The 56233-nt window shown below is 49.2% G+C and carries 63 protein-coding genes and 4 tRNA genes (1 of these 67 cut by a window edge); 46 read left to right on the forward strand and 21 right to left on the reverse strand.

What is annotated here, in order from left to right; translation table 11 throughout:
* The 5 genes from T502_RS08635 to T502_RS06595 all read right to left on the reverse strand — a co-directional run.
* Nucleotides 1–1066, reverse strand: a 1066-nt coding sequence (locus T502_RS08635) for a restriction endonuclease subunit S (RefSeq protein ID WP_052359226.1), incomplete at its 3' end; no start/stop codon positions are given.
* Nucleotides 1059–2558, reverse strand: a complete 1500-nt coding sequence (locus tag T502_RS06580) for a type I restriction-modification system subunit M (protein ID WP_211248152.1) — start codon at nucleotides 2556–2558, stop codon at nucleotides 1059–1061. The genes T502_RS06580 and T502_RS08635, both read right to left, overlap by 8 nt.
* A complete protein-coding gene (locus T502_RS08785) occupies nucleotides 2551–4968 on the reverse strand; it encodes an N-6 DNA methylase (RefSeq protein ID WP_084173118.1) in 2418 nt (805 codons plus the stop codon). Before T502_RS08785 ends, T502_RS06580 begins: the two co-directional genes overlap by 8 nt.
* A gap of 24 nt (nucleotides 4969–4992) precedes the next feature.
* Nucleotides 4993–7917 (reverse strand): type I restriction endonuclease subunit R, encoded by a 2925-nt coding sequence (locus T502_RS06590; RefSeq protein WP_042706405.1) that lies wholly within the window; start codon nucleotides 7915–7917, stop codon nucleotides 4993–4995.
* An 84-nt stretch (nucleotides 7918–8001) separates the two neighbouring features.
* Nucleotides 8002–9063: an APC family permease gene (locus T502_RS06595; protein WP_042706406.1), complete on the reverse strand. Its 1062-nt coding sequence runs from the start codon at nucleotides 9061–9063 to the stop codon at nucleotides 8002–8004.
* Nucleotides 9064–9167: 104 nt separating this feature from the next.
* Here T502_RS06595 and T502_RS06600 point away from each other — a divergent pair, with 104 nt between their 5' ends.
* From T502_RS06600 to T502_RS09050, 18 genes are all read left to right on the forward strand, one after another.
* The gene (locus T502_RS06600; RefSeq protein ID WP_157197489.1) at nucleotides 9168–9962 is read left to right on the forward strand and encodes an HFX_2341 family transcriptional regulator domain-containing protein; all 795 of its coding nucleotides are present in this window, start codon (nucleotides 9168–9170) and stop codon (nucleotides 9960–9962) included.
* A 711-nt stretch (nucleotides 9963–10673) separates the two neighbouring features.
* Nucleotides 10674–11123: a 30S ribosomal protein S19e gene (locus T502_RS06605; protein ID WP_042706408.1), complete on the forward strand. Its 450-nt coding sequence runs from the start codon at nucleotides 10674–10676 to the stop codon at nucleotides 11121–11123.
* Nucleotides 11124–11135: 12 nt separating this feature from the next.
* Nucleotides 11136–11474, forward strand: a complete 339-nt coding sequence (locus tag T502_RS06610; RefSeq protein WP_042706409.1) for a DNA-binding protein — start codon at nucleotides 11136–11138, stop codon at nucleotides 11472–11474.
* On the forward strand, nucleotides 11474–12058 hold the full coding sequence (locus tag T502_RS06615) for a DUF7411 family protein (RefSeq protein ID WP_042706411.1): 585 nt from the start codon (nucleotides 11474–11476) through the stop codon (nucleotides 12056–12058). The genes T502_RS06610 and T502_RS06615 overlap by 1 nt, the downstream gene beginning before the upstream one ends.
* Nucleotides 12059–12074: 16 nt before the next feature.
* Nucleotides 12075–12227: a 50S ribosomal protein L39e gene (locus T502_RS06620; protein ID WP_042706412.1), complete on the forward strand. Its 153-nt coding sequence runs from the start codon at nucleotides 12075–12077 to the stop codon at nucleotides 12225–12227.
* Between the two features lie 5 nt (nucleotides 12228–12232).
* A complete protein-coding gene (locus tag T502_RS06625; RefSeq protein WP_042706413.1) occupies nucleotides 12233–12496 on the forward strand; it encodes a 50S ribosomal protein L31e in 264 nt (87 codons plus the stop codon).
* 5 nt (nucleotides 12497–12501) lie between these two features.
* The gene (locus T502_RS06630) at nucleotides 12502–13161 is read left to right on the forward strand and encodes a translation initiation factor IF-6 (protein ID WP_042706414.1); all 660 of its coding nucleotides are present in this window, start codon (nucleotides 12502–12504) and stop codon (nucleotides 13159–13161) included.
* A gap of 11 nt (nucleotides 13162–13172) precedes the next feature.
* Nucleotides 13173–13364 (forward strand): 50S ribosomal protein L18Ae, encoded by a 192-nt coding sequence (gene rpl18a, locus T502_RS06635; protein WP_042706415.1) that lies wholly within the window; start codon nucleotides 13173–13175, stop codon nucleotides 13362–13364.
* Nucleotides 13357–13803, forward strand: a complete 447-nt coding sequence (pfdA, locus tag T502_RS06640; RefSeq protein ID WP_245597784.1) for a prefoldin subunit alpha — start codon at nucleotides 13357–13359, stop codon at nucleotides 13801–13803. The genes rpl18a and pfdA overlap by 8 nt, the downstream gene beginning before the upstream one ends.
* Before the next feature lie 36 nt (nucleotides 13804–13839).
* Nucleotides 13840–15111: a signal recognition particle-docking protein FtsY gene (gene ftsY, locus T502_RS06645; RefSeq protein WP_042706417.1), complete on the forward strand. Its 1272-nt coding sequence runs from the start codon at nucleotides 13840–13842 to the stop codon at nucleotides 15109–15111.
* Complete coding sequence (locus T502_RS06650; RefSeq protein WP_042706418.1) at nucleotides 15111–16436, forward strand: signal recognition particle protein Srp54; 1326 nt, start codon at nucleotides 15111–15113, stop codon at nucleotides 16434–16436. The genes ftsY and T502_RS06650 overlap by 1 nt, the downstream gene beginning before the upstream one ends.
* Nucleotides 16437–16472: 36 nt before the next feature.
* The gene (trmY, locus tag T502_RS06655) at nucleotides 16473–17069 is read left to right on the forward strand and encodes a tRNA (pseudouridine(54)-N(1))-methyltransferase TrmY (protein ID WP_042706419.1); all 597 of its coding nucleotides are present in this window, start codon (nucleotides 16473–16475) and stop codon (nucleotides 17067–17069) included.
* Nucleotides 17066–18316 carry a tRNA pseudouridine(54/55) synthase Pus10 gene (locus tag T502_RS06660; RefSeq protein WP_042706420.1) on the forward strand — a complete coding sequence of 417 codons (1251 nt, stop codon included), beginning with the start codon at nucleotides 17066–17068 and terminating at the stop codon, nucleotides 18314–18316. The genes trmY and T502_RS06660 overlap by 4 nt, the downstream gene beginning before the upstream one ends.
* Before the next feature lie 14 nt (nucleotides 18317–18330).
* Complete coding sequence (locus T502_RS06665; RefSeq protein ID WP_042706421.1) at nucleotides 18331–18624, forward strand: 50S ribosomal protein L21e; 294 nt, start codon at nucleotides 18331–18333, stop codon at nucleotides 18622–18624.
* Between the two features lie 64 nt (nucleotides 18625–18688).
* Complete coding sequence (locus T502_RS06670; RefSeq protein ID WP_042706422.1) at nucleotides 18689–19039, forward strand: RNA polymerase Rpb4 family protein; 351 nt, start codon at nucleotides 18689–18691, stop codon at nucleotides 19037–19039.
* A 24-nt stretch (nucleotides 19040–19063) separates the two neighbouring features.
* Complete coding sequence (locus T502_RS06675) at nucleotides 19064–19624, forward strand: DUF655 domain-containing protein (RefSeq protein WP_042706423.1); 561 nt, start codon at nucleotides 19064–19066, stop codon at nucleotides 19622–19624.
* A 39-nt stretch (nucleotides 19625–19663) separates the two neighbouring features.
* Nucleotides 19664–20437 (forward strand): 16S rRNA (adenine(1518)-N(6)/adenine(1519)-N(6))-dimethyltransferase RsmA, encoded by a 774-nt coding sequence (gene rsmA / locus T502_RS06680; protein WP_042706424.1) that lies wholly within the window; start codon nucleotides 19664–19666, stop codon nucleotides 20435–20437.
* A 357-nt stretch (nucleotides 20438–20794) separates the two neighbouring features.
* On the forward strand, nucleotides 20795–21721 hold the full coding sequence (locus T502_RS09050) for a hypothetical protein (protein WP_211248153.1): 927 nt from the start codon (nucleotides 20795–20797) through the stop codon (nucleotides 21719–21721).
* Between the two features lie 82 nt (nucleotides 21722–21803).
* On the opposite strand, the gene T502_RS06690 is transcribed toward T502_RS09050, so the two are convergent.
* Nucleotides 21804–22169, reverse strand: coding sequence for a ribbon-helix-helix protein, CopG family (locus T502_RS06690; RefSeq protein WP_042706426.1), 366 nt, complete (start codon nucleotides 22167–22169; stop codon nucleotides 21804–21806).
* Nucleotides 22170–22338: 169 nt separating this feature from the next.
* On the opposite strand from T502_RS06690, the gene T502_RS06695 reads away from it, so the two are divergent.
* Complete coding sequence (locus T502_RS06695) at nucleotides 22339–22905, forward strand: DUF4352 domain-containing protein (RefSeq protein WP_042706427.1); 567 nt, start codon at nucleotides 22339–22341, stop codon at nucleotides 22903–22905.
* Nucleotides 22906–23043: 138 nt separating this feature from the next.
* Here T502_RS06695 and T502_RS06700 read toward each other — a convergent pair whose 3' ends face one another.
* Together T502_RS06700 and T502_RS09145 are read right to left on the reverse strand one after the other, a co-directional pair.
* Nucleotides 23044–24627, reverse strand: coding sequence for an MFS transporter (locus T502_RS06700; protein WP_042706428.1), 1584 nt, complete (start codon nucleotides 24625–24627; stop codon nucleotides 23044–23046).
* Nucleotides 24628–24727: 100 nt separating this feature from the next.
* On the reverse strand, nucleotides 24728–26791 hold the full coding sequence (locus T502_RS09145; RefSeq protein ID WP_042706429.1) for an ATP-binding protein: 2064 nt from the start codon (nucleotides 26789–26791) through the stop codon (nucleotides 24728–24730).
* A gap of 123 nt (nucleotides 26792–26914) precedes the next feature.
* Between T502_RS09145 and T502_RS06710 the strand changes: the two genes are divergently transcribed.
* The 4 genes from T502_RS06710 to larE all read left to right on the forward strand — a co-directional run bounded on the left by T502_RS06710 (nucleotide 26915) and on the right by larE (nucleotide 29635).
* A complete protein-coding gene (locus T502_RS06710; RefSeq protein ID WP_042706430.1) occupies nucleotides 26915–27490 on the forward strand; it encodes a HemK2/MTQ2 family protein methyltransferase in 576 nt (191 codons plus the stop codon).
* Nucleotides 27491–27529: 39 nt separating this feature from the next.
* On the forward strand, nucleotides 27530–27724 hold the full coding sequence (locus T502_RS06715) for a MoaD/ThiS family protein (protein WP_042706431.1): 195 nt from the start codon (nucleotides 27530–27532) through the stop codon (nucleotides 27722–27724).
* A 12-nt stretch (nucleotides 27725–27736) separates the two neighbouring features.
* Nucleotides 27737–28666, forward strand: a complete 930-nt coding sequence (locus T502_RS06720) for a TIGR00269 family protein (RefSeq protein WP_042706432.1) — start codon at nucleotides 27737–27739, stop codon at nucleotides 28664–28666.
* A 141-nt stretch (nucleotides 28667–28807) separates the two neighbouring features.
* On the forward strand, nucleotides 28808–29635 hold the full coding sequence (gene larE / locus T502_RS06725; RefSeq protein WP_042706433.1) for an ATP-dependent sacrificial sulfur transferase LarE: 828 nt from the start codon (nucleotides 28808–28810) through the stop codon (nucleotides 29633–29635).
* 75 nt (nucleotides 29636–29710) lie between these two features.
* On the opposite strand, the gene T502_RS06730 is transcribed toward larE, so the two are convergent.
* Nucleotides 29711–30439: a HesA/MoeB/ThiF family protein gene (locus T502_RS06730; protein WP_042706434.1), complete on the reverse strand. Its 729-nt coding sequence runs from the start codon at nucleotides 30437–30439 to the stop codon at nucleotides 29711–29713.
* A gap of 65 nt (nucleotides 30440–30504) precedes the next feature.
* Here T502_RS06730 and T502_RS06735 point away from each other — a divergent pair, with 65 nt between their 5' ends.
* Nucleotides 30505–31248, forward strand: coding sequence for a DNA alkylation repair protein (locus T502_RS06735; protein ID WP_052359245.1), 744 nt, complete (start codon nucleotides 30505–30507; stop codon nucleotides 31246–31248).
* Nucleotides 31249–31295: 47 nt separating this feature from the next.
* On the opposite strand, the gene T502_RS06740 is transcribed toward T502_RS06735, so the two are convergent.
* The 3 genes from T502_RS06740 to T502_RS06750 all read right to left on the reverse strand — a co-directional run bounded on the left by T502_RS06740 (nucleotide 31296) and on the right by T502_RS06750 (nucleotide 31751).
* Nucleotides 31296–31367: transfer RNA gene (locus T502_RS06740), tRNA-Gly, on the reverse strand.
* 45 nt (nucleotides 31368–31412) lie between these two features.
* Nucleotides 31413–31484: transfer RNA gene (locus T502_RS06745), tRNA-Gly, on the reverse strand.
* 183 nt (nucleotides 31485–31667) lie between these two features.
* Nucleotides 31668–31751: transfer RNA gene (locus T502_RS06750), tRNA-Leu, on the reverse strand.
* A gap of 319 nt (nucleotides 31752–32070) precedes the next feature.
* On the opposite strand from T502_RS06750, the gene T502_RS06755 reads away from it, so the two are divergent.
* From T502_RS06755 to T502_RS06820, 14 genes are all read left to right on the forward strand, one after another.
* The gene (locus T502_RS06755; protein WP_042706435.1) at nucleotides 32071–32559 is read left to right on the forward strand and encodes a hypothetical protein; all 489 of its coding nucleotides are present in this window, start codon (nucleotides 32071–32073) and stop codon (nucleotides 32557–32559) included.
* Nucleotides 32556–32864: a DUF2109 domain-containing protein gene (locus T502_RS06760; protein WP_052359227.1), complete on the forward strand. Its 309-nt coding sequence runs from the start codon at nucleotides 32556–32558 to the stop codon at nucleotides 32862–32864. The genes T502_RS06755 and T502_RS06760 overlap by 4 nt, the downstream gene beginning before the upstream one ends.
* Nucleotides 32861–33091 carry a DUF2108 domain-containing protein gene (locus T502_RS06765; RefSeq protein ID WP_042706436.1) on the forward strand — a complete coding sequence of 77 codons (231 nt, stop codon included), beginning with the start codon at nucleotides 32861–32863 and terminating at the stop codon, nucleotides 33089–33091. Before T502_RS06760 ends, T502_RS06765 begins: the two co-directional genes overlap by 4 nt.
* Nucleotides 33088–33339: a DUF2107 family protein gene (locus T502_RS06770; protein ID WP_042706437.1), complete on the forward strand. Its 252-nt coding sequence runs from the start codon at nucleotides 33088–33090 to the stop codon at nucleotides 33337–33339. Before T502_RS06765 ends, T502_RS06770 begins: the two co-directional genes overlap by 4 nt.
* Complete coding sequence (locus T502_RS06775) at nucleotides 33330–33794, forward strand: DUF2106 family protein (RefSeq protein ID WP_042706438.1); 465 nt, start codon at nucleotides 33330–33332, stop codon at nucleotides 33792–33794. The genes T502_RS06770 and T502_RS06775 overlap by 10 nt, the downstream gene beginning before the upstream one ends.
* The gene (locus T502_RS06780) at nucleotides 33791–34537 is read left to right on the forward strand and encodes an EhaG family protein (protein ID WP_157197490.1); all 747 of its coding nucleotides are present in this window, start codon (nucleotides 33791–33793) and stop codon (nucleotides 34535–34537) included. Before T502_RS06775 ends, T502_RS06780 begins: the two co-directional genes overlap by 4 nt.
* Nucleotides 34530–35252, forward strand: a complete 723-nt coding sequence (locus T502_RS06785) for a hypothetical protein (RefSeq protein WP_342665774.1) — start codon at nucleotides 34530–34532, stop codon at nucleotides 35250–35252. Before T502_RS06780 ends, T502_RS06785 begins: the two co-directional genes overlap by 8 nt.
* Before the next feature lie 88 nt (nucleotides 35253–35340).
* A complete protein-coding gene (locus T502_RS06790; RefSeq protein ID WP_042706439.1) occupies nucleotides 35341–35571 on the forward strand; it encodes a hypothetical protein in 231 nt (76 codons plus the stop codon).
* Between the two features lie 25 nt (nucleotides 35572–35596).
* A complete protein-coding gene (locus tag T502_RS06795; protein ID WP_042706541.1) occupies nucleotides 35597–36448 on the forward strand; it encodes a respiratory chain complex I subunit 1 family protein in 852 nt (283 codons plus the stop codon).
* Entirely contained in the window at nucleotides 36448–36783 is a 336-nt protein-coding gene (locus tag T502_RS06800) for a hypothetical protein (RefSeq protein WP_042706440.1), read from the forward strand. The genes T502_RS06795 and T502_RS06800 overlap by 1 nt, the downstream gene beginning before the upstream one ends.
* Complete coding sequence (locus T502_RS06805) at nucleotides 36783–37259, forward strand: hypothetical protein (RefSeq protein ID WP_042706441.1); 477 nt, start codon at nucleotides 36783–36785, stop codon at nucleotides 37257–37259. Before T502_RS06800 ends, T502_RS06805 begins: the two co-directional genes overlap by 1 nt.
* Nucleotides 37256–37756 (forward strand): NADH-quinone oxidoreductase subunit B family protein, encoded by a 501-nt coding sequence (locus tag T502_RS06810; RefSeq protein ID WP_042706442.1) that lies wholly within the window; start codon nucleotides 37256–37258, stop codon nucleotides 37754–37756. The genes T502_RS06805 and T502_RS06810 overlap by 4 nt, the downstream gene beginning before the upstream one ends.
* Nucleotides 37753–38847 carry a hydrogenase large subunit gene (locus tag T502_RS06815; RefSeq protein WP_042706443.1) on the forward strand — a complete coding sequence of 365 codons (1095 nt, stop codon included), beginning with the start codon at nucleotides 37753–37755 and terminating at the stop codon, nucleotides 38845–38847. The genes T502_RS06810 and T502_RS06815 overlap by 4 nt, the downstream gene beginning before the upstream one ends.
* Before the next feature lie 64 nt (nucleotides 38848–38911).
* The gene (locus tag T502_RS06820) at nucleotides 38912–39508 is read left to right on the forward strand and encodes a 4Fe-4S binding protein (protein WP_042706444.1); all 597 of its coding nucleotides are present in this window, start codon (nucleotides 38912–38914) and stop codon (nucleotides 39506–39508) included.
* A gap of 141 nt (nucleotides 39509–39649) precedes the next feature.
* Here T502_RS06820 and T502_RS06825 read toward each other — a convergent pair whose 3' ends face one another.
* Nucleotides 39650–39970: a hypothetical protein gene (locus T502_RS06825; RefSeq protein ID WP_052359228.1), complete on the reverse strand. Its 321-nt coding sequence runs from the start codon at nucleotides 39968–39970 to the stop codon at nucleotides 39650–39652.
* 96 nt (nucleotides 39971–40066) lie between these two features.
* Between T502_RS06825 and T502_RS06830 the strand changes: the two genes are divergently transcribed.
* Complete coding sequence (locus T502_RS06830) at nucleotides 40067–40819, forward strand: coenzyme F420-0:L-glutamate ligase (protein WP_042706445.1); 753 nt, start codon at nucleotides 40067–40069, stop codon at nucleotides 40817–40819.
* Nucleotides 40820–41080: 261 nt separating this feature from the next.
* Here T502_RS06830 and T502_RS06835 read toward each other — a convergent pair whose 3' ends face one another.
* Nucleotides 41081–41242: a preprotein translocase subunit Sec61beta gene (locus T502_RS06835; protein WP_042706446.1), complete on the reverse strand. Its 162-nt coding sequence runs from the start codon at nucleotides 41240–41242 to the stop codon at nucleotides 41081–41083.
* Nucleotides 41243–41328: 86 nt separating this feature from the next.
* On the opposite strand from T502_RS06835, the gene T502_RS06840 reads away from it, so the two are divergent.
* The 6 genes from T502_RS06840 to T502_RS06865 all read left to right on the forward strand — a co-directional run bounded on the left by T502_RS06840 (nucleotide 41329) and on the right by T502_RS06865 (nucleotide 48085).
* Complete coding sequence (locus T502_RS06840) at nucleotides 41329–42372, forward strand: amidohydrolase family protein (protein ID WP_042706447.1); 1044 nt, start codon at nucleotides 41329–41331, stop codon at nucleotides 42370–42372.
* 58 nt (nucleotides 42373–42430) lie between these two features.
* Entirely contained in the window at nucleotides 42431–42862 is a 432-nt protein-coding gene (locus T502_RS06845) for a universal stress protein (RefSeq protein ID WP_042706448.1), read from the forward strand.
* 23 nt (nucleotides 42863–42885) lie between these two features.
* A complete protein-coding gene (locus T502_RS06850) occupies nucleotides 42886–43704 on the forward strand; it encodes a CBS domain-containing protein (protein ID WP_042706449.1) in 819 nt (272 codons plus the stop codon).
* Between the two features lie 417 nt (nucleotides 43705–44121).
* The gene (gene psmB / locus T502_RS06855) at nucleotides 44122–44742 is read left to right on the forward strand and encodes an archaeal proteasome endopeptidase complex subunit beta (protein ID WP_042706450.1); all 621 of its coding nucleotides are present in this window, start codon (nucleotides 44122–44124) and stop codon (nucleotides 44740–44742) included.
* A gap of 31 nt (nucleotides 44743–44773) precedes the next feature.
* Entirely contained in the window at nucleotides 44774–46660 is a 1887-nt protein-coding gene (locus T502_RS06860) for a beta-CASP ribonuclease aCPSF1 (protein WP_042706451.1), read from the forward strand.
* Nucleotides 46661–46861: 201 nt separating this feature from the next.
* The gene (locus tag T502_RS06865) at nucleotides 46862–48085 is read left to right on the forward strand and encodes an MFS transporter (RefSeq protein WP_052359229.1); all 1224 of its coding nucleotides are present in this window, start codon (nucleotides 46862–46864) and stop codon (nucleotides 48083–48085) included.
* A gap of 86 nt (nucleotides 48086–48171) precedes the next feature.
* Here the strand turns inward: T502_RS06865 and T502_RS09055 are convergent, their stop codons facing one another.
* From T502_RS09055 to T502_RS08640, 4 genes are all read right to left on the reverse strand, one after another.
* A complete protein-coding gene (locus T502_RS09055) occupies nucleotides 48172–48870 on the reverse strand; it encodes a hypothetical protein (RefSeq protein ID WP_042706452.1) in 699 nt (232 codons plus the stop codon).
* A complete protein-coding gene (locus T502_RS06875) occupies nucleotides 48867–50333 on the reverse strand; it encodes a Yip1 family protein (protein WP_042706453.1) in 1467 nt (488 codons plus the stop codon). The genes T502_RS09055 and T502_RS06875 overlap by 4 nt, the downstream gene beginning before the upstream one ends.
* Nucleotides 50334–50567: 234 nt before the next feature.
* The gene (locus T502_RS09060; RefSeq protein ID WP_042706454.1) at nucleotides 50568–51452 is read right to left on the reverse strand and encodes a hypothetical protein; all 885 of its coding nucleotides are present in this window, start codon (nucleotides 51450–51452) and stop codon (nucleotides 50568–50570) included.
* Entirely contained in the window at nucleotides 51449–52639 is a 1191-nt protein-coding gene (locus T502_RS08640) for a Yip1 family protein (protein ID WP_052359230.1), read from the reverse strand. Before T502_RS08640 ends, T502_RS09060 begins: the two co-directional genes overlap by 4 nt.
* 403 nt (nucleotides 52640–53042) lie before the next feature.
* On the opposite strand from T502_RS08640, the gene T502_RS06890 reads away from it, so the two are divergent.
* Nucleotides 53043–53273 carry a DUF1294 domain-containing protein gene (locus T502_RS06890; RefSeq protein ID WP_245597780.1) on the forward strand — a complete coding sequence of 77 codons (231 nt, stop codon included), beginning with the start codon at nucleotides 53043–53045 and terminating at the stop codon, nucleotides 53271–53273.
* Between the two features lie 114 nt (nucleotides 53274–53387).
* Here T502_RS06890 and T502_RS06895 read toward each other — a convergent pair.
* The 3 genes from T502_RS06895 to T502_RS06905 all read right to left on the reverse strand — a co-directional run.
* Nucleotides 53388–53472 (reverse strand) — tRNA-Leu (locus T502_RS06895).
* 224 nt (nucleotides 53473–53696) lie between these two features.
* Complete coding sequence (locus tag T502_RS06900; protein ID WP_052359232.1) at nucleotides 53697–55598, reverse strand: AMP-binding protein; 1902 nt, start codon at nucleotides 55596–55598, stop codon at nucleotides 53697–53699.
* A 541-nt stretch (nucleotides 55599–56139) separates the two neighbouring features.
* Nucleotides 56140–56233 carry the end of an AMP-binding protein gene (locus tag T502_RS06905; RefSeq protein WP_042706456.1) on the reverse strand. Its footprint extends 1772 nt past the window's final position, so 94 of the gene's 1866 nt are visible here — the last part of the coding sequence; the start codon falls outside the window, past its right edge — the gene reads right to left on this strand; the stop codon is at nucleotides 56140–56142.

Consider the following 56233-nt stretch of genomic DNA (forward strand, 5'->3'; position numbering starts at 1 on the left):
CAAATTTTGATTTATCGCTTTGATGTACTAAGGATACAAACATTTGTTGATCATCCATAGGCGGCACAGGAATTTGCAACTCATCGATGTGTTCTGCCTTAAGATTGTTGATATTTGAACCACATGCAAGTTGCATAATCATTTTCCGGTATTCATCCGTTTCCAAGTATGAAGCAATATATTCTGGCAAAAGACCACCAGTCGGCCGGATTAATTTGCAAAAAGCACCAAATGTTTCACCTATTATAGAAATGGGGCAAATAGCTGCCTTTCCTACATGTTCCAAACTACCACTAGAAGCACAAATAAGAATATCGCCGGATTGAATTCTCTGAATGGGATTTACTTTTTCCTTTGATACATATTGAACATCATCATGATTGATTAACCCTGAGTTGATGTTGTTTGCTCTTAAAAGCAACACACTATCTTCAGATAGCAAAGGACGTAAATCATCAGGCTTATATGATACGCCTCTAATCTGAAATACATAATCACCCAGTCTAGTTCGCTTATAAGGAGTTCCAATTACAAACATCTCGATAAATTGAGATTTCACTAGTTCATCCGTTGCGGCAATCAATTTCTGATATGATTTTTTTGTGTCATCCATAGCCCAGAGAATATCGGCAAGTTCACGTTGTTTATCCATATCAGGCAGTTCAAACTCGTAGTTTTTTAAATGCTCCCACTTTACACGTGGTGAAAGGGACCCCGCAGACTTTCTGACAGCAAAATCGAATAGATTATCGTTTTGAATGATAAATGGAAGGAGTTTAGGATTTATACGATCAGGGATTGCCTCAATGACTGTAATGTCACTGGAACAGATACCGTCAAAGGGTGCAACAGCAGCTTTCTTAAGGTATGCTCTGCGCCGACCGAACAGGACATTGCCTCTGCGGAACATCTTTGTGAAGGTGTTTTCGGTGTTTTCATCCCAATTCGTAAGGGTCACGTCCTCCGGAATCAGATGTTCAAGACCGACAATAGGTAAGCCGTCTTTACTGCCTTTGCAGGTTTCCTTGTGTTCAATAGCAACATCGCCCAATTTCACTTTACTCATTCTTTTTCGGCTCCTTCCTCAGCATCGCGTTTAATTTCCCATAACTTGACCTCATCATTTCAGATGATGCCTCCCATTTATCGTAATGCTCTTGAACTGTGTAAGTATTAGCTCTATAAACGCCTGCTTCCTCTTTTACATACAACGGGATACTGAGAGATTGGTTATTCTCGGCGACATCCTGAATAGTTGTGACTTTTGCGAAATCACCGTCATCACAGTAATTCTGGTACGCATCCGCTATTTTGCGGATATGTCTTTCTTCAAGATAGCTTTGTGCATTCTTGCGTTCTACCTCATTTATGGCATTGATGAAGAGTATTTGCCCGCGCCGTTCCGGTCTCTTGTTCATGCGGCAGATTAGAATACATGCTTCCATAGGCGAATTGTAGAACAGATTTGCCGCAAGACCGATAACACATTCAACTCTGTCACTTCGAACCAGTTTTTCACGCAGTGCACTCTCTTCTTTACGGAAAAGAACCCCGTGCGGGAGAAGTATGGCACACCTGCCGGTATCCTCTTTGAGGCTTGCGATAATATGCTGAATGAAAGCATAATCTGCACGACCTTGAGGAGGGACACCCAGGAAATTACGACCGTATTTATCGCTTTCAAAGGCGGCACGATCCCACTGACTTATCGAATACGGAGGATTAGCCAGCACAAGATCAAACTGCTTTAACTTTCCGTTTTCTATGAAAGCCGGAGAAGTAAGTGTATCGCCATTGACGATGTTAAAATCCTTTATGCCATGCAGGAACAGGTTCATTCTACCGATGGCGGACGTAAGAGTATTGATCTCCTGTCCGAAAACTGCAACATTACGCCATTCCTTCTTTTGATCTTTAAGATATTTAATTGCGGAAATGAGCATTCCAGCGCTTCCGCAGGTTGGATCATAAATGGACTCGCCGGACTCCGGCTTTAACATCTCGGTCATAAGATGAACAACAGTGCGGTTAGTATAGAACTCTTGAGCCGTGTGACCGCTGTCATCTGCGAATTTCTTTATCAGGTATTCATAGCCCTGACCGAGTTCATCTTCGGGACAGTTGGCAATCGACAGTGTCTTTGTACTGAAATGCTCCATCAGGTCTTTCAAAAGTCTGTCGGGAAGGCGGTTCTTATTGGTCCACGCCCCATCGCCAAAGATGCCTTGCAGTTTCTCTGAGTTTGCATTTTCAATATTTCTGAAGGCATTGACAATTGCTACACCGACATTTTCAGAAACGGCACGAACATCATTCCAGTGATAACCTTTTGGAACTATGAAAGTATGGTTTTCTGCGAAACTCGCATATTCCTCGTCACCGCCGGACTCTTCAAGTGCCTGTTGTGTTTCTTCATCATAGACATCGCAAATACGCTTAAAGAAGAGCAGAGGAAAAATGTACTGCTTATATGCACCTGCATCAATATTTGTCCTAAGCAGAACCGCAGAATTCCAGAGATATGTTTGTAGTTCTTCAATGCTTATTCTTTCACTCACGGACATAACCTCCCTTAATCAGCAGTTCTTTCATCCTGTTTTCAGCCTCAATCATCTCATTATAGGCTTCAAAGTATCGTCTGCGTATTTCTTCGGGAGGAACCGTCTTCTCTGCCTTCTTTTCAATGTAATTGTTGATTGCCAAAGAATAGTCTTTATCCCTTATCTCTGCAATTGTAACAACCTTGACTTTTTCTGTTACATCCTCATAGGCTGTGTAGTAATCAAAGACTGTCTGAATGTCTTTTTCCGTCATTATGTTCTGTGCCCTTTGCGGAGTGAAAATGCCGGAACCGTCGATCATGCAGATCCTACCTCGGTGCGACACATCCTTATCGTTTTTCAGGAACAGGATACAGGCGGACACGCCCGTAGAGTAGAATACGCCGCCTGCCAATGTAATGATGGCTTCCAGCTTGTCAGAATCAACAAGTTTCTTTCGGATTTCTCCTTCTTTGCCGCCTCTGAAAAGGACTCCTTGAGGGAGCACAACGGCGCAACGTCCGTTTTTAGCATTCATGGACTTGACCATGTGCTGAAGCCATGCAAAATCGCCGTTTGTATCGGTCGGACAGCCCCAGATATTACGACCATAAATATCGCTGCCGAACTGTACTGAACCCCATTTCTTAAGGGAGAACGGAGGATTCGCCACTACACAATCAAATGTCTGTAAAGAACCCCTTTCAATATAATTGGGTGAACGAAGCGTATCGCCCTGTGTGACTTTGAAATCTTTTGCGCCGTGCAGGAACAGATTCATTCGTGCAATAGCCGAAGTTGCCAGGTTCTTCTCCTGACCGTAGATTCTGCCATAGGTCAGTTTATCCCCGTGCATGTAGCGAATTGCTTCTATCAGCATACCGCCCGTACCGCATGCGGGATCATAAACAGTTTCACCGGCTTGCGGAGCCAAAAGCATAATGAGCAGTTTTACGATGGAACGTGGAGTATAGAACTCTCCCGCATTTTTCTTTGAAAGGTCTGCAAACTTCTTGATCAGGAACTCATAACTGTCGCCCATGACATCGGCAGAATAGTTTTTGTTGCCGACCTTGATCTTTGACATGTGCTCAATCAGGTTCTTAAGCCTCTCGTCAGAGAATTTGGTTTTGTCAGTCCAATTAGCGTCATCAAAACTGCTGAACACGCCACTGAGGGTATCGGGGTTTTCACGTTCAATACCATTCATCGCTTTGACGATAGCAACACCGACATTTTCACTTGCTTCACGAACATCCTGCCAGTGGCATCCGTCGGGGATAACAAATCGATGATTTTCTGCGAAACTCGCATACTCCTCATCTCCGCCGGACTCTTCGAGTGCCTGTTGTGTTTCTTCGTCATATACATCCGATAGGCGCTTAAAGAACAGAATCGGTGTAACATAACTCTTATACTCATCCTGATTGATTGGACCGCGAAGAATATTGCATGCCTCAAACAGATGAGAAAAAAGCTTCTGACTTGTAGTCTCTTCGGGATGGAATTTGCTTGCATCAAGTTCAAGATCAGCAATATCCATGGCCGACATCATCATCTCTGAACGTTTTCCTGTTTTTACCTTTTTACCCGTAGACGGAATAATGCTCACCCTGCTTTTTTCAGTCTGTTTTTCGATTTTTGCCGGATACTTATTTTCAAATTCCAGCAGAATTTTCAGAAGTCTCTCATCCAAGAAAGTAAGTGCATGCTTTCTTATATTCGTAGGTACACCATAATAGGCTTCGGCAACCGAGCCTGTGATAGCGGCAAGCGTGTCGCTGTCGCCGCCGATTGAGATTGCATTTCGTATGGCATCCTCAAAACTTGTTGATTCAAAGAACGCTTCCAAAGCCTGCGGAACGGTATACTGACATGATTCATTGAAACTGTAGGTTTCACGAATTTCGTCAAGTGTGAATCCGAGCGGATAATAATTCTTGAGAATGTAATCCTGAATCTCGATGAGGCTATTATCGGTTCGGGCAAGGAAGACCGCAACGGCAACCGCTTCTGCACCTTTCAAGCCTTCGGGATGATTATGGGTGATCTCAGTAACTGCATTTGAAAGCTGCTTAACTTCATCAATGGTTTTTCCTGCGTAGCCGCATCCGCTCACTCTCATTGCAGCGCCGTTACCGTAGCTGTTGTATGGCTGTGGATTGTCAGAATTGATCCAACTATTGAAAGACACTCCATAACCGCTGTCCGGATACTGACGCCCTATTGTCTGCATAGAACGTATTGCCTGCTCACTCAAGTCACTGAAGTCTGCTTTGCATCTCAGAAGAGCATCGCATACGGCAAGCGATATCACGGAGTCATCCGTAAAGAAGCACTTGTGTGAAAGCAGATCAAAATCCTTTGATCTGCGGTTGTTCCACTCAAAACGCGAACCGACAATATCACCGATTATTGCACCAATCATCTGAAAGTCTCACATTCCAAAGAATCAATAATACTGCTCAATATAACTGTAAGCCTTATCAAAGACCTCTTTATCTTTAATCTTGTACTTTATCCAGACAACACTGCGAAGGGCTTTTTTGACTTCCATTTTTCCTGCTGTGGTACTTTGCCAACCATCAAACCTTACGTATTTGACGATGCTGTCAATATCTGCCACAATACGTTCTACAATAACCGGAGTGCTCCTGTTCTTGATGTCATTAAAGAGTTCAGTAAGAGCGGCAATTCCTTTGTCGATCTCTTCTTCCGGAACGACTTCTTTTTCTGCCTGTACTGCTTCCTTTGCAAGTTCGAGCAGTCTCTTCAGGAACTCAATACTTGTATAGAGACCTTGAGCATGCTTATCACGCAGTTCTTCAAGTTTCTCACCAAGACGCACGAACTTTGGATCGTTGGTGTGCTTAAGAATTACAGCAACGAGGTTAATCTCGACTTTTTTCGTTTTTTTCTTCAGATTATCCTGCTTTTCCAAGAATTCATCAATAAGATCGGCATCCAAAGTTAGGATTTCGACTTCCTCATCAGCATCTCCGACCGTGACATTCTGATAAACAAGTTCAAGTGTCTTTGCACCGAGTGAAGCCCATATCAGACCGCCACTGCCATTTGTAGGCTTGATAGATTCATATACACGGGAAAGCCACTTGTAGTCTTCTTTATACGGATTCAGGAACGGATCCGGAGAAAGGGCATTCCATGCACGGTTAAGAACACGATAGTCTGCGGCAAATGCATCCTTATCATCATTTTTAGGCAGACACTCTTGTGCAGACATGAGACCTTCCCAGCCCTCAACAGTTCTGTCAACACCCATGAAATAAGTCAAACACTTTTTGATAAGACCGGGGAACTTTGTCTTGACTTCTTGAATATTTGTGATGATCTGACGCATGCTGCTCTCATCGAAATTCAAAGCCCTTGCCACGTTGTCGAAGATACCGATATAATCGACGATCAAACCGTGAGATTTACCGGAATCATATGTCCTGTTTGTGCGGCAGATGGCTTGAAGAAGTGTGTGATCCTTCATGGGTTTATCAAGGTACATCACCTGAAGAATCGGAGCATCAAAACCGGTAAGCAGTTTTGAAGTCACGATAACCAATTTAAGCGGGCTTTGCGGATCATTGAAGACATCAAGTACCTTTCCTTCTTCGTCACGGTCACGGCGGTATTTCTTGTAACGATCCCCCTTATCGTTGTGCGTATCCATGACAATGGTTGTTGCATATTCACCAAGCAGTTCATCAAGGACTTCTTTATATTTTATGCAGCATTCTCGATCATAAACAACTACCTGACCTTTGTATCCGCTAGGCTCAATCTTCTCCAGATAGTGTTTTGCGATATGTTCGCAAACTTTACGAATACGTTCGGGGTTATACATGATAGCCTTCATATTGACACGTTGAGAGACCTCATTCTTCTCATCGTCAGTAAGTCCGATTTGATCGGTCATTGCGTCAAACTCAAGGTCAAGGTTCTCTTTGTCAACATGAAGTTCAACCGGAACCGGTTCAAAGTGTAGTGGTAATGTCGCTCCGTCGCGAATGGAATCTGAGAAAGAATACTTGCTCATATATCCTGTGCGGTCTTCTTCTGCGCCAAAAGTAGCGAATGTATTCTTATCGATGCGATTTATCGGAGTACCTGTAAGACCGAAGAAGAAAGCATTCGGAAGAGCAATACGCATCTTTTCACCGAGATTACCTTCTTGAGTTCTGTGTGCTTCATCGACCATTACAATAATATTGTCACGAGCATTCAGTTCGCCGTCTACCTCGCCGAACTTGAAGATAGTGGTGATGAGGATTTTGCGCATATCCCCTTTGAAGAATGCAATCAGCTCTTCTTTAGTGGATGCACCCTCTAAGTTAGGAATATCGGATGCATTGAAGGTCGCTGTAATCTGTGTTTCAAGATGAATGCGGTCATCCACAATTACGACCGTCGGATTCTTCAGTTCGGGAATCATCCGCAGCTTTTGAGCGGCAAAGACCATCAGCAGGGATTTTCCTGAGCCTTGGAAGTGCCAGATAAGACCTTTCTTTGGGTAACCCGCAATAACACGATTTACAATCATGTTTGCGCCTTCATACTGCTGATATCGGCAAATAATTTTAGATTTGCGATACTTCTTATCTGTCGCAAATAGGGTGAAAAACTGGAAAATATCCATTACCTTTGCAGGCTTGATCATATCCATGATCCTAATCTTAACATCGGCAAGTGTACCTTCGGTTTTGTGGGCTGGAGTATGCCACGGACCCCATTTATCAATAGGCATATTGACTGAGCCGTAACGATAGCATTTTCCTTCTGTGGCAAAATTGAATACATTCGGCACAAACATTGCCGGAATGCTTTTTTCATAGGCGGCAATATCACCTGCTGCGTCAAGCCATGTTATTGCACTGCGTACGGGGGTTTTGAGTTCACCGATTGCAACAGGGAATCCGTTGATGAGAAGAACAATATCAAGTCTTTTTCCGCCTTCTGCACGCGGGAATACCCACTGATTGGTAACAACATATTCGTTAAGGGCAAGGTCTTCTTTATGTAGCGTGCCAAAGAAGCGAATAGGAATCATGCGCCCGTCTTTACCGAAGGGATAGGAATTTTCCTCGAAAATCAGCTTTTTGAATACTTCATTTTGAGTGACAAGATTATGCGGTTGAACGGACAGAATGACTGATCTCAACTTGTAGATAACCTCGTCCGCACGAGAAGGCTCTTCTGCTATTTCAGGATTTAATCTGATCAGAGCATCCCTGACCATCGGCTCGACCATGACATCTGAATACTTGCGGGGGAGTTCTTCTGCCGGAATGTAATTCCAACCGTTTTCCTTTAGGGTTGAAATTATCATCTGCTCTATTGTATTATCTTCGTTAAAATTCGCCACCATACAGTAACTCCATAATATGTCTATTAAATATATCAAATTAGTTATTCATATGCTCTTAAATTCGTAAATATGCCTCTTTTTGAATTATTTGCTCATCTTCTCCAGATGTTCCTCATATCTGTCAATTAAATATTCGATTGATGATGGAATATTGTAGTTTAAGTCAATATCAAGTTTTTTTCCAACATAACTACAGATCCTCGTTATATATGATAGCAATTTATAATCCGACTCTAATGAACTGTCGATCTTCAGATTGGCAAGTCCGCCATCATAATAATTCAGCATTTTTTCATCATTATGTAATGCCCCCCTTTTTTTTACCAAGTATTCTGTTAATGGTGTGGTCGATTTCTGATTGCAATGACATTGATAAACATATTCCATCTGTGGTACTTCACGTATTTTCCAGTTGTCCCCTAACTTTTCTGTCATGAAGTCTGAATATGTAAATGGTCCATCTGTCAAACTGCAACTGCCCCTCGTCCCATGACCGAATATCCAGATTCTTTTTACAGTGGATTTTTCTAGAACATCTTTCATATTATCTTTGAACAAGCAAAGATATACCTGGAATTTTTCTTTTTCATAAAGTACTTTAAGAAGTTGGAGTGCAATTTTATCCCCGCCATCTATTGCTCTATTTTTGTCGTGTGGCAAAATTACTGCCGTATGTTCTTCGGGTTCGTCTGCTTTTATGTATTTTTTGACTTCTTTAGCGTATTTTAACGAAGTCCTTTCTCTTACGATATAATCGACTCCTAAATAAAAGGGCATTACAAAGAAAGCTACATATAACGCTAATAGAGTCTCCGACCATTGTATTATCGAAAATAGAAATAGTGATAATGCAATAATAGATATTGCAAAATATGCTCCCAGTATTGTTATAAAGTCCCGAATATGTATCCATGCTGCAAAGCACAAAGACATCACGACTAAAATGAAAATACTCACGGCAAAAAATATAGGATCTGTGAATAGTGATTCTCCCTTCATTGAAGAGGCTGTAGTTAGAATTAAAAGTATCAAAACTGGAACAGCACAGATAAAAAGTCCAATTTTGTATGCTTTATTTACCTTATCCTGATAAAATTCGAGATACAATTTCTGATTTGTGTTATCTTCAGTATTTTGTTGACTCATGATCAATTCCTTCTATTATTATTGGAAATAGGTTCAATGCAATAAATTATCCCTTCAAAAGATATATAACTCCATTCACGTAAATAATGTAAATAAGATAAATCATGGAACCAGTGAAACAACCCTCATACTCCCGCCGTGTACACATAGCCCCTGTGGGCTTTGAGATAGACCGAGTAGTAGAACCGCTGAAACGCATGGAAGCGGACAAAGTCTATCTGTTTGCCGAAAAGACCGATAAAGCAGAAAAACTGAAGCATTTCATCTCCGAAATCGAAAAAGAACTCGACAAACAGGGTAACAAAAAAATCGAACACGAAAAATGCGGATGGGAATTACACGAGATCGAACTCTATGCAACCCTCAGAGAATACCGTAAAATAATCGAGAAAGAAGCAGGAAACGATATTTTCATAAATGTATCCACAGGATCAAAAATTCATGCAATCGCAGGAATGATAGCCTCAATGATCTTCAAAAACGGCACTAAAGGAATAATGCCGTATTATGTCATCCCCGAAGAATACGTAGACAGACCTGCGGACAACGAACAATACACAAGAGGTTGCAGGGAGATCAAAACACTCCCGAATTACCGCATAGAAAAACCGCCGGATGAGATAATAGATGTCCTTGCCAGAATCAGCAGAATCGAAAAAGACAATATACCGGTAACCAAAAAAATCCTGATAAAAGAACTCACAAAAGACGGCATAAAACTGACAACGGTAAGCGACCAAGACTCAAAGAACGACGCCGGCAAATACAACGCACTTCAGCGAAAATACCTCAAACCGCTTAAGGATTGGGAATACATCAAACTCGACGAGAGATCGAAACGTCCGAGAATAGAAATTACCGAAGAAGGCAGAAACGCACTCATGTTCCTTCGGGACTAAAAACAACAAAAAGATACGACGAAACGGGGTATCGGGACAGACATTCCCGATGCACCCGATTAATCGTTCTGTCTGTTCGGCTTTGTTGGACAATCCCCCCTAAAAAGCCACCAGACTACAGCCGCAACGGATACAGGAATTATCGCAAATGCAATACGACCAATATCCGCTTAAGACTGTTTTCATCGAATTTTTCTCTAATTTACAATCAGATAAATTGCAAATTATGACATGTATGGCAATAACATATTGTAAACACCATACAACAGGACTAAACCAAATGTGAACACAAGGCAAAGCCCTACTAAATCGGTTATAGATTTTAATAAACTCATAACTGATCAGTCTTATATACGTCATCCAGATGCTTAAAATTAATTCTTTAATATTATTTAATTTTAAATAAAGTATATACACATATATACATTAGTGAACATCATATTGAATGACAGGAATAGCGCTCCCATACTACTCCCTTATTTCATACGCAAAACTATGACCAATAGCACCCAAAACACTTATCACCACTGTAACCCTAAAAGACCACGTCCTCAGCAAAAACTCTCATCCTTCACCATCTAAGCTCCCCCCGTTCCTCAAAAGGTATAAAAAGATACCCACCCAATATATAGAGACTACTAATGTACCGCACGGTATGTTAGGAGACTCTGAAAAGAAATGCGGGCAAACCGCAAAAAGAGTGGTTAGAAAATGACAACAGTATACGACATCCCTCCGGATGTATTAATTGCAAACGTGGCTGGCGAGCTCAAAAAGCTCGATACAATTAAAGCACCGGACTGGGCAGAATTCGCTAAAACGGGCGTACACAAACAGATGCCGCCCAAAGAAGAAGACTGGTGGTACACACGCGCAGCATCCGTGATGCGCCGCGTCTACATCGACGGACCCGTCGGTGTCCAGAGACTGAGATCGTTCTACGGCGGAAAGAAGAACCGCGGATCGAAGCCCAACCGCTTCGCACGCGGATCCGGTTCCGTAACCAGAAAACTCCTCCAGCAGCTCGAAACTGCCGGATACATCCAGAACACTCCCGAGGGACGCATCGTCTCCGCAAACGGCAGAAAGTTCATGGACGCAGTCGCAAACGACTCCAAAGCATCGATAGCAGAAAAATATCCGGGCTTAAGCAAATACTGAAAGTGATCCTTAATGGGTGACGATGAACTCGCGGAACTCCGCAGAAGAAGAATGGCGGAACTGCAGCGTCAGCAGATGCAGCAGGGTGCAATGGAAGAAGAAATGCAGAGACAGAAGCAGGCGGAAGCGCAGCTTCACCTCATACTCATGCAGATCCTCGAACCCGAAGCACGCGAACGTCTCAACACCATCAAGCTGACCAAACCGGAATTTGCAAAAGCAGTAGAACAGCAGCTCGTCATGCTCGCACAGAGCGGACAACTCAGAGAACGCTTAACCGACGAACAGTTGAAAGTGATCTTAAAGAAGCTGATACCGGAGAAGAAAGACTTCAACATCACACGCAGATAATGAAAGCCGGAGTGCTCTTTAGCGGCGGAAAAGACAGCTCCCTCACGGCACTGATGCTCTCGAGGGACTACGAAGTGGAACTCAACAACTTCGTCTTCGACGCAAAAACCGACAGAACGGGTGTCGAAAACGCCGCGAAAGTTCTGGGACTCCCCCTGAAAAAAAGAGTATTCGAAAGCGGACTGCTCGAAAATGTTGTGGACCTGATGGTGGAAAAGGGAAACCCCTCCGACGCTATCAACCTTGTGCACAGGAACGCCATCAACACTCTCGCAAAAGAGTATGATGTTATAGGGGACGGGACACGCCTGAATGACCGTGTGCCCATGCTGACATATGCCGAAGTTCAAAGCCTTGAAGGGAAGCATGGCAGTGCCCTCGTGCGGCCTCTGCTCGGATTCGGAAGAAGAGAAGTCAACCGCCTCACCGAGATGTATTTCACCGTCCAGTACGGCGAAACCGGCTCCATGAGAAACGGCGACTACGAACATGAAATCCGTGCGGCATTCAAAGCCAGGGGAATCGATCCCTACAGCATATTTCCAAGCCACCACGAGCAATCGCTTGTAACCGGCAGAAAATGAAAAAGTGGTGAAAAAAATGAGCAAAATATCAAAAGCAAGAAAGATCAGGCTTGCCAAAGCATGCGAGCAGAACCGCCGCGTGCCCGCCTGGGTAATGATTAAAACGAAACGCCACGTGGTAACTCACCCGTGCAGACGCAGCTGGAGACGCAGCACACTGAAGGTGTAAGCAAAATGGCAGACATATTAAAAGAGCAGATCTACGTAATCCCTCTTCGCGATGTAAAACTTGCCCCACGCTGGAAGCGCAGCCCCAGAGCAATCAGGGAAGTACGCGACTACCTCGCAAAGCACATGAAGAGCGAAGACATAAAGCTTGACACAAGCATCAACGAAAAAATCTGGGAACGCGGCAGCGAGAAACCGCCCCGCAAGATCCGCGTTCGCGCAATGAAATTCGAGGACGGTCAGGTTCAGGCTGAACTTGCCGAAGAGTAAACAAAATGAATGAAACGATCGACTTCGCCGGTGACGAAAATATCGGTGTATACACACGCGTCTTCGAGGACGTGGCATTCGTGCCCCTTGACGCCCCCGAAGAATACGTGAGTACTGTAGAGAAGAGACTTGGTGTTGAGGTAGTACCTACCACAATACAGGGAAGCTCGATCATAGGATCACTGCTTGTGGGCAACAGCCACGGAATGATAGCCAGCGGACTCGCAACCCGCGAGGAATCCGACCTGCTCAGACGCTACGGGGAAGTGCTCTTCCTAAACCGCACCATGAATGCGGCGGGAAACATCATCCTCGCAAACGACGAGTTTGCAATCGTCCACCCGGCACTGCCCGAAAGATACGCTGAAAAAATATCCCTCGCCCTCGACGTCCCCGTCATCATGATGACCATAGGCAACATACCCACGGTCGGCATGGCGGCATCGGCAACCGGACGCGGAATAGTAGTAAGCCCCACCATCACCGATCAGGAGATAGAGGAACTCGAAAACATCACCGAACTCCCCATCGGAACAGGCTCCGTCAACATGGGAAGCCACCTCGTCGGAACGGGACTTATAGCAAACAGCAAATCCTACCTTGCGGGAATATCCACAAGCGGTTACGAACTGGGAAGAATTGAAGAAGTATTTGGCTTTGAATAAAGGAGGAAACAATGGCAGACCAGAAATTTGAGGTGAAAGGCACTTTCAAGAACGGATACGATTACCAGCCCTTCACGAAAGAGATTGTCGCACCGAACGAAAAGCAGGCAACCGAGAGATTACTTGCAACAATCGGCAGCAAACACCGCTTAAAGAGAAGTTACATCAACATTGAGACAGTCAAACCCGTAGATGGTGAGTAACTTGGATAAAGTTGACCCTCGTGAAATTCAGATGCTCCAGCAGTATCTTAACGAGTTTGGGCAGGAGATTCAGACATATTCGGCTCAGCTCGAGCTCCTCGAGCAGAGAAGAATCGAATCACTGACTGCGGTTGACACAATTAACACAATTAAGGAAAACCCGAAAAACACTGTCCTTCTCCAGATAGGCGGCGGAGCATCAATCAAAGTAAAACCTGTGGAAGAGGATACAATCCTCTTAAACATCGGTTCGGACGTCGTCGTGGAAAAAACCTGCGACGAGACGGCATCATACCTGACCGACCGCGCAACTGAGATGGAGGCACTTGAAAAGAAATTAACTGAATCTATCTCAAACATGCAGAAACAGGCAAATGAGATCGCTAAAAAGATTGAAAACGCATACAAACAGCTACAGACAGCGCAGCAGAAGCAGTAAGCGGCAATCCTTTAGTGTAAAAAATTCAGATGAACCATGTTCAAGTCTCTAAAAGAAAAACTCAAGAGTGTTAAGAAAGGGTTCGGTTCCCGCATCGACGACGCGGTCATAAAAGAGACCGAAGTAGAGGAGGAGACGGACGTTTCCGTCTCCGCACCCGTCTCCGAAAGTCCCGCGGGAACCCCGACCGAAACACAAAACGTACCGAACACGGACGAACCTGTTTTGGAAACCGCCGAAAGCGGTTCCGATGATTTACCGGACGACTTCGAAGAAGACGAATTCGAAGACGAAGACTTCCTTCCCGAGATTGAGGAACGCACACCCGCGGAGGAAAAGCCCAAAAAGAAAGGCTTCTTCAGCCGCCGCAAAAAAGAGGAATTATCCCTCGTATCCGACGGCACACCCAAGAAGAAAGCATCCTTCGGCTCCAAACTCAAAGTCCTCATAACCGAACGCGAGATCCTGCTCTCCGAGAAGGACATCAGCGAACCCCTCGAGGAACTCGAGATAATCCTCCTCGAAAACGACGTCGCCTTCGATGCCGCAAACGCAATCATCGAACAGATGAAGACCGAACTCATCGGTCAGAAACGCAAGATCAGGACCTCGTCCGAGGAATTCGTAACCGAAGCGCTCAGACACGCTCTCCTAAACGTCCTGGGCGAAGGCTTCTCCCTCACCGGCTACATCGACACCCACGAAAAACCCGTCAAGGTCTTATTCACGGGCGTAAACGGAGCCGGAAAGACCACCACCATAGCCAAGGTCGCACACTACCTCAAGAAGAACGGCTACTCCGTGGTCATAGGCTCGGGAGACACCTTCCGTGCCGGCGCCAACGAACAGATGAGGGCGCACGCCGAGAGAGTCGGCGTCAAAGTCATCAACCATCAGGAAGGCGCCGACCCCTCGGCAGTCCTCTTCGATGCCGTAAGCTACGCAAAAGCCCACAACATCGACGTAGTCCTTGCCGACACCGCAGGACGCTTCCACAACCGCACCAACCTCATGAACCAGCTCGACAAGATACGCCGCGTCATAAGCCCCGACATCGTCGCCTACGTCGATGAAGCCGTCGCCGGCAACGACGCCGTAATCCGCTCGGAAGAGTTCAACAACACCGTCGGAACCGACGTCGTCGTCCTCACCAAAGCCGACATGGACACAAAAGGCGGAGCGGCAATCTCAATCACCTACACCATAAAGAAACCCATAATGTTCTTAGGCGTAGGTCAGGGATACGATGATGTAATACCCTTTGAGCCCCAAAAGTTAGTCGATGAACTTCTCGGAGATGATGAATAATGCTTGACAGGCTCGGCTCCGGACTCAAGGACGCACTCAAAAAACTTGCGGGAAAGACCGTAATCGACAAAGCAGCCGTCGACGAACTCGTAAAAGACCTGCAAAGAGTCCTCCTCCAGTCCGACGTCAACGTAAAACTCGTGATGGGACTCTCCAAGTCCATAAAAGAGCGCTCGTTAAACGAAGAACCGCCCAAAGGCATGACCGTCCGCGAACATGTCCTGCGCATAGTCTATCAGGAACTCGTGAAACTCATGGGCGGCGAGGTCGAGGTTGCCTTAGGACCCCAGACCATCCTCATGGCGGGACTTCAGGGCAGCGGAAAGACGACAACGACCGCAAAACTCGCGAGATACTTCCAGCGCAAAGGACTCCGTGCCGGCGTAATCTGTGCCGACGTCTTCAGACCCGGCGCCTACGAGCAGATAAAGACGCTCTGTAACAAGATCAACGTCCCCTGCTACGGCGAGGTCGGAAACCCGAACGCCGTCGAGATAGTCACGAACGGAATGAAGGAACTCGGCGCCGTCGAGGTCCTCATAGTAGATACCCAGGGCAGACACGCACTCGAAGACGAACTCATCGAGGAGATAATCGCCCTCAACGAACTCACCAACGCCACGCACAGATGGCTCGTCATCGACGCCGCACTCGGACAGCAGGCACGCGAACAGGCAAAACGCTTCCACGAGGCAATCAGCATCGACGGCGTCATCATCACCAAGATGGACGGAACCGCAAAAGGAGGCGGTGCCCTCTCCGCCGTTGCCGAAACGCAGTCGGGAATCGTCTTCATCGGAAGCGGCGAGACCATCGAGGACATAGAGCGCTTCGACCCCGACAGCTTCATCTCCAGACTGCTCGGAATGGGCGACCTGCACGCACTCATCGAGCGTGCCGAAGAAGCCATGGGCGACGAGGAATTCGACGTCAACGCGATGATGAACGGCAAGTTCACCCTCCGCGACATGTACAAACAGCTCGAATCCCTCAAGAAGATGGGACCCTTAAAGCAGGTCATGTCAATGCTGCCCTTAGGCGGAATCGAGATCCCGCAGGACGCCTTCGACGTCACCGGAAAGAAGATGGAGCGCTACAAGGTCATCATGGACTCCATGACCGCCGCGGAGCTGGACAACCCCTCCATCATAAGCGGCAACAGGGTATTCCGCATCTCCCGCGGCTCCGGTTCCTCACCCGAGGAAGTCCGCGAACTGCTCAAATACTACAAGACCATGCAGAGAACCCTCAAGGGCTTCAAAGGCATGGGCGGCTCGAAATTCGGCATGCAGAGACTCATGAAGAAGTTCGGCGGCGGCATGTAGGCATGCGGACATAGACATGTAAGGATCGGAAAACAGATGAAACGATTCCTCATAATCGGACACAAAGCCCTAACCACGGGCAGCTTCTCCTTAAACGACATGCCGGGAAGCGCCGGAAGGATGGACGTCCTCTGCCGCTGCGTCAACTCCTGCTTCTTCCTCTCGCATGACTTAAGGCGCGACGTCGAATGCTTCCTCGTCCTCCTCGGAGAACCCGACGCACCCAAAACCGTCAAATTCTCCGGCGAAAAGGTCAGATACTTAAACCCCGACGAGAGAAGTGCGGGCTCGCTCCTTCAGAAGGCGCTCGCCCTCCCCTGCACCGAGACCTTCCGCGAATCCACACGCGGAGTCTACGTAAGAAGAGGCGGGCTCAAGGAACTCCTCGAAGAATTCAGGGACGAAGAAGGAAACCCAATCTTCGCAATCCTCGACGAGAACGGAAGCGACATAAGGGAAATCCCCCCCGAAACGACGCCGACCGCCTTCATCCTCTCGGATCACATGAACTTCACCCAAGAGGAGGAAGAGATGATAAAGGACCTTAAGCGAATCTCCGCCGGTCCCAAAGTCATGCACGCCGACCACACAATCACCGTCATCCTAAACGAACTTGACAGGAAGAACCTATGACCTCCATAACCGAAATCACGGAGAAGATCCTGGAATACGGTCCCGTCTGCGACCACTGCCTCGGAAGAATGTTCGGCAAGAGCTCGCACGGACTCTCCAACGGCGAACGCGGAAGAGCCATGAGAGTAGCCCTCGCACTCGAGAAGAACATACCTTACGAAAACGAGAAGGAAACCTGCTGGATCTGCGGCAACGTCTTCGACAAAACCGAGATGTGGGCGCAGAAAGCAAAAGAGGCACTCGCACCCTACGAGCACAAAACCATCCTTGTCGGCTGCAAAGTTCCCCCCTTAATCACCGAGAACGAAGAGATGGTCTGGACCGACCTCTCGCTTCAGAACCCCGAAACCTTAAAGGCGGAGTTCAACCGCGAGACGGGAAAAGCGATAAGCGCACTTACCGGCAGCGAAGTCGACTTCAAACGTCCCGACATAGTCGTCTTCTGCGACCTCGCAACCGAGACCGTCGAACTCCAGGTCAACTCCCACTTCGTCTACGGCAGATACCTCAAATACGAGCGCGGCATACCTCAGACCCACTGGGACTGCAGAGTCTGCCACGGCGCCGGCTGCGAACGCTGTAACTTCACAGGCAAGATGTATCCCGACTCGGTCGAAGAACTCATCGGAAGACCGATAATCGAGGCATGCGGCGCCGAAAAAGTCATACTCCACGGAGCCGGCAGAGAAGACATCGACGCAAGGATGATAGGCACCGGAAGACCCTTCGTCCTCGAGATAGTTGCGCCCAAAAAGCGCAGCGTAACCATAGAAGAGATGGAAGCGCTCGTAAACAAAAGCGCCGCGGGAAGAGTGGAGATACGGCTCGACCACGTCAGCAACAGACAAGAAGTGGAAACCATTAAATTAGGTAAAGCGCATAAAAAATACAGCATTCTGGTAAAAGTAGAAGGCGATTATTCCATAAATGACGTCAGATTGGCTCTTAAATCTCTGAAAGGTGCTACAATAGACCAGCGCACCCCCGACAGAGTCTCGCACAGGAGAGCCGATCTTGTCAGAAAACGCCAGTGTCTGGATATCGAGTGCGAAGGTATGGAAGACGATCTGTTCAGGATAACCGTCCTGGGCGACGCCGGACTCTATATCAAAGAGCTCATATCGGGTGACAATGGCAGGACAGTCCCGAGTTTTGCTGAAAAACTCGGTTGCCCCGCTCATGTTACCAGTCTTGATGTCATAATGGTTGAAGGGGTCGTCCCCGAAAAACAGAAGCAAGAAAACTAATCGGAGATCTAAAAATGGCACATCACAACGGTCAGAAAAAGAAGACTCGATATAAATATAAGAAAGACCTCAGAGAGCGCGGAATGGCTCCCGTAACGGCAGCAATCCAGGAATTCGAACCCGGACAGAGAGTTCACATCGTAGTCAACCCCAGTGTTCAGACAGGAATGCCGCACCGCAGATTCCACGGAAGAACCGGTGTTGTTGTCGGAAAACAGGGACGTGCATGGGTATTGGAGATCGCCGACGGCAACATGACCAAGACCGTGGTCTCATTACCGCAGCACCTGAGAGCACAGAGATTATAATCACAGAGATTATAATTACAAAAATCTCATAAAACTATAATCATTTTTCAAATCAGTGATTGGCATGAAAGTAAAAGGTATTATCAGCGAAGAGAGGATTACACTTCCGGAATTACGGAGTTCACTTCAGAAAATCGAGGCGGCACGTCTTGAATCCGGAAAGGAGATGTCATACGAATTAAGGCGCAGCATCGAGCATGCCAATCACCTCTCCAAGGAAAGTGCGGAATCCTCAAAGGATCTCGTCGATAAGCTGCTCGGTCTCGAGAAGATGAAACCCGACATTGCATACAGAATTGCGTCCATCATGCCCAAATCAAGGGACGAACTGCGTGCAATCTATGCAAAGGAGCGTTTCACCCTCTCGGGAGAGGAACTTGACGAGATACTTGATCTGGTAAAAACTCACTTCTAATCTTTTATTTGGGGGGCGCTTTTCATGAAATCAGATAAGAAAGAGCTGTACGCTTTAATCCTTGACGTTCTTCCAATGACCGCCGGCGACCCGCGTCGCCCGCAGTTCAAGAAAGAACCGATTGTTCAGGCGGTGGGCACGGAACAGTTCAAACTCCTTGAACTCGTACCGAAGGTTGCCGATGTAAACGTAAACGACAAGGTCTACATCGGCGACAAGGCACGCGACAAGATAGAGAAGGTAAAACGCCGCATCGGCTACGCCGATCTGACGCAGACCGCAAAACTCGAACTCCCGTATGCCGTGGAACACATCGTAACCGAAAACGAGGGGAAATTCGTGGACTTCTTCAACAAAGCGGTTCCGATTACGTCGAAGCAGCATATGCTCCACCTCCTCCCCGGCGTCGGCAAGAAGATCCTCTGGGAGATCCTCGAGGCACGCGAGAAACAGCCTTTTACCTCGTTTGCGGATATCGCCGAGCGCGTAAAATCGGTTCCCAAACCCGAACAGATGATTATCAAACGGGTAATGGAAGAACTCGAAGATCCGAATGTAAAATATCACGTTTTTACGTCGAAGTAAAGCCGCGTCGAAACAGAGCAGCAGCGAGCCCGAGAGAGCATGAGAGCGCCCCACGATCAGCATTTCCTCGCCGATGAGGATGCCGTCAGAAAAATAGCGTCCTTCACCGATGTCGACGGCGTCACCGTCCTCGAGATCGGTCCCGGAAAGGGCGTTCTTACCCGTGCCCTCCTCGAGCGCGGCGCAAAAGTCATCGCCGTCGAGCTCGACGGCACCCTTCTTCCGCATCTGGAATCGGCATTCGCCGACGAAATCGCGTCCGGCAGACTCACAATCGTCCACGGCGATGCCATACGCTGCGAGATTCCGCCTTTTGAGAAGGTCGTCGCCAATCTTCCCTACTCCGCGTCCTCGAAGATTACCTTCCGCCTCCTCGATATCGGCTTTAAAGAAGCGGTTCTCATGTATCAGAAGGAGTTCGGCGAGAGGATGATTGCTCTCCCCGGGACACCCGACTGCGGAAGGCTCTCCATCATGGTTCAGACCTGCGCAAGGGTAATGCCGCTCATGGAGCTCAAACCCGAGTCATTCTCACCGCCGCCGGAGGTCGACTCGTGGGTGGTAAGGATAACACCCAAGTCCGAACTCACCTACCCCGTAAGCGACCGCAAACTCTACGCCGTCCTCGTCCGCGAAGCCTTCTCGCACAGGAGAAAGACGCTTAAGAAAGCGCTGACAAACGCCGCTCATGTCCTCGGAAAAGACGTTGCGGCAAAGATAATTGCCAATGCCCCCGAAGACCTCTTAAAGAAGCGTGCCGAAGAGCTCACGCTCAAAGAGTGGGCAATGCTGACCGACTTTTCTAAAGTCTAACAATATACACTGTTTTAATAAGTACAGCCCTACGCCATCTCCAATAAAATAGGTAACACTTCGCCGATTTTTGAATCAAAGCGGGATGATTTGAGCATACACATTTACTGATCTTAAAACAAAACCCCACAACCTAAAATAATTTTATAGAATATTTTATCATCTAAAAAAGTACATTTTATCACTACTAAGGAACATCCAGGATATTCTTGCGCAGATGCCGATTACTTGAAAGAGGTATTGCTATACGTATTATCTGCGAAACGGCACGATTCGGATGCTTCGCCCAACAGTTGCAAAAAAATCGGAGGTATATCTATGAATTCCCGTGATGACAGAATGTATTACAATGATCGGATGAATTACGAAGATCGAGAGTATTACGACAATCAGAGAAATTACGATAATCGAAGAAACTACGATGATCAAAGAAATTACAATGGCATAAGAAATTACGATGATCGAAGAAATTACGATAATCGAAGAAACTACGATGATCAAAGAAATTACAATGGCATAAGAAATTACGATGATCGAAGAAATTACGATGATCGAAGAAAATACGATGATCGAAGAAATTACGATGACCGGATATACTACGATGATAGAAGGTATCACACAAGTAAAAGCCAATGGCTGGCGGCAATTCTCTCGACTCTGATCATAGGCACCGGACAAATCTATTGTGCATTCGGAATTGAAGAATGGGGTAAGCAATTGGCTAAAGCAATTATCTACATAGTACTATGGATCATATTATTTTGGACAGTACTTCTAATTGCGGTAATAAACCCCGGATTAGGATTTTTCGGATATATTGGATTGCTTATATGGTATCTGGCAATGATTAAGGACGCATGGAATACCGCCATAGATATCTCGGAAGGATGTTATTGCTGGTCATTTGTCAACCTGAGATGTTTAAATTCTGGAGGAAATAATACGGGTTATTACGATGATCATAATTACGGAAATTATCCCGTACAAAAAAACAAATGGCTGGCGGCAATACTCTCATTTATAATTGTGGGTGCGGGACAGATATATTGTGCATTCGGAATTGAAGAGAGGGATAAACAAATAGGTAAAGGAATCCTCTATCTGGCTATATTTATCGGAATGTTTTTTGTAATCCCCATCATGATAGTAATAATTCGTGATCAGCTTATTATGATGGTCCTTATCCTGATTTGGTTTGGATGGTGGCTTCAAAACATCGTAGATGCCTACCATACCGCCGAAGAAATAACAAACGGATCATATGTCTGGTCATTCTTCAAATAAAATACTCATAAATATTCACCGATTTTTAGGAAATCTATGAGTAAAAATGAGTAATAAATCAAAAGAGCAGTGTGAAGAAGTATCACACTTTCTTTTTTGCAATCTCAGGATTGGATTTGGCAATGATCTCAATCAGCTGACTGATAGTTTTCTGCTGTTCCGAGAGTAATCCCCTCAACTCTCTTATTTCATCCGCAAGTTCTTTGTTTGACTTAATTAAGGATTCATCGGATTTTTCAAGATTCTCTAATTTCTGCGAGAGATTTTTAAGACTGTTTTGATATTCGTTGTCAGCCAAAACTTTTCCGTCCACTTCAACCCAATATCTGACAGCTTTGTTTATGACCGCTGTTCTGTCAATCCCCTCCCGATCTTTCAGAACATCAACCATTTTGACCAATTCCGACGGGAGTCTTACACTCACTTGCTCGATATTGTTTCTCGTCATTATCTGAATTATTTTTTCAAACTAAAGGATTACTCTTTGTGAGATATAATAATTTTAAAGAATCTTTAATAATCTATAAAATCATTATAGAATACAATCGAGAGATATACACGTGGCATGAACGCGGGAACCGACACCGATTATTAAGACAAATTTTGGAGATGAAATAATGAAGATAAAAAGAACAATTTGCATAATATTGCTGTTGCTGACAATAACGGCATTAACCGCGGGGTGTATTTCCTCGACACGTACTGGTCAATCAGAGTCTCAGTATGTTGAGCCTGTGTATGTGGGATATGCTCAACCAAAAGAGGTTGTAGGTTCTATTGGAGAAATAATGACCTCGAAATCTCCGACATACAACATTAACTGGGCTGTCACAGACAGGATCAGAGGTGCAAAGGCAAACGCAATCGTGGAAAGCGGAAACATGTTCAACACAAAACCGTACAGCGGATATGAGTATCTTCTCTACAAAGTTATGGTAAAAAATGTAGGTACTGACAAATACACAATTTATCCTCCGACATGGGAAGCTTATGCAGACGGCGTCGAGCAAACCCAAGAATGGGTAATATTGCCGGACAAATACGATGAACTAGGATACATTGACATAATGCCAGGTGCATCAACTTCCGGTTGGATCTGCACCCAAGTTCCAATCGGCTCATCGGTAAGGATATACTTTGAACCGCTCTTTTACGATGACGGAATGGTCTATGTTCCGATCTGATCATATATCAGACACATTACTTTTTTTGTAAACTGCGACTCACTTCTTCAAAATCTGGCTTTTAAGAGGTAAAACAGTCAGTAAAATATTTAGAGAGAAACGGTTTGTTTGAACCGAGCCGCCCCTCATTGTGAGTGCCTACGCACTCTTTCCCTTCGTCTCCGCCGCCCACGAAAGCACAATCGCGATAAGAATCACGAAAATGGACGCGGTAACGGCGCCGTTCATCATGACAAGGGCATCGTCGACACCCGCATCCTGAATATCGCTGAGGAAGATATTCTTCATAATCGCCACAATGCCGATGGACACCGCCATACCCAGCATCCTCGTCGTCGAAAGCGTTCCCGAAGCCATGCTGTATTCCGTCTCCGTGACCGAATCCATGATGGCAGTGCTGTTTGGCGTAACAAAGATCGCAATACCGACACCGAAGAGAGCCTCGACGAGGATCATCTTCCAAAGCTCCACGGCAACGCCGCAGGTATAGAGAACGAGGAAACCCGCGGCAATAATCGCAAGACCCGTAACCGTCCCGTATCTCGGAGTAACACTCCTGATGAACCTGTCAATCAGATTCAGCAGTAAAACGCCGAAGCCCACCGCGGATATCGTCGCCGCAATGCAGGCGGAGGTCAGCCACTCCACGCCCGGCATCTCGGCGCCGACGAAACAGGCAAAGATAAGCCCGGCAACGCCGACGCAGAGACTCGGAACGAGAAGCTTCCCCGGGAGGAGATGATCGTAGAATCTGCCGACAAAAATCGTGAACAGAACCAGAACAAGTGCCTGAGTCGTCACGACAATCGCCCTCGGAAGTGCATCCGTAATACCCCAGACATTCGTAAGGAATATCGAGATGAGCGAACCCATCGAGTAGATGGCGACATAGTAGAGCAGGTTTGCGCCGTTGTTGAACGAAAACCTGCGGTTCTTAAGGATTAAGTCAATCGGCATAATCGGATTGGAATTCCTGCGCTCCCAGACCGTGAATCCCGCGAGAATCACAAGACCGGCAATCAGCACGAAAAGTGCGGTCATGTCCGGCAGCTTCGAAAACCCGTAGAGCGCCATCGAGAGACCTGCGATGAAGAGAAGAGCGCCGACGCTGTCATAGCGTCCCGTATCCGTAACCCTGTCGCCGGGCACGAACATAACGGCAAGGAAGAGCGATACAAGCGCAATCGGGCAGAGAATCATATACACCGCCTGCCAGCCGAAGAAATCCGTAAGAACCCCCGCAAGAAGCGGACCCGCAAGCTGACCCAGGAAAACACCCGTCATCGCAATGCCAATCGCCGTTCCCCTGAGCTCAATCTCGACCGCGGACGAGAGCAGCGCGATTGCCGTGCCGAACATCAGCGCATTCCCGAGACCCTCGACGGACCTCATGAAGATGACCCACTCCCCCGTCGGAGAAAGCCCGATTCCGAGAGAACCCAGACCCAGAAGCAGAACGCCCAGACAGAAGAAGAACTTCTTGCTGTATTTATCGGCAAGTCTTGCCGCGGGAATCAGAAAAACGGTCGACGTCAGCAGATATACGGTCAGAATCCAGCCGTACATCTCCCAGTACAGGGCACCCTGCGGATACCCCAGACCCGAGAGCATGTTGGGAAGCGCGATATTTGTCGCATCCCCGATAAACGGCGGCAGAAAACACGCCATTGCCACGGTAACGGCAATAATTGTCTGTTTCAGACTGAGATGCAGTTTCACCATTATAGATCGGATTTATACCTGCCCGATAAAAAATGCGCCGATCCCTATCGAAAAAATGATCAAAATAATAATCGAAAAAACGATAAATGCGGAACGCGGATTAGAACACCACTTCCTTTCCGCTCACGCCGTCGATGAACAGAACTCTCTCGTCGTGCCCGCATGCCGCCGTAACCTTATAGACGGGATAATAAATCGTCTCAAACCCGACAATCTCCGAGGTCGCCTCTATAATCTTAAAGACCGTCCTCACATCGCCCTCCTCGACAAGCCTCTTCTCGACATAGCCGCCCTCAATCTCACCCATCTTCAGATCGATACTGACCTCGTGCGGCTTCATCGCCGGCAGATGAGTGTCGACAAGCGGCACATAGACGGGCTTCTCGGACTCGCCGAGCGTATCCGACTCCGTAATCAGCTTCTTATCCTTGAGAGTCGAGATGACCTTATCCACAATCTTCTTGGAATGCTTCGTCTCCGCCTCGATCTCAGCGGCAGTCTCACCCTTTAGCGGCATGGTATCGAGAATCTCCACGCATGCCTCGTCAAGACCGACATACTCCTCGATAAACGACCTGTACTTCAGACCGCCGTCGATATCGACTCCTTTGGCGTTTCTGCCGTCGATGAGATAGACCGTCTTCTTGGGACCCCTGCGCAGAATGCCGCCGATATACTTCACCGTGACCTTCACAAGCGGAATATAAACCAGATCCGCCGACAAAAGCCTCTCTTCGGTGCCGAAACCGAACTTCTTCTTTTTAAGCCGTCCCGAGGCGCGGCTGAGAGCCTCCTCGCGTTCGAGAACCGGCAGAATCGCCTCCTTGTTGACGCGCTCGGCAACCAGCGGCTTTCCTTTGGCAGCGCCGACCCGCTTTGCCGGCTTCTTCTCCGCAGCCTCCGGCAGATCGGAAACCTTCTGCGCCTTATCCTTCTTCGCCGCCGCCTTAGAAGTCTTCCTCTTCGCGGGCGCCTTCTTCTCCGCTACCTCGGGCAGAACCGTATCGCTTTCGTCGATTCCGCCCGCCTCCGTATTCCTCTTAGCAGACGACTCCCCGAAAGAGCCCGAAAAGTCATCGTCGAAGGAAGGCTCATCAGAATCGCCGATGAACTCGATAACGGAATCGGAACCGCGGTCGCCTTCCGTAATCTCGCCCGAATCACCGTCTATGATGCCGGAATCGAAACCGTCAACTCCGTCCCCTCTCTCCGAAACATCGTCATAATCGGAATCGCCGTCGGAGAACTCCGAATCCGAGCCGTAATCGTAGTCCCCGTCCGCACCCTCATCGAAATCACGCGAATCTTCGGGAACGTCGAAAGAATCCTCCTCTTCCGGCAGCGGATCCTCCTCGGTCGAGATCTCGCGGTACTCGAGAAGGGGCGTCAGACCGCGGTGCTGGGTCTCGCGCCTTCCAAACCGCATTTTGGTCTTCTCGCGCACCAGATTGCCCATCACATAGAAATCGCCCGGGTTAAGCGTCGTAAGCTCCTCGACCTCCTGCTTCGAACTGAAGAAAAGCCCCACAGCCTTGAGATCGTTATCAATCGAGAGCTTGCCGATAATCTGGTTGTTGCACTGCGAAAGCACGTTCTTCGTCACAATCGCCGGACGCTGGGTTGCGACCATCAGTCCCAGACCCCTCTTCCTGCCCCTTCGCGAAATCTCCTCAATCTTCTTTATCGAGTCCTTCGACTGCGGAATGAACTTATCCGCCTCCTCGACAATGAGCAGATACGGCTTGCGCTGATCCGTTGCCACCTCGTAAAGCTCGTGAGTCATCTTCGAGACCCGCGGAATCATGTCAATCTCGGAGACGTCGTAGATAACCGGTCTGCTCTCGGCAACCGCCCTCTGAAGAATATGCCTTATATTGACCTTCTCGATATCGTAGTCCATCCTGATATTGCCGGTTCTGGAATCTCCCCCTTCCGCACCGATCCACCAGATATTGTCGAACTTCTCCTTAAGCGAATAATACTCCCCCTCGGTATCGATAAGGCAGAAACCGATATTGTTCCTGCACATCTTCTCGCATAAAACGGCAATACTCCAGCTCTTACCCGCACCCGACTGCGCAATAATACAGGTTCTGCCGGTAACGAGCTCCTGTGCATCGACATAGAAGTCACGCCCCGCGGCTTTTCCGATCTTCAGTTCCATATAATCCCCAATTATTAACGATATTTAGCACTCAAAACACTTTAAGAATACTGTTTCAATCGGAGTTGTCCGCAAGACCGCCGCCGCGTAAGCTATTTTGTCATAAAAGACAAAGTCATAAAAATGTTTGCGCAGGACGACAGTCAGGTATATCAGCCCGAAAGAGACACCTATCTGCTCCTGAAATGCGCACTTGCGGACGCAAAACCCGCCGACACAATCATCGAGATCGGCACGGGAAGCGGTCTCATCGCACATGAGATGAGCAAAATCTCGAAAAAGACCATTGCCGTCGATATAAACCCGCATGCCTGCATCGCCGCAAAAAAACTCGGCGTCGAGGTCATACGCTCCGACCTCTTCTCCGCACTCAAAAACAACCCAAAATTCACGCTCGTCCTCTTCAACCCGCCGTATCTCCCCACACGGCCCGAAGAGAGAATCGACGACTGGCTGGAATACGCCCTCGACGGCGGCACTGACGGCAGAAGCACGATAGAAAAGTTTGCCGACGGACTCGCCGCCGTAATGGACAGATACGGCAGATGCCTCCTCCTCATATCCTCGCTCACGGGGATAAACGAGGTCCCCGCATACTTCAAATCAAAAGGCTTCATCTCCCTCGTCATAGCCGAAGAACGCGTCGAGGACGAGACACTTTATGTCCTGCGGATAAGCCGCGACCTTTGCAGCCTTTAGACACGCAATAACGCGAAACCCGATACGGAGTCAACCGACATGAAAATAATCCTTCCCGACAGGAAAACAATCGAAGAGGAACGCGAACCCGCGGTTATAAAAGACATTCTGGAAAGCCTCGGGATCAACCCGGCATCGGTAATCGTCGCCAAAAACGGCAATATCGTACCCGACGACGTCATACTGGAAAATGCCGATGAACTCAAAATCATCTCCTTCGCACACGGCGGATAGGCGATATCAGCGATGAACAACCCCAACCTCTGCAGCATCTGCGGAAAACCCGCCGCAGTCCGTCTCAATAACCCCGAGCGCAGGCTCTGTGCCGAACATTTCATCAAAGACGCCGAAGAACGCGTCTTTAAGGCAATCGACGCCGCGGAGATGATCCGCGAAGGCGACAGGGTCCTCGTGGGCTTAAGCGGCGGCAAAGACAGCACCGCCCTCATACTAATCCTCAGCGAATACGTCAAAACCCGTCCCGACGTAAAACTCATCGCCGTCACAATAGACGAAGGCATTGCCGAATACCGCGAAGATACAATAAAAGCCGCAGAGCGCCTCGTCGAGCATACCGGCGTCGAACACGGAATCATCTCCTTCACCGAACTCTTCGGCGACACCCTCGACAGACTCGTCGCCGACCGCAAAAACCTCGCCTGCAGCATCTGCGGAGTCCTGCGGCGCCGTTCCCTGACCGAAGCCGCACGCCGCTTCGATGCCGACAGCATAGCAACGGGGCACAACCTCGACGACGAAGCCCAGTCCGTCCTCATGAACATGCTCCGGGGCGACAAACCCTCCCTGATTCAGGACAGCTCGCTCGGATACACGGGATACTTCGTCCCGCGGATAAAGCCGCTCGCCGTCCTCTCCGAGAAAGAGATCGTCACCTACATAATGCTCAAAGGCTTCTACACACCCCTGCCCGAATGCCCCTACGCCGTAACCGCGCTGAGGATGGAGGCAAGAAAGATAATAGGCACCCTCGAAGAGAGATACCCGGGCACAAAACTCAACATCGTCAGGTTCCGCGACGGCATCAGAAAACATGTCCCCTACTCGCCGAAAGGAACGAAAGGAAAACTCAACACCTGCAAAATCTGCGGAGAACTCACAAGCGGCGAGATATGTCAGGTCTGCCGCGTATTGAACAGGAAACAGAGCGATGAATGAAACGGCTGCACCCCGACTGCACTAAATTTATCGTATCAAAGAACAATTCAGATATTATTCATCTCAAATCATAATCTCGGGAATCACACAAAGTAATATCCCGATAACGTCAGATAATACGCAATAAACGGGGGGAAAAATATGCCTGTAACGGACGATGCCGACAAACAACTGCTTCAAAATCTGAATAACGAACTCGGAAAATACAAAACACTGATAATTGCCTATTCCGGCGGAGTCGACAGCGCTTTTCTCTGTGCAACCGCGGTTAAACTGAACGAGATAAACGTAACCGGCGTCCTGCTGGACACTCCGCTCATGAAGAGATCCGAAAAAGATGCGGCTCTGCGCATCGCCGATGAAATCGGTCTCGACCTGAAGGTTGTCCGGTTCAACCCCACCTATATCGAGGGAATAAACACAAACACGCGGGAACGCTGCTACATCTGCAAAAAGGCGATGATAGATAAGATAAAGGAATACATCGCCGAAAACGCAATCGAAGAAGCCGCAATCGCCGACGGACTCAACCTCTCCGACAAGAACGAGTTCCGCCCGGGAATTCAGGCATCCAACGAGAGCAATGTCGTTCATCCGCTCGTCGACGCGAATTTCACGAAAGACGACATCCGCCGCGTCGCGGGAGCCCTGGGATACTCCTTCGCCGAGAAACCCTCGTCGCCGTGCCTTGCCACGAGAATTCCCTACAACACCCTCATCACCTTCAAAAATCTCAAGATGATCGAGGAAGCCGAAGATTTCCTCAACGGCATCGGTCTTGAGGACTGCCGCGTCCGCCTTCACAAAAATATCGCCAGAATAGAGGCGGAACCCGGGGATTTCCCCACCCTTGTCGATAAGAGGGAAGAGATCGTAAGCCGCCTCAAAGACATGGGCTTCGTCTACATCTGCCTCGACCTTCAGGGATACAGAACCGGCAGCATGGGCGAAGAGCTGAACAAATCCTGAAAAAAGAAAAACGGATTATTTTTATTTTTGTAATTTTTTAGATTATTTTAGTTTATATCAGTTATTCGGTCTTTTTTATTTTCTGCCGGCGCAGACCGTACACTTCGGATTCTTCGCAAACGGCATTATCGTCGACTCCGCCTCAAGACCGTCCCAGATGAAAAGGCGGTTTGTAAGAAGTCTGCCGCGTCCCGTGAGGTACTTAATGACCTCGTTCGCCTGAATCGAGCCGATTATCGCCGGAGTCGTCCCCAGAACCGGCGAAACCTCCGCGGGTGCGGCATTGGGAAAGAGACAGCTCAGACAGCCGGTCTCGCCCGGGACAATCGTCGTCGCCTGCCCGTGAAAACCCCTGACGGCGCCGTGGAAGAGCGGAATGCTCTTATCCACCGCCGTCTCGTTCAGGACATAGCGGGTCGCAAAATTATCCATCGCATCGACGATTCCGTCGGCATCCCCGACAATCCTCTCCGCCGACGACGAATCGATAGTACCGTCGAAAGTAATCACCTCAATCTCCGGATTGAGCGCCGTAAGCTTATCGCGTGCCGAAAATACCTTTTCGTATCCGATATCCGCGGAACGGTGCAGAATCTGCCGGTTCAGATTCGAAAGCTCAATCTTATCGCGGTCGGCGACCACAAGCGTCCCCACGCCCGCCGCCGCAAGATAATACAGCACCGGTGAACCCAGACCTCCGGCGCCCGCAACAAAGATCTTTGCGTTCTTCAACTTCTCCTGACCCTCTTCGCCGAAGATCATAATCTGACGCTTATATCGGCTCAGTTCATCCTCAGATATCATAATCTAAAGTTGGCTTGCCGCAGATAAAAAAACATATCTTGTTTTTTGCCGTTCTTATCTGTATAATGAATAAAATCAATAATACGGATAAATCGGCCTCAAAGATAACAGCGGAAATCACGGATGATATCCTGAAACATTCGACACCCGGGTTTGAAAGGGTACAGGCGCGTTTCTTTAAGGAAGAAATAAAAATACGCGGCACGAGATCCGAGGACGTCAAAAAAATAACGCAGAAACACTGGAAAAATATCAAAAATCTCGGCAAAGAAGAGATACTCGCAATCTGCGAGGAACTCTATAAGACAGGATACCTCGAAGAAACCCTCGCAGCCCCGGGATTCCTCTCGAAACTTCAAAAAGAATACACCGCCGGAGACATCCGCCGTTTCGAACACCTCATAGACCGCTACATCAAAAACTGGGCAGCCTGCGACGGATTCTGCACACGCGTGATGGGCGATTACCTCGAAAAATACTCCGAAAACCTGCCGGTTCTCAAAGAATGGGCACACTCCGAAAACCTCTGGCTCAGGCGTGCCGCGGCGGTATCCCTGATTAAACCCGCAAGAAAAGGGAAATACCTTGAAGAAGCCTTAGGAATCGCCGACATCCTCCTCCGCGACGGCGAAGACATGGTGCAGAAAGGCTACGGCTGGCTCTTAAAGGAGGAAAGCCGCCGGCACACGCGGGAAGTCCTTGACTATGTCGTAAGGAACAAGAAAGAAATGCCGCGAACCGCCCTGCGATACGCAATCGAACTCATGCCGAAAGCAATGAAAGAAGAGGCAATGAAGAAGGACTTCTGAAAAGCACAAAAACACGGATTTTGAAAAACACGGAATAAAGCACGGTATGCGCCGACCGGGAATCGAACCCGGATTTGAGCGTTGGGAACGCTCAGTGATAACCGCTACACTACCGGCGCAGAAATACTGCCTCCGCTATCGGACTTAAACTCTAAAAACGAAGATGCACCGACCGGGACTCGAACCCGAGTTTAGGCGTTGGCAACGCCTAGTGATAACCACTACACTATCGGTGCACTGTGATGCATTCCACACACGTGGTGCTCTACAATATACGCATTTTTCAGTTATAAACATTTTGAAACGCTGTCAGCCGCACTTATGACACGCTTCGTATGCACCCGGGACACTCCTGTCCGCCGTCACCGTCACCCGTTCAACCCCTAAAAACACGACATCTTAAAAAGTGCGGTAAAAAGTGCGAGGCGCAGGATTCGAACCTGCGAACTACTGAAGACCGGACCCTAAATCCGGCGCCTTTGACCGGGCTCGGCAAGCCTCGCAAAAACAACGAAAGCAACTCTCACGCCGGCGGATTGCAGGCATATTGCGGGCAGATTCCGTCCGGAAGAATGTGCGGAATAGTTTTGTCTTTAAACAATAATTAAGTCATTGGATAAATCGGATATAATAGCGAACTTATTAAAAACAGGACATGACTAATTATTAATAACCAACTTAATAACCAACTTAATAACCAACTCAATAACCAACTTCTCTCGGAACATTTTCCTAAAAATACTTGAAAATGTGGCATTTCCAAAACCTTTATGGTAAATTCGAAGAGAAGAGTTAACATTGTAAACTTGACGGGTCACGAACATGCTCACCGAAATCGCACAGATAATCATCGCTTTTGCCGTCTCATTCATCCTTTACGTAACAATCGATGTACTGGCGGGTCTTCCGAAAGAAGGCGGCGTCTGCGGGGCTGCGGCAATCGGCGAGGCCGTGGAGAAGAGCGGCGGCGACATCCACGGCGGATACATGCTCGGAAACATCGTCTGCTCGCCTGATGCCTCGGCGGGAACCCTGCTTGCCGCCTGCGGAGTCTGCCTCTTCGGACTCTGGGGAGGACTCATCGCCGCGGTCTTCGTCTATATCGGCAACCGAATCTGCAGCGACAAAGGCTATGCGGGAACCGCGGGTGCACTCGTCGCGACTTTGGTCATCTGGGGACTTGCGAATGCGGGACTCATCGCTCCGCAGTCCTTCATCGCCGGCATGGTCCTTGCAATACTCGTCATTCAAGGAATATCGCATAAATACGCAAGCAGACTGCTTGGAAAACTCTGGAGACTGAGAGCATGATCCCCGAAATCACGGAACTGTCCCTGCCGGCACTCATCTGCGCAGTCGCGGCGCTCTACTCCTGCATAAGAATAGTCCTCGAGAAGAACACCCTCAGGAAACTGCCGTTCTTAAACGTCCTCACCTTCGCGGTCACGGGCATAATCGTCCTGATATGCCCGACACCGCTCGGGATAGCGGCGGCATGCGCATACTTCATAGGCTCCACGCTCGAATCCAACGCAATCGCAAGCACATGGGCAAAACGCGCCGAAAAAGAGAAGAAGGACGCGCAGGAGAAGGCTGACGGGGAGGCGGCACAATGAACGGCATACTCATCGTCATACTCGCCGCAGCCGTACTCATCGGCACATTCGGGGCGGCAATCTCCAAAAATCCCTTTGACAAACTGATATACCTGTCAATGATCTTTGCCGGAGCGCTCCCCTTCATAATCGAAAAAGGCTACCTCGACATGGCAATCGCCGCCGCCGTCATAGTGCCCGTGACCACAATCATCACGCTTCAGGCAGTCTGGAGGTGCAGGGAATGACACCCGTATTCCTGCTTGGAATGATTCTTCTGATAATCGGTGCGGCAGCGGTCGCATTCCCGACTAAGAAGACTTACCTTACCCGTCTCATCAACCTTGAGATAGCCGAGTTCGGACTCCTGCTCGTCATGCTGGACTACGACGAGACGCTCGCGCTCATAACCTTCCTCACGGTATCGGCGGTAAGCACCTTCATCTTCGTCCGCGTCCTCGAAAAGAAGGAATGCGAAAGGAGGGGATGCAATTGATAATACGTAAGGTATCCCGCATACTTCAGAACCACAACAATCTGACTGCGGTCTACGCCCTCGTGGTCATAATAGTCGCGGCAATCGGGCTGATAAGCATAGCCGCGGGTGAGATAACCTTCGAGAAAGACCAGCTCTATCCCAAGACAATAAACCCCGACAGCCCGCTCAACCCCTACGACCGCGGCGGCTCGCCCTTCGTGCCCGCGGATATAAAGGCGCAATACCCGGGCAACTTCCCCGCAATCGGCTACATAACGGGATACCTATCGCCCTTTGCGACGGCGCTAATAAAGATCTCGCCCTACTTCGGAACGACCATAGTCGCACACCCTGGCGGCATCCTCGACGAGATACTCTACGCCACGAGAGGTCTGGACACCATAGTCGAGACAAGCATCCTCTTTGTCGCCTTTACCACCGCAATGTTCCTCTTCAGGAGGGATGAAGAATGATTGCGGCAATCTCCGCATTTGCGGCAACGGCAACGGCGATAACGACGTCAGCAACGGGAACGGCGGGAACCCTGACATCGTTAACCGTCGGAGAGATTGAACTCTTCGGTCTTTCGAATTTCACGATAGGACTCGTCGGCGCAATCATCTGCATCTTCATAAGTTTCTATGCCCTGATGCGCGAGAAGGACGACCTGCACAGGCTCCTCCTCACCGACCTCATCGAGGTCATAGCCCTCATAGCAATCGCCCTCCTCGGAACCGACCTTGCCGAAGCCCTCATACTCCCGGGTCTCGTCGTCGGAGTCGCGGAACTCACGGCAATGTCTCAGATATACATCGTCAAGGAGAAACTCGTCCGCGAACCCGAGAGCTACCTCGACATCGAGGTAATGCACACGGCACCGGCAATAATCGCCGTCGGAATGCTCATCTACGGCATAATCCTCTCGGGATTCACCGGCGGCGCCGTCGCCGGTCTGGGCATGCTCTTCTACTTCGCATGCAAAGGAACCGAAGAGAAGACCGAGATCCTCGAGAAAGTCAGCGGCTACGCATGGGTCATGTGGGTCGTCGCCTTCATCGTCTTCATGACACTGCCGGCATACTGGTTCTTCGCACTCATGCTTGCGGGAACGGGCATACTCGCCAAAGTGGCAATCAAGATCTCGATACTCGGAACAATGAGAAAGAACGACGGCAGCGGCGGCAGAAGAAGCATGGGAGGTAACGGCAATGTATGAAGCAATGACCGCCTCCGTGACCGCTTCCATGCCCGTATCCGAATCGGCATACGGGTTCACGCAGACGGATATCGAGGGACAGGCACTCTTCAGCCTGCCCTTCGGCGACATAGTCAACTTCCTCACGCCGTACACGGCAGTGCTCTTCGTATTTGCGCTGACGTTCACGATAATCGCGCTCATATCAAAGCCCGAACGTCAGGTCGACACGGTGATGGGCGGCGACGCCTACTACACCAAGGACATATCGCGCGAGACCCTGAGATTCCAGCGCTTCATGGCAATCGCCTGCGGACTTGCGACCATGGGCGGAATAATGGCGGGAGACGTCTTCAACTTCACGCTCTTCACCGCCTTCATTGGAATAACGAATATCGGAATAGTCGCGGCGGTAAAGAACAAACACATCCTCGACAACGCCTTTGAATACGGACTTCTCGCAATGATAGGCACCCTGCCGCTCTTCGTCGGCGCAGCCCTCGTCCTTGCGACGACGGGAACGCTCTCGATGTGGATACTCTTCACCCCCGAAGTCGCCGTCCCGCTCTTTGCGAAACTCCTCCTCGTAATCGGAGTCATCGCCGAAGGAATGGCACCCGTATTCGTGGCAAAAGCCGAGATCACCCGTGCCCCGGGCGCACCCTACATCCTCATGGTCCATGTCAGCTCGCTCCTGATATTCCTGAGGGTAATCGAGATAGTAATCTCCATGTGAGGATAAAACGGTGAGAATAAGACATTGATGAAAAACGGTGAATAAACGACGGTGAATAAGACTGTGAATAAAATACGGTGATAAAAAGATGATTCGAAAAGAAACCGAAAAGAAGATCTCTAAAGATCAGGCAAAGGCGGCTGCATTAATATCGGCGATCATCTGCATCACGGCATCGGCGCTTGCATTCACGGGACATATCAACGGCTGGCTGGGAGCGGGAATCGTCGTCGTCGCATTCCCCGTATTTGTATTGTCGCTCTTCACGGCACTGCGCGAATCGACAAAAGACGGAGATTATCCGTTCGTGGGGTATTAAGGAGTAGGAGCGAGATAGCATGATGATTCTTCTGTATATAATATTCGCGGTCATTGTCGGTCTTCTCTTCCACGGAATCCACCGTAAGGTCATAGCCAGAATTCAGACAAGACCCGGACCTCCCATATGGCAGGAATTCCTCCATGTAATGAAGTTCTCCTTCAAACAGACGTGGATACCCAAGACCGCCTCGAAAGTCCTCTTCGTCGCCATCGTCCCCGCCGTCATCGCCATATGGGCGGGAGCGCTCTATGTCCTGTTCACCGGCGGCAGCCTGCTCGTCATATTCGGAGTATACCTGCTCCACAAGATAACCGAGCACGGTCTGGGACTCTCGTCCGGCTCGCCCTACGGCAAGTTAGGGGCAATCCGTTCCGTTCTCTCCGCGGCATCCGAGATACCCCTAATAGCCTCGATTGCGGGCATATACTTCGTCACGGGCTCGCTAATGATAAGCGACATCGTCGCATATCAGGCGGATCACGGAATCCTCCTCATAACCGCACTTCCCATAGCCCTTGCAATGTATGTCATCATACTCTCCAAAGTCCCCTACAGCCCCTTCGGCATAATCGAGGCGAAAGAGATAGTCAGCGGCAACAAAACCGAGCATTTCGGCGCATTCAGGGCGGGGCTCGAAGTCGGTTTCGCACTCAAGACCTTCGTCCTTCTCGCGGTCTTCGTAACCCTCTTCATAGGCGCAATGCCCTTCTGGATGCTCCTTATAGCTTCACTGATACTGCTCCTCACAATGTCCTTCATCTGCGCCTTAACGCCGATGCTGTCGCCGTATGACGCCGTGACAATCCAGATAGGGGTAATAATCATAGTGATAATCTACATGGCTTTCATCGCATTCGCGGGAGGTATGCCGTAATGGAAATCGAAAAGCGACTTAAAATTCAGCATGCGGCAGTTCTCTGCTTTGCCGTCTACGCACTCATCCTCGTATGGCAGTGCGCCGAAAAGACCTCGACGGCACTGAGCGTCTCAATCCTAATCGTCATCTTCGCCGTCACCGCAGGCATTCTCATGACGGGGACGGGCACAAAGGACACGGCGAACGGAAAGAACGGTGCGGACGGAGACGTTGCCGCATACGAAAAGAGAGAACATGCCGTTCATGTCGGCGAGATGGCTCTGGTATGGCTCTGCATACTGCTCTTCTTCGCATACGGCATATATTACGTATTCATCGCGGGGGTGATGTGATGCCCGACTTCGTCTACGAAAAGAACCTCTGCGGCATGAAACTCAATGTTCTTGCCTGCCCGAATCAGGACGCATGCACGGCGGCGATAGCGGAGATTATCGGCGTCGGCAAACAGGTGCTGCGCAGATTCCTCATCGAACAGCTGGACATGGCATACCTCGAGAACATCCCCGCAAGATACGACTCGTGGCGGAAATTCTACGCGGAGAATAAAACCGATAAACTGCCGATAGCGGCGCTATTCACCGATTATCTCCCCGTGCAGACGCCGGAGATGGCAAAAGTTCAGGGCAGGTATGCCGCACTCATAAGGTCGGGAACCGCAAAAGAGGATGCCGAAAAGGAATGCATAAGCCTTATCGCCGCAATCGTCTCCGACGCGGGCAACCAGCACCATACCGCCGGAAAATCGAATCTGACGAAGAATTCGGCACCGAGATACACGGCGCCGGAAAGGACGGGAGGTCAGGAATGAGCATAATTCAGTCAATAAAAAACAAGGTAAGACAGCGTTCAATCCATGTCTGCTACGTAAACGTCGGTTCATGCAACGGCTGCGATATCGAGATTCTGGCATGCCTTGCACCGCGTTACGATATCGAGCAGTACGGAATCTATGTCCACAACAACCCGCGTGAAGCCGATATTCTCCTGATCACCGGCGCCTTCACCGAGCAGTGGGAGGACAAACTCAAGCACCTCTGGGACCTCATCCCCGAACCCAAAGCCGCGATTACAATCGGCAACTGCCCCGTATCGGGCTGCGCCTACAACCGCCGCGGCGCAAGAATAGACCCGCCGGTCTCAAAGCATATCCCCGTCGCCGCCAACATCCCCGGCTGTCCGCCGCGCCCGACCGAGATAATCGGCACCATACTCGAGCTGGCGCCGGTCGTCTTCAAGGACTACGAAGAGAAGAAAGCGAAAGAAGCGGCGGAAACCGAGCGCAAGACAAAGGGGGCAAAGAAATGAAGAAAGTCGTCGACGTCTCCCTCCCCATAGGACCCGTCCATCCCTGCTTCAAGGAACCGGCAAGAATCAAGTGTGAGACCATGGGCGAGAAGGTTCTCTCCGCCGAGGTCGAGATGGGCTATGTCAAGAAAGGCATAGAGAAGATAATGGTCGGCAGACCCTGGCAGGAGGTCATGTTCCTTGCCGAAAGAATCTGCGGAATCTGCTCGGTTATTCACAACATGGTCTTCATCGAGACCGTCGAGAGAATAAGCGACATAGAAGTCCCCATTCGCGCACAGTACCTGCGTGTAATCGTCAACGAACTCGACAGGATGCAGTCGCACCTGCTTGCAAACTACTCCTACTGCTACACCATAGAGCACGAGACCCTCGCAATGTATCTCATCAACCTCCGAGAGACCGTCGTCGACCAGCTCGAGCTCATCACCGGCGCCAGAATCACCTGCGCGTATATCATCCCGGGCGGCGTCAGATTCGACCTTCGCGACGAAGACGCGGAGACCTTAAAGGCGGCGCTGGACAAATGCGAGAAGGACATATCGCGGTTTGTGAAGATCTTCGAGGAAGGCCCGCTGATTGCGCTGAGGAGCAAAGACGTGGGCATAATCACGAAAGAAGAGATTATCGCCTCGCAGGCGGCAGGTCCGACTGCACGTGCCAGCGGCGTGGACTTCGATCACCGCCTCAACCATCCGACATATCAGAAACTCGACTTTAAACCGATAGTCCTGAATTCCTGCGACAACTACGCAAGAATCATGCTCCGGTTCAAAGAGCTCTTCCAGAGCATAGAGCTCATCCGCGAATGCCTCAAAAGACTCGAAGGGCTTAAAGGGGAGACAATCCGCGGCGGCGGCGAGGTCGGCGAAGGCGAATTCACGTGGACGGGAGAAGCTCCGAGAGGCGGGCTTACCTATCACGTAAAGACGAACAGATACGGTCATGTGGAGGAGATATCGGTTCAGACACCCTCAATCATGAACATGGATGCCTGTGCGCACTATATGCTCAAAGGCGCGGATTCCGCGGCGGACATCACCGCCGTCTTCATAAGTTCCGACCCGTGCATATCCTGCAACGAGAGGTAAGGAAAGGAATAAGGAGTAAGGAAAAAGGAAGGAGAAAGGAGAAATAAAGTAAGGAGAAAGAAAAATGTTCTCGATAATCTGCTATCTCAAAGAATTTCTGCGGGCGGAGTGGATAAAGAAGTTCCTCTTCGCCAAGACGCCGCCGCTCGTGACACCCCCGCACTACCGCGACTTTCCGCAGCTGACGGGAAAGGAATGCTCGCACGAGCTTCGCTGCATGATGATCTGCCCCGTTCCCGACGCCATCAAGGTCCTTAAAGGCGAAGACGGCAAATGGAGACCGGTCATCTACAAGGGTCACTGCTTAAGATGCGGTCTCTGCGTCGAAGCCTGCCCCGACAATGTCCTTACCTCCGGAAGAATCCTCGAGCAGAACGAGATCGACAGGACGAGCCTTCTGGGAACATATCACCTCGTCATCGACAACAAACTATGCATGAAATGCGGAAACTGCTCGGTCGCCTGCCCGATAAACAAGGAGATAGACCCGCGTCTGGCACATAACGCGACCTCCTCGAACGATGACGTGATAATGCGCATCAAAAACTCGAAACTGACAATCCTGCACCCCGAAAAGTGCACGGGCTGCAAGACCTGCGAGGAGACATGTCCGAACAGGGCAATAAGAGTCTACAGGCGCGTCGAAGCCGTTCAGGACTGAAAAATTATACAAAGCACAACACAATAAAGCAAAACCAAATAAAGAAAAATCGGATAAAGTAAAATCGGATAAAGCAAAACCAAATAAAGCAAACCAAATAAAAATTCTTTTTCAGCGCATTATTTCAACGGAACAATGCTTTCAGGATTCGATGATCTTTGTCATCTTTTTTGAATCGTTTGATTTTTCGGGATTAAGTAGCGTCTGCTTCATCCATTCCGCATACTCTTTGCGTATCTGCTCCCGCTCCTCTTCCGTGAGGTCTTTTCTCTTCTGCGCAGTCAGATACTTCTTAAGCTCGGCAATTATCGACTCGGCAAGGCGATAGTCGGAGACCTCCAGATAGATTGTCGCTCCCGCTACATCGATAATCTCTCCGCACTGGGGACAAAGCCGCTGCGGACTGTATTTATCGACATAGGTAAAGGTCGAACATCCGGGGCACTTGAGTATCAGATACACGATATTTTAGTGGTATACCTTAAATGATATTAATATTCCCCCTGTCGCAAATCGAAAATGATCATTTTTTACGGATTGAGCAAGTATATCCATACTATGAGTATAGAAGTCATTCCCGTAAGAGATCTCCCGATATTTCAGAAAGGGGACTCGTTCGCCGCAGAAATCTGTAAAAAAGCCGAACTTCAGGACGGCGACGTAATATGTCTTGCCTCGGCGGTGTATTCCAAGACAAAGGGATACTTCAGATCCTACGACTCGATAACGCCGGGCAAAAAAGCAATCGAGATAGCGGAGAAATGCGGCGAAGACCCGCGATTCATTCAGGTAGTCCTCGACGACACCGTCGACATCATACAGGAATACCCCTTTGTCCTCTCGCAGGTAAAATGCGGCCATGTGGGGGTCAGAGCCGGCGTCGACAACAGCAACATCGAGATAGGATACATAGTAAGCCTTCCCCCCGACCCCATGAAAGCCGCCGAAGAAGTAAGGGAAGAGTTCAAAGCGATAACGGGAAAGGACATCCGCGTAATCATCACGGACACCTGCGGCAGATCCTTCAGGCGCGGTCAGACCGGCGTTGCCATAGGATGGGCGGGAATGAAAGCCATCTGTGACTTCAGGGGAAAGAAAGACCTCTTCGGACGCGTCCTCGAGATAACCGAGGAAGCCGTCGTCGACGAATTCTCGGCATTCGCCAACTTCATCATGGGAGAGAGCAACGAAGGTATCCCCGCCGTCATCTTCCGCAACTGCCCGCACTGGGAGGGACACGACAACCTTTACTTCACGCCGAAGGAAGACATCACGAGAAAAGCCCTCAAGAAACTCAACAACCTCGAATAACGGCAAAACGAAGGGCAAAACGAAGCAACGGCAAAATAATCGGATAAATAAAAAATAACAAAAAACGGAATCCTAATCAAATAAATAACCGAAAATACCCAAAAAATAACACCGATAATTACCTGAAACAATAACCGAAAATAAACAGAAAATAATGTTAAAAACGTAAAAGCAAAGAAAATATTCAAAATATCGGAAATACCAGACGGTATTCCGATTACTCAACACACTTTTCCTTCCGACTTAAAGAAACTTAAAAGATCAGAAGATATGGTTTAAGACCGCAATGATAATTCCGATTGCCGCCGCAAAAACCAGAACCAGCTTCGGTGAGATATGTAAGGAACGCTTGTCCTCGCTGTCATAATATGTAACAAGACCTGCGGACGAAACCATTCCGCCGCCTTTGTTCTTTACTGCCATGCCTATTATATTGGTTTTCGACATATATAAAATAAAGGCAAGAATAAAATAAAGCAGGAAACAAAGTCAGGCAAAGGATGCGGAGAATGAGAACGGGCGACACATACACAATAGCGGGCAAAGTCTGTCTCGGACGCGAATTGGAACTCGCGGATGCCGAAATCGACGTCGAAAACGGCATCATAAAGAGCATCAACGAGACCGGGAGCGCAGGAGACGCCGCCAAACCCTGGATATTCCCCTGCTTCTTCAACGCACACACCCACCTCGGCGACACCGTCGCCATGGACATCGAGACAAAGCCCGGCATGACCCTCTCCGACCTTGTCGCACCCCCGAACGGACTCAAGCACAGAATCTTAAGCGAAACGCCGTCGGAAACCCTCATCGACGCAATCACGCAGAGCCTGAAGTTCATGAAGAGGAGCGCGACCGCGGGATTCTGCGACTTCCGCGAAGGCGGAAAAGAAGGCGTAAACGCGCTCAAGACCGCACTCGACAACTCCGGCACCGGACTCAAAGCCATCATACTCGGACGAAACGGCGGGGAGACGGTCGCGGACGGCATAGGAATCTCGAGCACGAAAGAAGGGGAGCAGGTCCTTGAGTTTGCCGCCGAAACCAGAAAACGCGGCGGATTCGTCGCGTTCCACGCCGGCGAAAAGGACACGCGCGACGTCGACGCCGCAATCGATGCGCAGCCCGACCTCCTCATACACATGACGCACGCCACCGACTCGCAGCTCAGACGCTGTGCGGACCTGGGAATCCCCATCGCCGTCTGCCCGCGTTCCAATCACATACTCGGTCAGAGCACCTCAAACGAGCACCCGCCGATAAGAAAAATGCTCGATATCGGCTGCGAAATCCTTCTGGGCACGGACAACGTCATGTTCGTCCAGCCCGACATGTTTGCGGAGATGGCCTTCGTCAGCTACGCATACGGTCTCACCCCCGACGAGATACTCAAGATGGCAGTCGCCGGCTCAAAACTTATTAACAACCCCTTTTTCATCGAAGAAGGCAACATTGCCGCCTTTTACACAATAAACCCCGAGACCTCCAATCTGCGCTTCAGCAGATCTCCGAAAAAATCCGTCGTAAATCGCGGCGTTTTTCCGGAATTTTAGAGAACAATTTTATGCAACAAAAAATAAAATTGTTCAGTCAATTTTAGGGAGGTATTAGATGTTCACCAATATTCTCGTAGCAATTGATGGTTCGGAATCAGGCAAAAAAGCATTCGAAGCCGCACTCGGAGAAGCAAAAGCATACCCGGGGGCAACGGTAAATGCAATCTACGTCGTCGAAAACGGGGGCTTAGACGACCTGCCGCCTGACAACGACAAAGAAACACTTTACAACAGATTCGAATCAATAGGCAGAGAGATTCTTTCGGGCTATGAAAAGACCGCGGAATCTCAAAACGCCAAATTCAATGCCGTGATCAGATACGGTCACGCAGGCAAAGAAATAACAAAATATGCCGAAGAACTCGGTGCTGACCTGATCATCATGGGCTCTACCGGCAAAAGCAACATTGAAAAATTATTACTCGGCAGTGTCACGGAATTTGTCATCCGTCACAGCAACGTATCAACCCTGGTGGTGAGATTATAGAAGAAAAATTAGTCAGAGACTACATGACCGACGATGTGGTATCGGTGGAAACTCCGGGAAGCAGAGACGATGTTCTCAGAATTCTGAAGAGAACGGGAATCAGCGGCGTACCGGTCACAAAAGACGGCAAACTTGTCGGAATCATTACAAGAAAGGATCTCCTCAGAAAATCCGACGAGACACAGCTCAGCATACTCATGACCGCGGATCCGGTCACAATCGGACCCGATGCGACCATTAACGAAGCCGCAAGGATAATGACGAAGAACAAGTTCAGAAGGCTTCCGGTCGTCGAAAACGGCAAACTCGTCGGAATCCTGAGTGTCGCCGACCTTATCGGCGCGGTTGCGCAGATGAAGATAAAGACACCCATCAAAGAAGGCTACACAAAACAGACCTTTGCTCTCTGGGACAACACACCGCTCCCGCTCGTCGGAAGCATCATGGAGATGTCCGGATACGACTCCATCCCCATCCTGAACAAGGATGCAATCCTTACCGGAATCATCTCCGAGCGCGACCTCATCAAGAACGCACTCATAGAGGACAGCGTCGAGGTAAGCGACCTTTCGACCGGAACCGACGACGACGAATGGACATGGGAGAGCATCCGCGACATGCACACAATCTCGTTCGGAATCTCAAAGGTCCAGCTTCCCGACAAACTCGTGAAGGACGCAATGATAAAGGACGTCGTCGCAGTCCCGCAGAACGCGGAGCTCAGCGAATGTGCCCTTAAGATGAAGCGCTCGAGAGTCGACCAGCTGCCTGTCATCAACGGCAACAGAAAGATGGTTGCAATGCTCTTTGACCGCGATGTTATCAAAGCATTAATAAACTAAACGCATTAATAAGTAAATACTGATTTAATCAAATCCATACAATTCATTTTTCCGGAAATTTCAATATCGCTATCAGTTTTTCGGAGAGATGAAAAGGATTTATTAAATTTTAATGCCGCGACTCCCGAAAAGCGCCTTCAAGCGAAAGTCGGGAAGCGGGGCACCTGCGGGTTAATCCGACCCGTGTAGTCTTCTGTGATATCTTTTGACCTGAATTACCAAAGAATAAACTGCTGCAAAACTTATTACGGAACCCTGCGAAACCCTAAAAACTTTACAAAATTCCACAAAACTCCACAAAAACTTAAAACTCCACAAAACTCACAAACTACAAAATCCAAAAATCCACAAACTCCAAAAATCCACAAAACCCTACGACATTACTGATGAAATCCTTGAATCGGGGAGTGTTTTAGAATGCAACAGGAAAACTCGGATATCTTAAAAGGAACCACAACCGTAGGCATCATCTTTGACGGCGGAGTAATCCTAGCCACCGAAAGACGTGCCACCATGGGTAACATGATTGCCAGCAAGACGGCAAAGAAAGTCTATCAGATCTCGGACAGAATCGGTATGACAACGGCAGGCGGTGTCGGCGACGCACAGCAGCTTGCACGTCTGATGCAGGTCGAGAGCAGCCTCTACAATATCAGAAGGAGCAGACAGATGACGGTCGGCGCCTCCGCATCGCTCTTAAGCAATGTGCTTAACCAGCACAGGATGATGCCCTACTACGTCCAGCTCCTTGTCGGCGGCGTCGACAAAAACGGTCCGTCCATCTACTCTGTGGACGCAATGGGCGGAGCCTCGCCCGAAGAGGACTTTGTCGCAACGGGTTCGGGATCGCCCTTCGCATACGGCGTTCTCGAAGACAGATACAAGAAAGGCATCAGCGAGAAGGATGCGACCGCACTTGCGGCACGCGCAATCACCTCGGCAATGAGAAGGGATTCCGCATCCGGCGAGGATATCTGCATTGTATCCATAACCAAAGACAAATATGAAGAAGTAAGCAAAAAAGGAATAACCAACTGATTTTTTTTCTTTTTTTAGGATTTGTTTTTTTATGCTGATTGAAGACAGGCTCAAAGAACTTAAAGCTAAGATTAACTCCAAAGTACCGGCAGGAATCAATGTCTCGGATGTCGAATTCGAAGGTCCGGAACTGGTTATCTACACCGACGACCCCAAGAAATTCGCCGACGAGGCGGACCTTATCAAAATCCTTGCGCGGGATTTAAGAAAACGCATAGTCGTAAGACCCAATATCCTCGAAGACCCCGAGAAGGCGACGACGAAGATAAACGCCGTCGTACCCGAAGGCGCGGGAATCACCGACATGTTCTTCGATCCCGATACAGGAGAGGTCTTAATCGAGGCGGAAAAGCCCGGCGTCGTCATAGGAAAGAACGGCGCAACCCTCCGCGACATCACAAAGGAGATAGGCTGGACACCCAAGGTCGTGCGAACGCCGCCAATCGAGAGCGTCACCGTCAAACAGACAAGGCAGTATCTCAGAGCGTTCAAGGACGAGAGAAAGGAATTCCTAAGAACAATCGGAAGAAGGATTCACCGCGACATCACAAGCAAGGACAGATGGCTCCGTGTGACCACTCTCGGCTGCTGCCGCGAGGTCGGACGCGCGGCATTCCTCCTGACAACGCCGGAGAGCAAAATTCTCATCGACTGCGGCGACAAGCCCGGCAGCGACGGCGTTCCCTACCTCTACGTCCCCGAGATATACCCGCTCAACACCCTCGATGCCGTCGTTCTCACGCACGCACACCTCGACCACTGCGGTCTGATTCCGCTCCTCTACAAATACGGATATCAGGGACCCGTATACAGCACGCCGGCAACAAGAGATCTTGCCGTCATGCTCCAGCTCGATTACCTCAATGTCGCGGTAAACGACGCAAATCAGGTGCCGTATTCCTCAAAAGAGGTTCAGGAATACTTAAAGCGCTCGATTACCCTCAACTACGGCAGTGTCACCGATATCGCCCCCGACGTCAAGCTCACCTACCATAACGCGGGGCACATCCTCGGCTCGGCAATCGCACACTTCCACATCGGCGACGGTCTCTACAACATCGCCTTCACCGGCGACTTCAACTACGGCAAAACAAGACTCTTCGGTCCCGCAACCTCGCAGTTCCCGCGTCTCGAGACCGTCTTCATGGAGAGCACGTACGGCGGTTCCGAGGACATTCAGCCCTCGATGGCGGATGCCGAGACAAAACTCTACGAGATAATCAACGAGACCATAAAACGCGGCGGCAAAGTCATCATACCGGCGTTCGCGGTCGGCAGATCGCAGGAGGTCATGCTCGCAATCGAGGAGGGAATGCGCCTTGAAAAGATTCCTAAGGTCAAGGTCTACCTTGACGGCATGATAAAAGAGGCAACCGCGATTCACACAACCTACCCAGAATACTTAAACCCCGACCTCAGAAAGGAGATCTTCCAGGAAGGCCACAACCCCTTCCTTGCCGAATGCTTCGTGCAGGTCGACTCCCCCGCAATAAGGCAGGAAGTCATAGGCGGCGACCCCTGTATCATCATCACCACGAGCGGTATGTTAAACGGCGGTCCCGTCATGGAATACCTCTACGGTCTTGCGCCCTATGAGCAGAACTCCCTCGTATTCGTCGGTTATCAGGCGGACGGAACAATCGGACGCAGAATCCAGAAGGGCTGGAAGGAAGTGCCGATGGGAAGACGTGAGACCATCATCCTTAACCTCGAGATTCACACCGTCGACGGATTCTCCGGACATTCCGACAGAAAACAGCTCATGGCATGGGTAAACCATCTCAACCCGAGACCCGAGAGAATCTTCACCATCCACGGCGAAGAGAAGAACACAATCGATCTCGCAAGCTCAATCTACAAGCGGTTCAGAATCGAGACCCACTCCCCCAAGAATCTCGAGACATACCGCATGGTATGATACTGAAAAATATCCGAAAACCCACACTTTTTTGCATCTCAAATACTTCTCAAATTCTTCTCAAATTCTTCTCAAATTCTTCTCAAATGCTTCACGCTTCACAAATACTTCTCAAATGCTTCTCAGATTCTTCTCGAATATCATAATTTTCTCAAATATCTTAAATATCTGAAATGCCCTATATCCCCATAGGATTCGGATATGGGGGACGAAAATACCTGCGCAAAGACCGGCGGAAACAGCGGTGAAAATTGCGGCGAAAATACCGGTGCAAATACCTGCGGGAATACCCGCAGAAAGACTGCGGTTGTCGTCACCATACTTGCCGGCGCATTCGCGGTAATGGCGATGTCAAACGCCGTAGTGCCCGTTCTCAATCTGCTCGCGAAGGATTCGCCGCAGATACAGGGCATAATCTATTCCGCCTATTTCCTCGGCGCTTTTCTTACCGTCCTTCCCGCAGGCATGATCTCCGACAGGGTCGGCAGAACTCTGCCGATACGTGCGGGTCTTATTCTGACCGTTGTCGCGGGCATCGCAATGATTCTGCTGACAAACCCTTACATGATTGCGGCGGCACGCTTTGCCGAGGGAATAGGCGCGGGACTCTTTGTGGCATCCGCACTTGCGTGGATTAACGAACAGGAAGAGCACAAAAAAATCTCCGGCTACTATTTCGCCTGCATAAATCTCGGATTTTTGAGCAGCCTAATCCTTACGGGATACTTCAGCGGCTACAGTCTCATGACCGGCGTGCTCATATTCACGGTTCTTGCCGCCGCTTCTCTTATACTCTCCATGGGGACGATACGCGGGAACACTGGAAATGCAGGGAACACAGGGAACACCGCCGCCGAAGAAAAAGCAAAGCGGTCTCCGCTCTCGGAGATAATACTCGGATCCCTCGCGCTCTTCTTCTCGGTCGCGGTCCTTTCCGGCACAACGGGTGTCGTTATCTCGTTATATCCCGGATTTTCCGGCATAAGCGCTCTTGCCGCCGGAATACTGATAGGGCTCATGGATCTCGGCACCATAACTTCATCGCTTTACGCATCGCGAAGAGCCGGAAGAGGTGTCCGGTTTGAGATCCCTGCCGGCGCTCTTATCATAGCCGCGCTTGTCCTCGTAATTCTGCTCATACCCGCAGGAAATCTGATTGCGGCGGGACTTCTCTTCATCGGCATCGGCGCCGCATACGGCACGGTCACGATTGCCCAGGTCGATTACCTCTCAAAGACAAAATACGGGCAGGGAGCCGTCCTCGGAATATACAACCTCTTCGGATACGCAGGCATGGCTTTCATGCCGTTTGCAGCCGGCATCATTGCCGAAAGTTCGTATCCGAGTGCTTTTATCGCAACGGCATTGCTCTGCCTTACGGTATGCGCAACGGCGGTTCTCGCGGCAAAAGGCAGAAAAGACTGAACAAAAAAAGTTTTTGAGAGTCTTGATTGTTTTTGAGATATTTTATAGCTTTTTGAGAGTTTTGAGAGTTTGTGATTGTTCTGATTTTACTTAATGCCGAACAGCGCCTTCAGCAGCTCGATATATGACGAAAATGTATTCTGAAGTTTCGTCATCTCACTTGAGATCGGCAGTTTCATGACATGCGATGCCACGGGTGTCGGCTCAGGCGTAGGTGTGGGAACCGGTGTCGGCGCCGGTGTTGGTGTCGGCGTGGGAACCGGCGTAGGCGTTGCCGTAGGCTCGGGTGTCAGGTCGTATATGACGAAATTACCCCACGATGCCGCTTCGGTAAGATAGATGTATTCCTCGGCTTCTCCGTAGTCGCCGCCGCTGCCGATGTTAACGAGTTTTACCTTAACCTTGCCCTTCATCTTATCTACATCATCAGGTGTGTAGATTACCGAAAATTTCTCCTTGGATGATGAAGTCCAGTAAGGATCGTCCACGGACCATGACCTTGATTTGACTGAACTGCCTGCCTTATCATACAGACAGAGTTCATAGATCTTATCATATCGCGAATACTTTACATAGTCCGGATAACCTGCCCAGTCCGAGAGCTTTATCTGGTAGAGTTCATATCCGATTTTGGGCGAAAGTTCCGCAGATACCGGCGCCGCCGCAAGCGAGAATATCAAAACTCCGAGGAGCATAAGGACTAGCAAAGATCCTATAGCCAGTCTTCCCGCATTGCCTTTCTTTTCCGGAATATTGCCGTTCATACTGTTGTTCATATCGTTCATATAAATGCCACCTCGCCGCTTATCACAACATAGTAGAAGACCGCAAACATGATGATTGCGGGCAACACCGCCGCTATTACCGCGAATTTGGTATCCTGTATATAGCCCGCCATGAGTCCCTTTATCTGAAGGAAGATAAGGAAGAGCGGTGCAATGAAGATTCCTACGAGCGGAATAAGCCCGATTGTTCCCAGCGCCGTTGTCGAATAAATCGTCGTGCCGAGGGATTCGGGCAGGCTGAGTCCCTGACGCGTAATCTTTGTGAGCAGGAATACCAGAATGCCGTATACGAGCACACAGATAATCGAGAATATCAGATACTCGAGGATGAGTCTGACGAGTTCGCCGCCGTTGGAGAGCAGGGCGCCGAATATCGCGTTCTTAGGCGCTACCGACGAACCGATGACCGCCGCTATCACAACGTTTACAACCGAGAACAGAACCAGCATCAGAATGCCGTAGATCAGAACCGAGACCGTGCTGTCAGAACTCGAGGACTCGAATGTCTCGGACGGATATCTGATAAAGCCGATTATTTTCTCGGGAAGGGAGAGCGAACCCTGCGAGTATTTGTACTCGCCGAAAGACTGCCGTCCGGAATCATACGACGATCCGTAATCGGAATCATAACCGCGTTCGTATTCGTCTCCCCTGCTGCCGCCGTAGCGGTCGTAATCGCCGTAGCCGTCGGAGTATCGGTCGGAATAATTGTCGGAGTAATTGCTTCCGTTATTGCCGTAATTGTCGGAGTAATTTTCAGAGTAATTGTTTGAGTAGTTGTCCGAGTAATTTGAGTAATTGCCGGAGTTGTTCTGCGAATAACCGTCCTGATAGCCGTTGCCGTAGCCTTCGTTTCCGTAACCTTCGTTTCCGTAACCGCCGTTACCGTAGCCCTCGGATCCGTAGCCGCTCATGCCGTCATTGTAACCGCCGTAGCCGCCGGAACGATTTGCGCCGTAGACATCGGTGTTCTCGTCCGAATATTCGTTATACGGCTGACCGTTCGGATACTGCGTGCCGTTTCCGGGATACTGCTGAGAGTTCTGCCCGTAGTTATCCGAATATCCCGGGTCATTTCCGTAGCCGCCGCCGTACTGCGGTGCCTGTCCGTAACCTCCGGAAGCGTTCTGACCGCCGGCACCGTAACCGCCGTTCTGACCGTAGTCCTGACCGTACGCCTGTGTCTGCCCGAATGCGCCGGTCGCCGGTGCCTGCTGATATCCGCCGCCCTTGTTACCCGTGACCGAGAGGAGCTGCCTTAAAACATTGTCACGCTCCTCGTCGAAATCAAAGGTCATTGTCATCGACGCGGTTTCATTCAGGTTATAGCAGACCGTAACCTCGATGCATGGCTCGTAATAGCCGTTTACAATCGCCTTTGCGCTTTGTATTACATCATACGGATATTCGTAGGGTTCAACTCCGCCTGCGGCAAGATCCAGCCTCAGTTTGCTCTCATCCATTGTCAGATGATAGAGCTGCCCGCCAACCCGTACTTTTGACGTTAGATAATTCAAGATACCATCCCTTCAATTGCTCTGAAAAATTATTCGTAATTAATTATTCTGCTTTTAAGGTTTAACTTATTAAAATATTATGCTTTTCAATACCGCCGAAAGCATGCAGAAAAATTTACGCATTTACGCGTCGCCGGAAGAAGAGCGTCAAAAAAGCGTCAAAAAAAGAGAAAATTGCGGTTAAATTATCGAATTGATCAGACTGACATAGCTGTCGTAGATATACTGGATATATCCGAGAAGATCGGATATCAGCGGCAGCTTCATCAGTCCCGCATTCTCTTTGCCGGCAAGCGGACGCGGAATCGGACCGTTTAAGGCATCCTCTTTGGATGACGAATCCGTATCCTTCGGTGCCTGTGTGGGCGATACTGTAGGCACGACAGTCTCCGAAGGCGTTACCTCAACCGTCGGAATTGTTGTCGGCACCGGCGTCGGAGTAGGGGTTGGTGTCGGAGTCGGAGTTGCGGTCGGCTCCTCTGTCGGCGCGGTTGTCGGTGTTGCCGTCGGAGTAGGGGTTGCGGTAGACTCCTGTGTCGGCGTTGGTGTAGGTGTCGGTGTTGACGTTGTCGGAGTGGGTGTCGGCGTCGGTGTGGCAATCGGCGTTGACGAAGGCGTCAGAACATGAATCGGATGGGTATTCCATGCATCTTCGACCAGATACACTCTTTTCATAACATCATTGTGGTTATTATCGGTATCCGTGACCTCAAGTTTTACCTCGACTCTGCCGTTGTACTTCTTCACTTCTTCATCGGTGTAGATATACACGGGATCCGCTGCCTTTTCCCAGCTCATGCCCGAAGGCCAGTACGAAGGCGAAAATTCCCATTTTCGATCTTTTATGCCGGCGGCATCGGTAGTGCTTTCATCTTTATAATGCACCTCGTAGATTGTTTCGTATTCCGAATAATCCTTATAATCCGGCAGTCCCGCCCAGTCGGCAAGATTGATCCTATAAATTTCCCAATCGAAATCGACGGTTAAATCCGCACTTGCGGGCACAGCCGGGGTTGCGGCAAGGAAAAATGCCGCCAATATCATTCCGAACTTCATAGTCTTCATGCGTACACCACCGCACCGCTCATTATAAAGAAATAAAACAGCCCCGAGAGAACCGCAAACGGAACCGCGGAAGCAATCAGGGAGAACGACGTCTCCAGTTCACAGGCACTGCAAAGACCTTTCATCTGAAGATAGAGCATGTAAAACGGCGCCAGAAAAACGCCGACAAGCGGGATCAGACCGACCGTTCCGAACGCCGTTGCCGAGTAAAACGTCACCGACATCGACTCATGGAATTCAAGCTCCGAGCCTAAAGCATTCAGCATGATGCGGGTGCACAGACCGTAGATTACTATCGCCGCCGCCGTCATCACGAAGATGATGATTGCGGTCACGACAAGACCTCCGAAATCCCTGAAGAGATGCCCGAAGAAGGGGTTGTCCGGCGCCGCCAGCATCCCGACAAATCCGCAGATTACGGTGTTTACGACCGCAAACAGGAAGGTGACGGCGATGAAGTAGAAGAGGCTCTTATCCGGCGTATCTCTGCCGACAGCCTCGAAGGTCTCGGACGGATAGCGCAGGAAATCGATATATTTCTCCGAAATCGAGAGTTCTTCAACAGGTTCGTGATCATCGGAGAGATGATAATAGCGGTTGGAATTCGAATCGGAATGTAAACCGGAATACGAATTTGAATAGGAGCCCGAATATGAACCTGAAGACGATCTTGAATATGAACCGGATGAACCCGAATAAGAACCTGTATGCGATCCGGAAAATGACGTATTTCCTGAGCGATATCCGGATAAGAAAGAATCGGACGCATGACCCGACCCCGAGGAGTGACCGTGCGATGACGATGACGATACCGACGATGACGACGATGCTGATGACCCCGATGAATACGATGCGCCGGGTGCCGGGGATGCCGTGAACGATGAGGATGCGGCGGGCGAATTCTTGCGTGACGTCAATTCCTCCAGCGCTTTCTTCATCTCATCGGCGCTCTTAAAATCGATATCTATTACGGCATCTCCGAAATCGCCGTAGTTCACCGTTATCCCGATGGAAGGTATCGACCCCGCGGACTCTTTTATCTTAAGAATTGAATTGTATGCATAAAAATACGGCTCAACCGACTCGGATATTGAGTTAAGCCGCAAACCGTCCCGTTCGAAGACAAGACACAGGCTCTGACCCCCTACAGTGACAATATAGTTTTCACCGCTGTGACCGTACGTCATATCGTTATCACTCTTATTCCATATTAGATATGCATAATATGCAAAGAAGATATTTATTATCGTTTCAGTTTTAAAGCCGCAGGCAGACTCACGTTACGATCCGGTGCGCACGATGTGCACGATCCTTACCGTGCTCAAGGTGCGCAAGGTGCGGACCCGCATGTCTTAAGCGGCAGTCCTCTGTAAAAAGCAAAAACACAGTTTATATTGAAAAACGCCGATATAGAATATATCGGGCGATTACGGTAACCGATATCGCAAGTGACCGGCAAATGATATCAAGTCATTATATTTCAAGTCATTATATTATATGAATTAAGGACGCAGGATGAATTGCGCTATGATGAATTAAGGACGTGAGACTATTATAGAGATTGAATACAGAATACTGGTTTATATCATATTGAACCTCTTTGTCGCCTTCGTTTACGCAAACGACAAGAGAAAAGCGGTCAACAAGGACTGGAGAACACCCGAGAGTTCGCTCATCACATGTGCCCTCTTCGGACCCTTCGGAGCAATCGCGGCAATGCACATCATGCACCACAAGACCCATAAACCCAAGTTCTATCTGGTGTATCTGTTCGCGGTCATACACATCGTGCTCATCGCAAAACTCGCCGGTCTCTTCTGACCGGCATTAAAATTACTTTTTGAAGAAATTGCTTTTGAAAACAAATCACTTTTGCAATCAGATTAATTTTTGAAAAGAATTGCTTTTGCAATCAAATTACTTTTTGAAAACAAGTGCGAGGGAAGGGATTCGAACCCTCGAATACCTACGTAAATAGGCCCTGAACCTATCGCCTTTGACCTGGCTCGGCAACCCTCGCTCCAATAAAATTGTGCTTTAATAAATAGGCGTTCCTATAAAATAAACTTTGGTCTTTGTGCGGATTGGCAAACCAAAATCGCAAACCAAAATCCGCCGAATCCGGCAGGAGTCGCCTTTAGGATCGCAAAAAATTAAAAGAGGTTTGATTGGTTTGATTTGTTTGATTGATTTGATTAGTTTGATTGGTTTAATTGGTTTGACTATTTCCTGTCCTTATGATATTCAGTCACGTTTCTCCGCGTTCTTTGCAGCCTCGGCATGGGACTTCATTGCCTCGACATGCTTCTTAATCTCGGCATCGCGAAGGACATTGCGTCTTATCTTGCCAGAGATCGTCTTCGGAAGGTCATCCACGAACTCGATCACACGCGGATACTTGTAAGGTGCCGTCGTTCTCTTCACATGCTTCTGAATATCTATTACCAGGGAATCAGACGGTTCATACCCGTCCTTAAGCACCACAAACGCCTTTACGACCAGTCCGCGGATCGGATCGGGTGAACCTACGACGGCTACCTCTTTCACGCTCGGGTGCTCCATGATTGCCGATTCCACCTCGAACGGACCGATTCTGTAACCGGAACTCTTGATGACGTCATCGCTCCTGCCAACAAACCAGAAGTAACCGTCATTGTCCATATACGCCTTGTCGCCGGTATAGTAGAAACCGTTCGAGAACGCCGCTTTGTTCTCCTCGGGATTGTCCACATACTCCATGAACATGCCGACGGGCTTCGGATTGACCTTAATCGCCATTCTGCCGACCTCGCCGATGCCGACCTTCTTTCCGTTGTCGTCGTGAAGCTCGATATGCCATCCCGGTGACGGCTTACCCATCGAACCGGGCTTGACCTCCATGCACGGGAATGTGCCGATACAGAGAGTAAGTTCGGTCTGACCGTATCCTTCGTAGATTGTAAGACCCGTTCCCTCTTTCCAGACCTTGATGACCTCGGGATTGAGCGGTTCGCCGGCACTGCAGCAGTGACGGAGAGATTTAAGGTCGAACTTGTGCAGATCCGCCATAATCAGCATACGGTAGATTGTCGGCGGACAGCAGAACGAGGTAATCTCATACTTCTCGAGAATCGGAAGGATCTCGGTCGCATTGAACTTGCCGCGATAGTCGTAGACGATACTGCATGCACCCTGAATCCACGGACCGAAGAACTTGCCCCACGATGATTTGCCCCATCCGGTATCGGAGAGCGTGAGATGCACGTCGTCTTTCTTCAGATCGAGCCAGAAGGCCCCGGTTGTCAGATGTCCGAGAGCAAGGGCATGGTCATGCATAACCATCTTTGCATCGCCCGTGGTTCCCGAGGTGAAGTAGATAACCATCGGATCGGATGAACGCGTCTTTTCAATGCCGCTCATCACAAGTTTGCTGGATACGGGCGCGGGGTAGTCAAGCTCCACAAGGTAGCTGATCCAGTTGTCGCGAACGCCGTCCACGACAAGCCTTGAGCGAAGCGAGGGACATTCGGGGCAGATCTCCTCGACCTTGGATGCGTTCTCCATATTCGTGACGATCATCTTGAATCCGGCGGCATTAGCACGGTATTTTAGATCTTTGGGCGTCAGCATCGTCGGACAGGGGATGAAGACCGCACCTAGTTTAATGCAGGCCAGCGCAAAGAACCACCATTCGGGGACACGCGGGAGCATGAGAGCAACGCGGTCGCCCTTCTTGATGCCGTATTTGAGAAGCATGTTTGCCGCTTCATTGGACTTGTTCGTAATCTGATGGAATGAAAATGCCTTTTCATAGCCGCTCTGATTAATCCAGACCATTGCACGCTTATTTCTGTCGATCTTGCCCCATGCGTCCACGACATCGAATCCGAAATTGAAGTATTCGGGAACGTCGATCCTGAAATTGTTGTAGACCGTGTCATAGTCCTCCATGTTGGGAATGCTCTTCGGTATTCTGTCGCGAAGTGTCAGGAGTTCGGTTACGCACCTATTGGCGGCATCGGATTTTGCACCGACCGCACCGCCTTCGGCAACACCTGCTCCGCAGAGATCGTTTATCCATTCCGAACGGGATTTACCCTGTTTTGCAGACAAATCATCTATCTTTCCGACGAGTTTGTCATCCATAGTTACGGAAAATCGCACCATTGTGAATAGTGATTGTGGTGCTAAGTATATAATACTTTCCGAGATTATGCACCACATACATAAATTTTTTACAAACGGCGCACCAAAATACATGTGTATATCGGCATGTCGGTATTTTAAGGTGCCTTTGTCAATGTATGTGCGGTGCAACAGGGGTACAATGCGATGCAATGATGTGCCATATGGTGCAGTTTAACGACATTGCCGTGCTGCCGTCTGCTGCCGCAATTCGATGCGGTGCGTCATCGGTGTTTATCGTCGGTGTATGTATGATGCGAATGCTGTATGGTGCGAATGTTTGTATAATGAGGATATCTGTATAATGCGAATGCCTGTATGGTGCGGATGTTTGTATAATGAGGATATCTGTATAATGCGAATGCCTGTATGGTACGAATGTTTGTATGGTATGGATGTCCGTATAATGCGAATGTTTGTATGGTGCGGATGTCTGTATAATGCGGATGCATGTATGATATGATATCGGTTTTGAAAAATGAAAATAAAAAAATGAAAAATGAAAAAAAGAAAAAAGGTTAGATTATTCCCCTTTTGACTTCTTAAGCTCGATCTCGCGGAGTTCGTTTCTCTTGATCTTTCCGGATATGGTCTTTGGGAGTTCTTCCACGAACTCA

Source organism: Methanomicrobium mobile BP (genome assembly GCF_000711215.1).
GTDB lineage: Archaea > Halobacteriota > Methanomicrobia > Methanomicrobiales > Methanomicrobiaceae > Methanomicrobium > Methanomicrobium mobile.

Excerpts from the sequence above, each read along its gene's own strand:
- T502_RS06670 (WP_042706422.1), top strand. The coding sequence starts at position 18,689 with ATGAAAGTAAAAGGTATTATCAGCGAAGAGAGGATTACACTTCCGGAA.
- T502_RS06815 (WP_042706443.1), top strand. The coding sequence starts at position 37,753 with ATGAAGAAAGTCGTCGACGTCTCCCTCCCCATAGGACCCGTCCATCCC.
- T502_RS06590 (WP_042706405.1), bottom strand. The coding sequence starts at position 7,917 with ATGGTGGCGAATTTTAACGAAGATAATACAATAGAGCAGATGATAATT.
- ftsY (WP_042706417.1), top strand. The coding sequence starts at position 13,840 with ATGTTCAAGTCTCTAAAAGAAAAACTCAAGAGTGTTAAGAAAGGGTTC.
- T502_RS06650 (WP_042706418.1), top strand. The coding sequence starts at position 15,111 with ATGCTTGACAGGCTCGGCTCCGGACTCAAGGACGCACTCAAAAAACTT.
- T502_RS09060 (WP_042706454.1), bottom strand. The coding sequence starts at position 51,452 with ATGAAGACTATGAAGTTCGGAATGATATTGGCGGCATTTTTCCTTGCC.
- T502_RS06785 (WP_342665774.1), top strand. The coding sequence starts at position 34,530 with ATGTATGAAGCAATGACCGCCTCCGTGACCGCTTCCATGCCCGTATCC.
- T502_RS06900 (WP_052359232.1), bottom strand. The coding sequence starts at position 55,598 with ATGGTGCGATTTTCCGTAACTATGGATGACAAACTCGTCGGAAAGATA.
- T502_RS08785 (WP_084173118.1), bottom strand. The coding sequence starts at position 4,968 with ATGATTGGTGCAATAATCGGTGATATTGTCGGTTCGCGTTTTGAGTGG.
- T502_RS06800 (WP_042706440.1), top strand. The coding sequence starts at position 36,448 with ATGGAAATCGAAAAGCGACTTAAAATTCAGCATGCGGCAGTTCTCTGC.
- T502_RS06810 (WP_042706442.1), top strand. The coding sequence starts at position 37,256 with ATGAGCATAATTCAGTCAATAAAAAACAAGGTAAGACAGCGTTCAATC.
- T502_RS06710 (WP_042706430.1), top strand. The coding sequence starts at position 26,915 with ATGTTTGCGCAGGACGACAGTCAGGTATATCAGCCCGAAAGAGACACC.
- T502_RS06735 (WP_052359245.1), top strand. The coding sequence starts at position 30,505 with ATGAATAAAATCAATAATACGGATAAATCGGCCTCAAAGATAACAGCG.
- T502_RS06715 (WP_042706431.1), top strand. The coding sequence starts at position 27,530 with ATGAAAATAATCCTTCCCGACAGGAAAACAATCGAAGAGGAACGCGAA.
- T502_RS06620 (WP_042706412.1), top strand. The coding sequence starts at position 12,075 with ATGAGCAAAATATCAAAAGCAAGAAAGATCAGGCTTGCCAAAGCATGC.
- trmY (WP_042706419.1), top strand. The coding sequence starts at position 16,473 with ATGAAACGATTCCTCATAATCGGACACAAAGCCCTAACCACGGGCAGC.
- T502_RS06755 (WP_042706435.1), top strand. The coding sequence starts at position 32,071 with ATGCTCACCGAAATCGCACAGATAATCATCGCTTTTGCCGTCTCATTC.
- T502_RS06760 (WP_052359227.1), top strand. The coding sequence starts at position 32,556 with ATGATCCCCGAAATCACGGAACTGTCCCTGCCGGCACTCATCTGCGCA.
- T502_RS06595 (WP_042706406.1), bottom strand. The coding sequence starts at position 9,063 with ATGAGTCAACAAAATACTGAAGATAACACAAATCAGAAATTGTATCTC.
- larE (WP_042706433.1), top strand. The coding sequence starts at position 28,808 with ATGCCTGTAACGGACGATGCCGACAAACAACTGCTTCAAAATCTGAAT.
- T502_RS06625 (WP_042706413.1), top strand. The coding sequence starts at position 12,233 with ATGGCAGACATATTAAAAGAGCAGATCTACGTAATCCCTCTTCGCGAT.
- T502_RS06610 (WP_042706409.1), top strand. The coding sequence starts at position 11,136 with ATGGGTGACGATGAACTCGCGGAACTCCGCAGAAGAAGAATGGCGGAA.
- T502_RS06605 (WP_042706408.1), top strand. The coding sequence starts at position 10,674 with ATGACAACAGTATACGACATCCCTCCGGATGTATTAATTGCAAACGTG.
- T502_RS06830 (WP_042706445.1), top strand. The coding sequence starts at position 40,067 with ATGAGTATAGAAGTCATTCCCGTAAGAGATCTCCCGATATTTCAGAAA.
- T502_RS06790 (WP_042706439.1), top strand. The coding sequence starts at position 35,341 with ATGATTCGAAAAGAAACCGAAAAGAAGATCTCTAAAGATCAGGCAAAG.
- T502_RS06840 (WP_042706447.1), top strand. The coding sequence starts at position 41,329 with ATGAGAACGGGCGACACATACACAATAGCGGGCAAAGTCTGTCTCGGA.
- T502_RS06660 (WP_042706420.1), top strand. The coding sequence starts at position 17,066 with ATGACCTCCATAACCGAAATCACGGAGAAGATCCTGGAATACGGTCCC.
- T502_RS06730 (WP_042706434.1), bottom strand. The coding sequence starts at position 30,439 with ATGATATCTGAGGATGAACTGAGCCGATATAAGCGTCAGATTATGATC.
- T502_RS09055 (WP_042706452.1), bottom strand. The coding sequence starts at position 48,870 with ATGAACGATATGAACAACAGTATGAACGGCAATATTCCGGAAAAGAAA.
- T502_RS06860 (WP_042706451.1), top strand. The coding sequence starts at position 44,774 with ATGCTGATTGAAGACAGGCTCAAAGAACTTAAAGCTAAGATTAACTCC.
- T502_RS09145 (WP_042706429.1), bottom strand. The coding sequence starts at position 26,791 with ATGGAACTGAAGATCGGAAAAGCCGCGGGGCGTGACTTCTATGTCGAT.
- T502_RS06850 (WP_042706449.1), top strand. The coding sequence starts at position 42,886 with ATGACCGACGATGTGGTATCGGTGGAAACTCCGGGAAGCAGAGACGAT.
- T502_RS06765 (WP_042706436.1), top strand. The coding sequence starts at position 32,861 with ATGAACGGCATACTCATCGTCATACTCGCCGCAGCCGTACTCATCGGC.
- rsmA (WP_042706424.1), top strand. The coding sequence starts at position 19,664 with ATGAGAGCGCCCCACGATCAGCATTTCCTCGCCGATGAGGATGCCGTC.
- T502_RS06665 (WP_042706421.1), top strand. The coding sequence starts at position 18,331 with ATGGCACATCACAACGGTCAGAAAAAGAAGACTCGATATAAATATAAG.
- T502_RS06780 (WP_157197490.1), top strand. The coding sequence starts at position 33,791 with ATGATTGCGGCAATCTCCGCATTTGCGGCAACGGCAACGGCGATAACG.
- T502_RS06845 (WP_042706448.1), top strand. The coding sequence starts at position 42,431 with ATGTTCACCAATATTCTCGTAGCAATTGATGGTTCGGAATCAGGCAAA.
- T502_RS06675 (WP_042706423.1), top strand. The coding sequence starts at position 19,064 with ATGAAATCAGATAAGAAAGAGCTGTACGCTTTAATCCTTGACGTTCTT.
- T502_RS06630 (WP_042706414.1), top strand. The coding sequence starts at position 12,502 with ATGAATGAAACGATCGACTTCGCCGGTGACGAAAATATCGGTGTATAC.
- T502_RS06770 (WP_042706437.1), top strand. The coding sequence starts at position 33,088 with ATGACACCCGTATTCCTGCTTGGAATGATTCTTCTGATAATCGGTGCG.
- T502_RS08640 (WP_052359230.1), bottom strand. The coding sequence starts at position 52,639 with ATGACGTACGGTCACAGCGGTGAAAACTATATTGTCACTGTAGGGGGT.
- T502_RS09050 (WP_211248153.1), top strand. The coding sequence starts at position 20,795 with ATGAATTACGAAGATCGAGAGTATTACGACAATCAGAGAAATTACGAT.
- T502_RS06695 (WP_042706427.1), top strand. The coding sequence starts at position 22,339 with ATGAAGATAAAAAGAACAATTTGCATAATATTGCTGTTGCTGACAATA.
- T502_RS06875 (WP_042706453.1), bottom strand. The coding sequence starts at position 50,333 with ATGGATGAGAGCAAACTGAGGCTGGATCTTGCCGCAGGCGGAGTTGAA.
- T502_RS06690 (WP_042706426.1), bottom strand. The coding sequence starts at position 22,169 with ATGACGAGAAACAATATCGAGCAAGTGAGTGTAAGACTCCCGTCGGAA.
- T502_RS06865 (WP_052359229.1), top strand. The coding sequence starts at position 46,862 with ATGGGGGACGAAAATACCTGCGCAAAGACCGGCGGAAACAGCGGTGAA.
- psmB (WP_042706450.1), top strand. The coding sequence starts at position 44,122 with ATGCAACAGGAAAACTCGGATATCTTAAAAGGAACCACAACCGTAGGC.
- T502_RS06720 (WP_042706432.1), top strand. The coding sequence starts at position 27,737 with ATGAACAACCCCAACCTCTGCAGCATCTGCGGAAAACCCGCCGCAGTC.
- T502_RS06600 (WP_157197489.1), top strand. The coding sequence starts at position 9,168 with ATGGAACCAGTGAAACAACCCTCATACTCCCGCCGTGTACACATAGCC.
- rpl18a (WP_042706415.1), top strand. The coding sequence starts at position 13,173 with ATGGCAGACCAGAAATTTGAGGTGAAAGGCACTTTCAAGAACGGATAC.
- T502_RS06835 (WP_042706446.1), bottom strand. The coding sequence starts at position 41,242 with ATGGCAGTAAAGAACAAAGGCGGCGGAATGGTTTCGTCCGCAGGTCTT.
- T502_RS06615 (WP_042706411.1), top strand. The coding sequence starts at position 11,474 with ATGAAAGCCGGAGTGCTCTTTAGCGGCGGAAAAGACAGCTCCCTCACG.
- T502_RS06700 (WP_042706428.1), bottom strand. The coding sequence starts at position 24,627 with ATGGTGAAACTGCATCTCAGTCTGAAACAGACAATTATTGCCGTTACC.
- T502_RS06805 (WP_042706441.1), top strand. The coding sequence starts at position 36,783 with ATGCCCGACTTCGTCTACGAAAAGAACCTCTGCGGCATGAAACTCAAT.
- T502_RS06820 (WP_042706444.1), top strand. The coding sequence starts at position 38,912 with ATGTTCTCGATAATCTGCTATCTCAAAGAATTTCTGCGGGCGGAGTGG.
- T502_RS06775 (WP_042706438.1), top strand. The coding sequence starts at position 33,330 with ATGCAATTGATAATACGTAAGGTATCCCGCATACTTCAGAACCACAAC.